General features: G+C 59.4%; 52 protein-coding genes and 1 riboswitch (1 of these 53 only partly in view). Of the genes, 19 read left to right on the top strand and 33 right to left on the bottom strand.

Annotation, left to right across the window (positions count from 1 at the left end; translation table 11 throughout):
- The 4 genes from recR to EWR20_RS02495 form a co-directional block, all read left to right on the top strand.
- A protein-coding gene (recR, locus tag EWR20_RS02510) for a recombination mediator RecR (RefSeq protein ID WP_371811913.1) crosses the window boundary here: on the top strand, positions 1-375 show its final stretch. 417 nt of this gene lie to the left of the window's left edge; 375 of the gene's 792 nt are visible here — the last part of the coding sequence; the start codon falls outside the window, past its left edge; it ends in the stop codon at positions 373-375.
- A 226-nt stretch (positions 376-601) separates the two neighbouring features.
- Positions 602-1897 (top strand): aspartate kinase, encoded by a 1296-nt coding sequence (locus EWR20_RS02505; RefSeq protein WP_129358681.1) that lies wholly within the window; start codon positions 602-604, stop codon positions 1895-1897.
- A gap of 3 nt (positions 1898-1900) precedes the next feature.
- Positions 1901-2863 carry a 3-methyladenine DNA glycosylase gene (locus EWR20_RS02500; RefSeq protein WP_394342269.1) on the top strand — a complete coding sequence of 321 codons (963 nt, stop codon included), beginning with the start codon at positions 1901-1903 and terminating at the stop codon, positions 2861-2863.
- A gap of 197 nt (positions 2864-3060) precedes the next feature.
- Complete coding sequence (locus tag EWR20_RS02495; RefSeq protein ID WP_129358679.1) at positions 3061-4233, top strand: polysaccharide deacetylase family protein; 1173 nt, start codon at positions 3061-3063, stop codon at positions 4231-4233.
- A gap of 236 nt (positions 4234-4469) precedes the next feature.
- On the opposite strand, the gene EWR20_RS02490 is transcribed toward EWR20_RS02495, so the two are convergent.
- Together EWR20_RS02490 and EWR20_RS02485 are read right to left on the bottom strand one after the other, a co-directional pair.
- Positions 4470-4760: a hypothetical protein gene (locus EWR20_RS02490; protein ID WP_129358677.1), complete on the bottom strand. Its 291-nt coding sequence runs from the start codon at positions 4758-4760 to the stop codon at positions 4470-4472.
- A gap of 120 nt (positions 4761-4880) precedes the next feature.
- Entirely contained in the window at positions 4881-5231 is a 351-nt protein-coding gene (locus EWR20_RS02485; protein WP_129358675.1) for a DUF488 domain-containing protein, read from the bottom strand.
- Between the two features lie 296 nt (positions 5232-5527).
- On the opposite strand from EWR20_RS02485, the gene EWR20_RS02480 reads away from it, so the two are divergent.
- A complete protein-coding gene (locus tag EWR20_RS02480) occupies positions 5528-6589 on the top strand; it encodes a glucose 1-dehydrogenase (RefSeq protein WP_129358672.1) in 1062 nt (353 codons plus the stop codon).
- Positions 6586-8412, top strand: a complete 1827-nt coding sequence (locus EWR20_RS02475) for a glycoside hydrolase family 15 protein (RefSeq protein ID WP_129358670.1) — start codon at positions 6586-6588, stop codon at positions 8410-8412. Before EWR20_RS02480 ends, EWR20_RS02475 begins: the two co-directional genes overlap by 4 nt.
- Before the next feature lie 197 nt (positions 8413-8609).
- On the opposite strand, the gene EWR20_RS02470 is transcribed toward EWR20_RS02475, so the two are convergent.
- From EWR20_RS02470 to EWR20_RS02425, 10 genes are all read right to left on the bottom strand, one after another.
- Entirely contained in the window at positions 8610-9656 is a 1047-nt protein-coding gene (locus EWR20_RS02470) for an LLM class flavin-dependent oxidoreductase (protein ID WP_129358668.1), read from the bottom strand.
- Positions 9657-9706: 50 nt separating this feature from the next.
- A complete protein-coding gene (locus tag EWR20_RS02465; protein ID WP_129358666.1) occupies positions 9707-9946 on the bottom strand; it encodes a tautomerase family protein in 240 nt (79 codons plus the stop codon).
- Between the two features lie 4 nt (positions 9947-9950).
- Entirely contained in the window at positions 9951-11432 is a 1482-nt protein-coding gene (locus tag EWR20_RS02460; RefSeq protein ID WP_129358664.1) for an aldehyde dehydrogenase, read from the bottom strand.
- Positions 11425-12180: an alpha/beta fold hydrolase gene (locus EWR20_RS02455; protein ID WP_129358662.1), complete on the bottom strand. Its 756-nt coding sequence runs from the start codon at positions 12178-12180 to the stop codon at positions 11425-11427. The genes EWR20_RS02460 and EWR20_RS02455 overlap by 8 nt, the downstream gene beginning before the upstream one ends.
- A 5-nt stretch (positions 12181-12185) precedes the next feature.
- On the bottom strand, positions 12186-12737 hold the full coding sequence (locus EWR20_RS02450; protein ID WP_129358660.1) for an amino acid synthesis family protein: 552 nt from the start codon (positions 12735-12737) through the stop codon (positions 12186-12188).
- Positions 12734-13378, bottom strand: coding sequence for an amino acid synthesis family protein (locus EWR20_RS02445; RefSeq protein ID WP_129358658.1), 645 nt, complete (start codon positions 13376-13378; stop codon positions 12734-12736). Before EWR20_RS02445 ends, EWR20_RS02450 begins: the two co-directional genes overlap by 4 nt.
- Complete coding sequence (locus EWR20_RS02440; protein ID WP_129358656.1) at positions 13368-14117, bottom strand: GntR family transcriptional regulator; 750 nt, start codon at positions 14115-14117, stop codon at positions 13368-13370. Before EWR20_RS02440 ends, EWR20_RS02445 begins: the two co-directional genes overlap by 11 nt.
- Before the next feature lie 495 nt (positions 14118-14612).
- Positions 14613-15149: a cysteine hydrolase family protein gene (locus EWR20_RS02435; protein ID WP_129358654.1), complete on the bottom strand. Its 537-nt coding sequence runs from the start codon at positions 15147-15149 to the stop codon at positions 14613-14615.
- 1 nt (position 15150) lies between these two features.
- A complete protein-coding gene (locus EWR20_RS02430) occupies positions 15151-16602 on the bottom strand; it encodes a purine-cytosine permease family protein (protein WP_129358652.1) in 1452 nt (483 codons plus the stop codon).
- Between the two features lie 44 nt (positions 16603-16646).
- A complete protein-coding gene (locus tag EWR20_RS02425; RefSeq protein ID WP_129358650.1) occupies positions 16647-17594 on the bottom strand; it encodes a flavin reductase in 948 nt (315 codons plus the stop codon).
- Positions 17595-18143: 549 nt separating this feature from the next.
- Here EWR20_RS02425 and EWR20_RS12645 point away from each other — a divergent pair.
- The 4 genes from EWR20_RS12645 (at position 18144) to purL (ending at position 21810) form a co-directional block, all read left to right on the top strand.
- Positions 18144-18305, top strand: coding sequence for a hypothetical protein (locus EWR20_RS12645; RefSeq protein ID WP_165000930.1), 162 nt, complete (start codon positions 18144-18146; stop codon positions 18303-18305).
- A gap of 105 nt (positions 18306-18410) precedes the next feature.
- Positions 18411-18662 (top strand): phosphoribosylformylglycinamidine synthase subunit PurS, encoded by a 252-nt coding sequence (purS, locus tag EWR20_RS02420; protein ID WP_129358648.1) that lies wholly within the window; start codon positions 18411-18413, stop codon positions 18660-18662.
- Positions 18663-18664: 2 nt separating this feature from the next.
- Positions 18665-19474, top strand: coding sequence for a phosphoribosylformylglycinamidine synthase subunit PurQ (gene purQ / locus EWR20_RS02415; protein ID WP_129358646.1), 810 nt, complete (start codon positions 18665-18667; stop codon positions 19472-19474).
- Between the two features lie 32 nt (positions 19475-19506).
- Positions 19507-21810 carry a phosphoribosylformylglycinamidine synthase subunit PurL gene (gene purL / locus EWR20_RS02410; protein ID WP_129358644.1) on the top strand — a complete coding sequence of 768 codons (2304 nt, stop codon included), beginning with the start codon at positions 19507-19509 and terminating at the stop codon, positions 21808-21810.
- An 84-nt stretch (positions 21811-21894) separates the two neighbouring features.
- Here purL and EWR20_RS02405 read toward each other — a convergent pair whose 3' ends face one another.
- Positions 21895-23082 carry a hypothetical protein gene (locus tag EWR20_RS02405; RefSeq protein WP_129358642.1) on the bottom strand — a complete coding sequence of 396 codons (1188 nt, stop codon included), beginning with the start codon at positions 23080-23082 and terminating at the stop codon, positions 21895-21897.
- Between the two features lie 219 nt (positions 23083-23301).
- Here EWR20_RS02405 and EWR20_RS02400 point away from each other — a divergent pair, with 219 nt between their 5' ends.
- Together EWR20_RS02400 and EWR20_RS02395 are read left to right on the top strand one after the other, a co-directional pair.
- Positions 23302-25779 carry an HAD-IC family P-type ATPase gene (locus EWR20_RS02400; protein ID WP_129358639.1) on the top strand — a complete coding sequence of 826 codons (2478 nt, stop codon included), beginning with the start codon at positions 23302-23304 and terminating at the stop codon, positions 25777-25779.
- 353 nt (positions 25780-26132) lie between these two features.
- Positions 26133-28334: a glucose PTS transporter subunit IIA gene (locus tag EWR20_RS02395; RefSeq protein ID WP_129358637.1), complete on the top strand. Its 2202-nt coding sequence runs from the start codon at positions 26133-26135 to the stop codon at positions 28332-28334.
- Between the two features lie 69 nt (positions 28335-28403).
- Here EWR20_RS02395 and EWR20_RS02390 read toward each other — a convergent pair whose 3' ends face one another.
- From EWR20_RS02390 to EWR20_RS02380, 3 genes are all read right to left on the bottom strand, one after another.
- Positions 28404-28862, bottom strand: coding sequence for an acyl-CoA thioesterase (locus tag EWR20_RS02390; RefSeq protein ID WP_129358635.1), 459 nt, complete (start codon positions 28860-28862; stop codon positions 28404-28406).
- Between the two features lie 133 nt (positions 28863-28995).
- Positions 28996-30657, bottom strand: coding sequence for a GH25 family lysozyme (locus tag EWR20_RS02385; protein WP_129358633.1), 1662 nt, complete (start codon positions 30655-30657; stop codon positions 28996-28998).
- A gap of 138 nt (positions 30658-30795) precedes the next feature.
- A complete protein-coding gene (locus tag EWR20_RS02380) occupies positions 30796-32205 on the bottom strand; it encodes an amino acid permease (protein ID WP_238147523.1) in 1410 nt (469 codons plus the stop codon).
- Between the two features lie 154 nt (positions 32206-32359).
- On the opposite strand from EWR20_RS02380, the gene EWR20_RS02375 reads away from it, so the two are divergent.
- Positions 32360-33226 (top strand): MBL fold metallo-hydrolase, encoded by an 867-nt coding sequence (locus EWR20_RS02375; protein ID WP_129358631.1) that lies wholly within the window; start codon positions 32360-32362, stop codon positions 33224-33226.
- Here EWR20_RS02375 and EWR20_RS02370 read toward each other — a convergent pair.
- Positions 33216-33965: a queuosine precursor transporter gene (locus EWR20_RS02370; protein WP_129358629.1), complete on the bottom strand. Its 750-nt coding sequence runs from the start codon at positions 33963-33965 to the stop codon at positions 33216-33218. The two genes, EWR20_RS02375 and EWR20_RS02370, sit on opposite strands and share 11 nt — an antisense overlap.
- Positions 33966-34110: 145 nt before the next feature.
- On the opposite strand from EWR20_RS02370, the gene EWR20_RS02365 reads away from it, so the two are divergent.
- Positions 34111-34926 carry a hydroxymethylpyrimidine/phosphomethylpyrimidine kinase gene (locus tag EWR20_RS02365; protein ID WP_129358627.1) on the top strand — a complete coding sequence of 272 codons (816 nt, stop codon included), beginning with the start codon at positions 34111-34113 and terminating at the stop codon, positions 34924-34926.
- A gap of 64 nt (positions 34927-34990) precedes the next feature.
- Here EWR20_RS02365 and EWR20_RS02360 read toward each other — a convergent pair whose 3' ends face one another.
- Together EWR20_RS02360 and EWR20_RS02355 are read right to left on the bottom strand one after the other, a co-directional pair.
- The gene (locus tag EWR20_RS02360; protein WP_129358625.1) at positions 34991-35671 is read right to left on the bottom strand and encodes a TetR/AcrR family transcriptional regulator; all 681 of its coding nucleotides are present in this window, start codon (positions 35669-35671) and stop codon (positions 34991-34993) included.
- Positions 35672-35745: 74 nt separating this feature from the next.
- Positions 35746-36084 carry a type II toxin-antitoxin system VapB family antitoxin gene (locus tag EWR20_RS02355; RefSeq protein ID WP_129358623.1) on the bottom strand — a complete coding sequence of 113 codons (339 nt, stop codon included), beginning with the start codon at positions 36082-36084 and terminating at the stop codon, positions 35746-35748.
- A 375-nt stretch (positions 36085-36459) separates the two neighbouring features.
- Here EWR20_RS02355 and EWR20_RS02350 point away from each other — a divergent pair, with 375 nt between their 5' ends.
- Positions 36460-37161, top strand: coding sequence for a biliverdin-producing heme oxygenase (locus EWR20_RS02350; RefSeq protein ID WP_238147522.1), 702 nt, complete (start codon positions 36460-36462; stop codon positions 37159-37161).
- Positions 37162-37281: 120 nt separating this feature from the next.
- Here the strand turns inward: EWR20_RS02350 and EWR20_RS02345 are convergent, their stop codons facing one another.
- From EWR20_RS02345 to paaA, 9 genes are all read right to left on the bottom strand, one after another.
- A complete protein-coding gene (locus EWR20_RS02345; RefSeq protein ID WP_371811968.1) occupies positions 37282-39039 on the bottom strand; it encodes an MDR family MFS transporter in 1758 nt (585 codons plus the stop codon).
- Between the two features lie 92 nt (positions 39040-39131).
- The gene (locus EWR20_RS02340; RefSeq protein WP_129358621.1) at positions 39132-39782 is read right to left on the bottom strand and encodes a TetR/AcrR family transcriptional regulator; all 651 of its coding nucleotides are present in this window, start codon (positions 39780-39782) and stop codon (positions 39132-39134) included.
- Positions 39783-39984: 202 nt separating this feature from the next.
- Complete coding sequence (locus EWR20_RS02335) at positions 39985-41421, bottom strand: LLM class flavin-dependent oxidoreductase (protein ID WP_129358618.1); 1437 nt, start codon at positions 41419-41421, stop codon at positions 39985-39987.
- A gap of 116 nt (positions 41422-41537) precedes the next feature.
- Positions 41538-41660: riboswitch (SAM riboswitch) on the bottom strand.
- Between the two features lie 183 nt (positions 41661-41843).
- Positions 41844-42614 (bottom strand): enoyl-CoA hydratase/isomerase family protein, encoded by a 771-nt coding sequence (locus EWR20_RS02330; RefSeq protein WP_129358616.1) that lies wholly within the window; start codon positions 42612-42614, stop codon positions 41844-41846.
- A 33-nt stretch (positions 42615-42647) separates the two neighbouring features.
- Positions 42648-43826 carry a 1,2-phenylacetyl-CoA epoxidase subunit PaaE gene (gene paaE / locus EWR20_RS02325; RefSeq protein ID WP_238147569.1) on the bottom strand — a complete coding sequence of 393 codons (1179 nt, stop codon included), beginning with the start codon at positions 43824-43826 and terminating at the stop codon, positions 42648-42650.
- 37 nt (positions 43827-43863) lie between these two features.
- Entirely contained in the window at positions 43864-44442 is a 579-nt protein-coding gene (gene paaD, locus EWR20_RS02320) for a 1,2-phenylacetyl-CoA epoxidase subunit PaaD (protein WP_129358612.1), read from the bottom strand.
- Between the two features lie 5 nt (positions 44443-44447).
- Positions 44448-45284, bottom strand: coding sequence for a 1,2-phenylacetyl-CoA epoxidase subunit PaaC (gene paaC, locus EWR20_RS02315; RefSeq protein ID WP_129358610.1), 837 nt, complete (start codon positions 45282-45284; stop codon positions 44448-44450).
- Entirely contained in the window at positions 45281-45589 is a 309-nt protein-coding gene (paaB, locus tag EWR20_RS02310) for a 1,2-phenylacetyl-CoA epoxidase subunit PaaB (RefSeq protein WP_129358608.1), read from the bottom strand. The genes paaC and paaB overlap by 4 nt, the downstream gene beginning before the upstream one ends.
- Before the next feature lie 2 nt (positions 45590-45591).
- Positions 45592-46614: a 1,2-phenylacetyl-CoA epoxidase subunit PaaA gene (gene paaA, locus EWR20_RS02305; RefSeq protein ID WP_129358606.1), complete on the bottom strand. Its 1023-nt coding sequence runs from the start codon at positions 46612-46614 to the stop codon at positions 45592-45594.
- 146 nt (positions 46615-46760) lie between these two features.
- On the opposite strand from paaA, the gene paaI reads away from it, so the two are divergent.
- The 3 genes from paaI to EWR20_RS02290 all read left to right on the top strand — a co-directional run bounded on the left by paaI (position 46761) and on the right by EWR20_RS02290 (position 49407).
- A complete protein-coding gene (gene paaI / locus EWR20_RS02300) occupies positions 46761-47168 on the top strand; it encodes a hydroxyphenylacetyl-CoA thioesterase PaaI (RefSeq protein ID WP_129358604.1) in 408 nt (135 codons plus the stop codon).
- Positions 47169-47173: 5 nt separating this feature from the next.
- The gene (locus EWR20_RS02295) at positions 47174-48511 is read left to right on the top strand and encodes a phenylacetate--CoA ligase family protein (RefSeq protein WP_178945334.1); all 1338 of its coding nucleotides are present in this window, start codon (positions 47174-47176) and stop codon (positions 48509-48511) included.
- Positions 48512-48765: 254 nt separating this feature from the next.
- Positions 48766-49407 (top strand): TetR/AcrR family transcriptional regulator, encoded by a 642-nt coding sequence (locus tag EWR20_RS02290; protein WP_129358600.1) that lies wholly within the window; start codon positions 48766-48768, stop codon positions 49405-49407.
- A gap of 379 nt (positions 49408-49786) precedes the next feature.
- Here the strand turns inward: EWR20_RS02290 and EWR20_RS02285 are convergent, their stop codons facing one another.
- The 4 genes from EWR20_RS02285 to EWR20_RS02270 all read right to left on the bottom strand — a co-directional run bounded on the left by EWR20_RS02285 (position 49787) and on the right by EWR20_RS02270 (position 55416).
- Positions 49787-51232 carry a sugar porter family MFS transporter gene (locus tag EWR20_RS02285; RefSeq protein WP_129358598.1) on the bottom strand — a complete coding sequence of 482 codons (1446 nt, stop codon included), beginning with the start codon at positions 51230-51232 and terminating at the stop codon, positions 49787-49789.
- A 73-nt stretch (positions 51233-51305) separates the two neighbouring features.
- Complete coding sequence (locus tag EWR20_RS02280; protein ID WP_129358596.1) at positions 51306-52433, bottom strand: glycoside hydrolase family 172 protein; 1128 nt, start codon at positions 52431-52433, stop codon at positions 51306-51308.
- A gap of 189 nt (positions 52434-52622) precedes the next feature.
- The gene (locus EWR20_RS02275) at positions 52623-53681 is read right to left on the bottom strand and encodes a LacI family DNA-binding transcriptional regulator (RefSeq protein ID WP_129358594.1); all 1059 of its coding nucleotides are present in this window, start codon (positions 53679-53681) and stop codon (positions 52623-52625) included.
- Between the two features lie 79 nt (positions 53682-53760).
- Entirely contained in the window at positions 53761-55416 is a 1656-nt protein-coding gene (locus EWR20_RS02270; RefSeq protein ID WP_129358592.1) for a fucose isomerase, read from the bottom strand.
- Between the two features lie 412 nt (positions 55417-55828).
- Here EWR20_RS02270 and EWR20_RS02265 point away from each other — a divergent pair, with 412 nt between their 5' ends.
- Positions 55829-57253 (top strand): sugar porter family MFS transporter, encoded by a 1425-nt coding sequence (locus tag EWR20_RS02265; protein ID WP_165000929.1) that lies wholly within the window; start codon positions 55829-55831, stop codon positions 57251-57253.
- Here EWR20_RS02265 and EWR20_RS13100 read toward each other — a convergent pair.
- Complete coding sequence (locus EWR20_RS13100; RefSeq protein WP_366150734.1) at positions 57150-57671, bottom strand: hypothetical protein; 522 nt, start codon at positions 57669-57671, stop codon at positions 57150-57152. The genes EWR20_RS02265 and EWR20_RS13100 overlap by 104 nt on opposite strands.

The raw sequence follows: 57671 nt of genomic DNA, 5'->3' as shown, positions 1-57671 counted from the left end.
GGCGAAGCCACGGCGACCTACCTTTCCCGCATGCTCACGCCCATTGGCATCACCGTCTCCAGACTCGCATCCGGCCTCCCCGTCGGCGGTGACCTCGAGTACGCCGACGAAATTACGCTCGGACGGGCTATGGAAGGCCGCAGGATACTGACCGCGGGCCAGCGTCAAACCGCATCGCCCGAAACTCCGGAGACGGACGATTCTCTTCCGGGAAACGACGCCGAGGAAACCGCCGTGACCAGCGACGAACCGGTCGAGGAATCACCGAGGACCAACGAAGGAAAAATCGAGGCACCCGCGGAACAAGCAGACCCCAACCGTCGGTATCCAACGCCCCGGCGAGGAGAGAAGTTCGCCAACCCCTGGGCCGACTGACACCGCTCAGGAACCAACCAAAAGGTGATCCGCGACGCATATGTGACGTGATGACCTACTCAATCGCGCCTTGATGTGTCACATAGTGGAATACCCGACTCATTTGAGCGCGGGACCAAGGCACCGGATAGTCTGATAGGCGGCCCGAGTTCCACGCTTCCAGTTGCGCCCGGCCACAACGCCAGACCTTAACTTTTGTCAGACTCCTATCACCAAGGGAGACACCATGAGCCTTATCGTTCAGAAATTCGGCGGTTCGTCTGTTTCAGACGCCGAAGGTGTCAAACGGGTCGCCCAACGCGTCGTCGAAACCAAAAACCGAGGCAACGACGTCGTCGTCGTGGTCTCCGCCATGGGCGACACGACCGATGATCTCCTCGACCTCGCCAACGAAGTTTCGTCCAGGCCCGGCCCCAGCCGCGAACTAGACATGCTCCTCACCGCCGGCGAACGCATTTCCATGGCCGTGCTGGCCATGGCCGTCCACGAGCTCGGGGCACCGGCCCAGTCGTTCACCGGTTCTCAAGCCGGAATCATCACCGACGGCGTACACGGATCGGCCCGCCTCGTCGAGGTCCACCCGGACCGAATCCGGGACTCCCTTGAGGAGGGAAACATCGCCATCGTCGCCGGATTCCAAGGGATGAACCGTCAGACACGGGATATCACAACCTTGGGGCGTGGAGGCTCGGACACCACTGCCGTCGCCCTCGCATCCGCCCTCGGAGCCGACTATTGCGAGATCTATTCAGATGTCGACGGAGTCTTCACCGCTGATCCGCGGATTGTATCGACCGCGCACAAGCTCAACGGGGTCTCCAGCGAAGAGATGCTCGAAATGGCCGCCAACGGAGCCAAGATCCTTCACCTGCGTTGCGTCGAGTACGCTCGCCGATTCAAAATAAAATTGCACGTCCGCTCCTCGTTCAGCGACCTCGAAGGCACGTGGGTCATACCCACCGAATCGGATGCAGACGCCCCCGACCTGACTAAGGAGATCCCCTTGGAACAGCCCCTCATCTCCGGTGTGGCCCACGACCGAACCCAGGCGAAGGTCACCATCGTCGACGTCCCAGACGTGCCCGGTTACGCCGCCAAGATCTTTGGTTCCCTCAACGACGCCAAGATCAACCTGGACATGATCGTGCAGAACGTCTCGACACGTTCCGAAGCTCGCACCGACATTTCTTTCACCCTTCCCCAGGATCAGGGCGATACCGCGATCGAAGTTCTCAAGGGCGTTCAGGCCGAGATTGGGTTCGCGGACATCGAATACAACGACGCGATCGGCAAGCTCTCTCTCGTGGGAGCTGGGATGAAGTCCAACCCCGGCGTATCGTTCCATTTCTTCGACGCACTCTCCAGGGCCGGCGTGAACATCGACATGATCTCGACCTCAGAGATCCGCATTTCGGTGATCACCCGAGCGGACCTGCTCGACGACGCCGTACGCGCCGTCCACACCGCGTTCAGCCTCGACGCAGACGGCGAGGCCACGGTGTACGGAGGCACCGGCCGCTAACCGGTGAGTTTCACGTCTTCCACCACGCCGCATCCCGGCCCGGTTCACCTGACCGGGCCGGTTTGGCGTGACCTCGCCGAGGATCATCGAGAGCGCGCCGCGATCTACACCGAGCCGTTCCTCGAACGCCGTCATCACGGCCGGAAACACCCCGTGGAAGATTTCCTCTTCACGTACTACACGCTCAAACCTGGCCAGCTGACTCGCTGGCATCCCGGCCCCTGGGTCATACTCCTGGACGCCGCCGACCGTCTTGAATGGAAGTTCTACCGCCGCCCCAGTATCACGGAACTGCAAAAAACAGGGCTCTCCCCGGAAGAAGCACGGATCCAGCGTCCGACGGCGGCGACGGTCGATGTCGAGGCTTTCTTGGAAGCTCGCTCCACGGCTGTTGAATTCACACAGGAAATTCTCTCCCGTACGGTGTCCAAGCCCGGAAATTTCGGGTGCTTCGGCATGCATGAGTGGGCCATGGCCTATCGCTCCGAAGAAAACGATATCCGCCACGAGTACCTGGACCTTCGCCTGGGCGCGGACGGCACCGATTCCGTGGTCGAAACCCATCGCATCCACTGCACACACTTCGACGCCTTTCGGTTTTTCCAGCCGCAAGCCGTACCACGCAATGAAATACAGCCGACACGCGAGCAACAACGATCCCTGGAACAGCCAGGGTGTCTGCACGCCAACATGGACGTGTACAAGTGGGCTTACAAACTGCTCCCCTTCGTGGACTCCGCTCTCCTGATGGATTGCTTCGACCTCGCCTGGCAAGTCCGTGAAATGGACATGAGAGCAGCACCCTACGATCTGAAATCATGGGGGTACGAGCCCATTCCGGTCGAAACCGCACGAGGAAAAAAGCAATACGCGACACTCCAGAGAGAGTTCGCTGAGCGCTCAATAATCCTGCGACAGCGGCTCATGTCGACCTTGGATCGCGCAGACTCCACTTTGATGTCCTGAGGCCGCGGTTACCGTCCGCACACGGGTTCAGGGTTCAATGGCGCCGCTTCCCCGTTCCGTCTGTCACGGCCCGATGGCCCCTCGGATTCGATCGACCTGGCGTGCCCCGCGACACCCTCAGTCACAATCCTCACTTCCTGTGAAAACCTGGTGATGCTTCCGTAAATCCCCTCAAAACGCCCATCTGGAGCTCCCCCGTGAAGATCACCCGCCGGACCGCAGTCATCTCTTCATCGGCGCTGGTAGGGGCTGCCTTGCTTAGCGCCTGCAGTTCCCAGGACACCGAACCCGCGACCGACTCCTCCACCACATCGGCCCCCACATCGAATTCCCCCTCGGTCACACCGACCCAGCACAACATCACGTGGAAAGACAACACCGAGGTTTCACACTTGTTCTTCCACTCGCTGGTCGTGGATCCGAACCGAGCATTCGACGGCGACGATGAGGCAAACGGCTACCTGGATTACATGGTCACGATCAACGAATTCAGGAAGATCATCCAACAGGTCTACGACCGCAATTACGTCCTGGTCAGCCCCCACCAGCTCTACACAACCCGCCCCGGCGGCAGCGTCGAACTCAAACCCTTGGACCTTCCGGAAGGCAAGAAACCCCTGGTCCTGTCCTTCGACGACTTGTCCTACTACGAATACATGGACGGCGACGGATTCAGTGATCGACTGATCGTCCAGGACGGGAAAGTCCTCAACGAATACCGTGATGCTGACGGGAACAAAAAAATCGGCGCTTACGATCACCTGCCGATCGTCGAGGAATTCATCGAAGAACACCCCGACTTCTCCCACGACGGGGCCAAAGGCGTCATCGCAATCACCGGATACAACGGTGTACTCGGGTATCGGACCTCCGATATCTCCTACAAGGACGAGAACAAGAACATCGAAAAGGACAAGAAGACCGCAAAATCGGTCGCGGATGCCATCAAGAAAAACGGCTGGGAATTCGCAAGCCACTCGTGGGGGCACATCAACTTCACCAAATCTCCTCTGTCGCACATCCAGGAGGACAACGAGAAGTGGCAAGCCGAGGTCGCACCGATCGTGGGCAAGACCGATATGCTCATCTACCCCTTCGGGGCGGATATTTGCGGCATTGAGGAATACGGTAACGACAAGTTCCAATACCTCAAGGGCCAAGGATTCAATTCTTACTTCAATGTGGATGCCTCCACCCCGGCATGGGGGCAGGCCGGACCGAATTATCTTCGCGAGGCCCGGATCAATGTGGATGGGATTTCGCTCAAGCACGCGATCAAGGGAACATCCGATACGTTGCGCGAGTTCTTCGACCCGAATTCCGTCATCGACCCCGCACGCCCGAAATCAATCTCCGGAGCCTCCAGCTGACCTGGGCAGCCGACCAAGAGACTGCTGCCACTTGTCTTGGGCGGATCTAGGGAATGCGCGCCAGCGGGACACATTGAGAATACCGTCAGAGGCACAGGCAAGAATCCGCTCGAAAGCTCTGAAACAGAAGGACATTCTGCTCTAGATGCGGTCGAACGGATGAGGATCCGCCACTGTATTTGATCTCCGCCGGTATCGGGATCACGCCGATGGTGGCTTTCTGGGATCAGCGGGGTCTAGGAGCGCAGGTTTTGGGCATATGAGTCGATCTGTTGTTCGGCATCATCGTAAGCGGCCAGAACGTCTTCAAGCTCCACATCGGCAGGAAGTTGCGATGGGTCCTGGTGGGTCATCAGGAACTGCAGTACGGCTCGTGCCGTGACGTCGTCATCGGGCAGCATGCCGTTGGTCAGACGGGGCGCGGCGCCAATGTAGAGCGTGCATGAGGCCTCGCCGTCGAACGATTGCATGGTGGCCTGGTAAGCGCCGTCTCCTCCAGGCTTTATCCAGATCTCCTCAACTGACATGAGCTCATCTTCCGTCGTTCTCATCGAATCTGCTATCACTGTGTGGCTGCGGCCCGGATGGTTCCCGTCCCGGCAGGAGGGGTGAGACTGCCGCCGTGTCCGAGCTTGGCGGCTGACTGGTCAGTCGGAGAGAATCCGCGCCAGCACCGTCGCCTGGCTGTACTCGATGTCCTTGGTGGCAGTCAGTAGCGTCAGGCGTTTTCCTTTGACACTCTCGCGTAGGTTCTTGAGAGCCTGCTGGCCGATCTCGGTGGCCAGCTGATCGCGGTAGCGACGGGAGAATTCGTCAAACTTGTCCGGATCGTGCCCGTACCATTTGCGCAGTTCCGTGGAGGGGGCCACATCCTTATTCCAGTCATCGAGTTCGGCGTCCTCCTTGCGAATACCGCGCGGCCAGACTCTGTCGACGAGCACCCGCGTCCCATCATTGTGGCCAGATCGGTCATAGATGCGTTTGACGACAATGTTCATATCCCACGTATACACCGGATAGTCCGTACCGGTCGAGGCCCCTGACCGGGGCACCCCGCTTCCCTCCAGCCGGGACCATGATGTGACCTGACTGGTTAGGTGGCACCGATTTCGCGACGCTACACCTGGTATATCCCGAGTGTTCCGACGACGTGACTCGTTCAGGTCAGAAGGGACGTATGGCCCCGTCTGCTTCTGACGCACATGCAAACCAGCCCGCCACGGACGGATTACCGATGATCTGATAAGTTCTCCACCTGCTGGACGGAATGGACAGAGTCGGGTACCACTGAACTATGTACGCCCTAACCGTCAAGCCCGGTGAATCAGATTCAACCAGTGTCGAGGAAATACCCGAGCCACGTCCTGCTGATAACGAGTTATTGGTCCGTGGTCTCGCGATCGGTATCTGCGGGACTGACAAAGAGATCGCGGACGGGAAATATGGCTGGGCTCCTGATGGGGAGCAACATCTTGTTTTGGGTCACGAGTCACTGGGACGGGTAGAACAAGCACCCACCGGAAGCGGGTTTTCGGTGGGAGACCTTGTAGCCGGAGTCGTACGCCGCCCGGATCCGGTACCTTGTGGAGCTTGTGCACGCGGGCAATGGGATATGTGCCGCAACGGACGGTACACCGAGCGAGGGATTAAGCAACTCAATGGGTACGGAAGCCAACAGTGGACTGTAGAACCCGAGTTCGCGGTCCGTCTAGATCCGCGGCTGGGGCTAGCTGGGGTTCTGCTGGAACCAACAACAATTGTTGCCAAGGCCTGGGAACAAGTTGAGCGCATTGGCCAGCGCAGCTGGTTTGCCCCGCAGACGGTGTTGGTGACCGGGGCTGGTCCAGTGGGATTGTTGGCGGCGATGATCGGCGTTCAGCAAGGCTTGGATGTCCATGTTTTGGATCAACTCACGGAAGGACCGAAACCGGATCTCGTTCAGGCCCTTGGTGCGACTTACCACACCGGTAGTGTCACGGAGGTCGGCAAACACCATAAACCCGATGTGGTGATTGAAGCGACCGGAGCCGGGCAAGTCATTTTCGATGCCATCGCAGAAACCGGCCCGTACGGCATCGTCTGCCTGACAGGAGTTTCTGGAACGGGCACTCCATTGAAAATTGATGCTGGCCGCATCAACCGTGAGATCGTGTTGGACAACGATGCGATTGTCGGGTCTGTCAACGCCAACCTTGGTCACTACAAGCAGGCTGCCCAGATCCTCGCCAAGGCAGACTTAGGTTGGCTGGAGCGTCTTATCACCAGAAGAATTCCGCTCAAGAAGGCTCCCGAGGCCTTTACCTCTGGCGATCACGAGGTCAAGACCGTGGTTTTGCTCGATGAGGAGGGGTTGTGAGCGATAAACGTATCGAGGACTATGGACTGATCGGTGACCTGCACACCGCCGCCCTGGTAGGACTTGATGGTTCCATAGACTGGTTGTGCCTGCCTCATTTCGATGATCGGGCCTGCTTGGCCGCACTCTTAGACGACGAATCGGCAGGGTATTGGAGTCTTGCCCCGACCGGGCACGCGCGCCTGAGCAGACGTGATTACGATGCTCACAGTCTTGTGCTGCGCACACGCTGGGAATCTACAGATGGGATCGTAGATGTCATCGACTTCATGCCACCGCGAGACGAGGCCGCCAATGTAGTTCGTATTGTCGAAGGTGTCGAAGGACGCGTTCAGATGAGTACCTCGCTGTGTTTGCGGTTTGACTACGGCCGCATCACCCCGTGGATACACGCGGGCAACGACGCACCCGGAACCCCGTGCTCAGAAGAATTCGCGGCGGTTGCCGGGCCAGACGCAGTCTGGGTTCGCACGGATGTGCCGTTGCGCCACGAGGCCGGGACCCTGAATGCAACCTTCGATGTCTCATCAGGTAAGCAGATAGCCTTCGTTCTCACTCATAAGCCCTCCTATTTGCCTCCACCTGCTGCCATCAACGCCCGCCACGCGTTGAAGGAGACCACTCGTTTCTGGTCTCGGTGGATTGATCAGTGCACATACAACGGCCCCTGGAGCCGGGAGGTACATCGTTCGCTGATGCTGCTCAAGGCTCTGACCTACGCACCCACCGGCGGAATTGTTGCGGCGGTGACCACCTCGCTACCTGAACAGCTGGGAGGTAGTCGGAATTGGGACTACCGGTACTGCTGGCTCCGTGATGCGACATTTACCCTCGAGGCTTTGATCAACACGGGCTACACCGACGAGGCGCTGGCCTGGCGGGCATGGTTGGTTCGAGCAGTAGCCGGTGACCCGTCAAAACTGCAGATTATGTACGGGTTGGACGGAACCCAACGCATACCGGAAATGACATTGGACTGGCTCAACGGGTACCAGGGTTCACGACCGGTACGAGTCGGCAACGCAGCTGCGGGACAGCATCAGCTCGATGTGTGGGGAGAGACCCTCGATGGTCTACATCTCGCCCGCGAAGCGGGGCTTCAGGCCAACGATTCCGCCTGGGATCTACAACGTTCGCTCGTCGACTGGATTCAACAGCACTGGCAAGAACCCGACAATGGGCTCTGGGAGATGCGGGGGCCCAAGCAACATTTCGTTCATTCCAAAGTTATGGCTTGGGTCGGAGTCGACCGTGCCATTCGGGCCGTCGAACAGCAAAGACTGCCCGGAGACGTTGCCACCTGGAAACAGTTGGCGCAAGCCATTCATGCCGATATTTGCGCGCATGGCTTCGACCCGAAACGCAATACTTTCACCCAGTTCTACGGTTCCCACGGGCTCGATGCTTCCTTGTTGCTTCTGCCACGAGTTGGGTTCTTGCCCTGGGATGACCCTCGTATTATCGGAACGGTTGAAGCCGTGGCCCAAGAACTCGACAGCGATGGGTTTTTGCTTCGTTATGACAACACCGCGGATGGGAACGCCGATGGATTATCCGGCAGAGAAAATGCGTTCCTGGTCTGTAGCTTCTGGCTGGTAGATGCTTGGCACGGGATCGGTGAGCACCAGCGAGCCGAGCATCTGTTCGAACGTCTTCTGGCATTGCGCAACGACCTGGGACTGTTATCGGAAGAATACGACACCCAAGCACATCGGCACATGGGAAATACCCCGCAAGCGTTTAGTCTTGTCGGGCTGATCAACAGCGCCCAGACTCTAAGCGGCCAGAGCGATCCTCTCATTACTCGAGAGGCATCCCGTTAACGACCATGGTGCCTTGAGAAAGCCCAGGACGTGGCTCCACAGATCATCAAGATGAAAACCGACTGTGCGGGGTCCCACCCGACCGGAGTGAACCTGTTGAGTCAGTGCCCCGCAAGCCGGGACACATCTCGCCACCATAGGGCCCCTCGAGCGTAATCGCTCGAGAGGCCCTATAAAAACATCACGCGATTTATTGACTAATGGAAGTTCGGCATCACTTCGTCTATAAACAGTTGCAGAGAACGCTTCTTGTCCTCATGGGGCATTGAGTTATCCGTCCAGAAGCTGTATTCGTCGTAGCCCATATCTTCATAGGAACGAATTCGTCCTGTGATCTCATCAGGCGTACCAATCATCGCAGTATGATGAAGGGCCTCTGGGTCGAACTCAGGACGCTCGGCGAAATCTTCCTCTGGCATTGGTTCCAGGAATCCGTTCACCGGATCCTTTTTCCCGAAAGACCAGGCGGAAAATGTCCGGTAAAACCGGTTGATCGCTTCCGCGGCAGGCCGCCATCCATCGGGTTCCTCGGAGGGGTGGACGTAGGTGTGCTTGAGCACCATGATTTCCGGCTTCTTCTCCACCTCGGGGTGATTGGCTACTGCAGCGTCGAACTTGTCCTTGAGGTCTTTGACTTCTTCATCCCCCTTCATCAAGGGGGTGACTTGGATATTGCAGCCGTTGGCCACAGCGAAGTCGTGTGTCTCAGGGCTGCGCGCAGCGACCCAGATCGGAGGAGTGGGCTTCTGAACAGGTTTCGGAACGCTGGTCGAGACTGGGAACTGCCATAGTTCGCCGTCATGGACATAGTCGCCCTCCCAGAGTTTACGCACCGCCGGAACAAGCTCACGAAGATATTTACCCCCTTCTGCCCCGGCCATACCGCCAGCTAAACGGTTGAACTCGAACTGGTAGGCCCCACGGGCGATCCCGATCTCAGCTCGCCCGCCGCTGATGACATCAAGCAGAGCGGTTTCCCCAGCAGCCCGAATGGGATTCCAGAAGGGAGCAACGATGGTCCCAGCTCCAAGTCGAATTTTCGAAGTCTTTGCGGCCAGGTATGCCAGTTGGGGCATCGGGCTGGGTGAGATGGTGTATTCCGTGGAATGGTGTTCTCCGATCCATACAGTTTCGAATCCTCCCTCCTCGGCGATTCGCACCAGTTCCACCAAGTTCTTCCAGTGTTCTTCGTGGCTCAGCGATTCGTCCCACCGCTCCATATGGATGAACAGCGAAAAACGCATCTTTCTCCTCCTCTTCTTCTCGGTTCCAGGAACGTCACTGTTCCTGGACATCAGCGATTCTTGGTCTCGACTTCGGCAGGCGATACCGTCAGGTCGGTGCTTGCCGTCCGTTCCGCGATAGTTTGGTTGTTGCGAGACCAGAGCTCGTGGGACACCTCGCGAACAATGACGGTGATGTTTTCCGGCGCGGCGCCGACTGTTGACTCAGCAACGCGGTGCACACCTTCCATCAGTTCCCGCAGTTGTTTCCGACTGCGCCCTTCGGCGATGGAAATATCGATCAGCGGCATTCCTTTACCCCCTCATCACGAACGGGTCCGCGACAGGGCCCTCATCGGTGTTGATCCAGATACTCTTCAGCCGGGTGTATTCATTCATCGATTCGAGACCGTGCTCGACTCCGACGCCAGATTGTTTGAATCCTTCTCGGGGAGACATCGGTGACATGGCCCTGTAGGTGTTCAGCCAAACTGTTCCGGCATCGAGTCTTTGCGACATCCGCATTGCTCGTTGCAGGTTCGAGGTCCACACCCCTGCGGCCAGCCCGTAGTCGGTGTCATTAGCAAGACGCAGGGCCTCTTCCTCGGTCTCAAAAGGCATGATCGCCGCGACTGGGCCAAAGATTTCCTCACGGCAGATCCGCATGTCGTTTGTTGCACCGGTGAGAACCGTCGGAGTAATGAAGTAACCGGGCAGGTCCACCTCGGGGTCTTGGCCACCGTAATGAACTGTGGCCCCTTCATCCGACCCGATATCGATATATGAACGCACCTTCTTGAGCTGATCCTCAAAGGCCAACGGCCCCAATTCGGTTTCATCTTCTAAAGGATCACCGATTTTGATTGTTGATGCCCGTTCGGTGACGCGTTCGACCAACTCGTCGTAGATGCTTCTGTGCGCAAGAACCCGGCTACCAGCGATACAGGTCTGGCCCCCGGCGGCAAATATCCCGGCGATCACACCCATGGCAGCATTAGAAACATCGGCGTCCTCAAAAACAATATTGGGACTCTTCCCGCCCAGCTCCAGTGTGCAGCCGATAAATCGAGCTGCAGCCGACGAAGCGATCGCAGAGCCAGTCCGGGTGGAGCCCGTAAAAGAGATTTTGGCCAGCCTTGGATCATTCACCAGTGCGGCTCCGGCTTCCGCGCCGAAACCTGTTACGACGTTGACGGCCCCGGCGGGGAAACCCGCTTCGTCGGCCAGTTCACCTAGTCGCAGGATGGTTCTAGACGTGTGCTCGCTGGGCTTGATCACCAGCGTGTTTCCAGCTGCCAGCGCCGGAGCCAACTTGGAGACCGTAAGAGTCAGCGGCGAGTTCCAGGGCGTGATTGCTCCCACGACCCCCAGCGGCTCCCGCTGTGTGAAGTTCAATACTTCAGGAGAATTGGTCGGGATCTGAGAACCCTGAACCTTATCGGCCAGGCCGCCGTAGTAGTACAGGTACTCCGGTAAGCTTCTGAGCTGGCCACGCATCTCGCGGTACAGCTTGCCGTTATCTACGCTCTCCAACCGGGCCAGCTCATCAGCGTGTTCGCCGATCACATCGCCCAATCGTCGCAAGAGGTGCCCCCGCTGAGTGGGGGTTTTCCGAGTCCATTCAGGGGAGTTAAACGTTTTGTGGGCTGCCTCTACAGCGGCTCGGACATCGGCCTCGTCGCCGCGTGCTGCCTCGTAGAGTGTTTCCAGGGTTGCGGGGTTGGTACTGGGAAACCATGTCCCGCTGGATGGAGAGTGGTGTTCTCCCCCGATAAAGTGATCGAGACGCTCAGCCATGATGAGCTCCTTCCGCTTCGTTGATGAAATCGTTTAATTCCGCGACAAGTTCTTCAGGGGCCTCCGCGGGAAGCATGTGTCGGACTCCGGCAACGATGCGACGCCGGGCATCGGGTACGACTTCTGCCAACCGGGTGGTCATTTCCGGGGTGGAACCGGTGTCTAGCTCCCCGGTGATAGCCAGAGTGGGCACGGTAATTTTGGGCAGTTCTGGTGCGACGCTTCGGTCCCCACCGGCAAAAACGGCGTATGCATGAAGATAGGACTCGACGTCATTTGCCATCAGCACTTTGAAGGTCCTGTCCCGGCGCAGAGAGCTGATCTCGGTATTGCCCGGAAACCAACGTTGGACCGCTTGTTCCATGCTGGCCCGGAAGTCGTTCCGAGCTGTAGTGAGTCTGTTCTGGACTGCAGCCGCCTCCCCCTGGGTCCTGGAACAAACCGCACTCACGCAGGTCAGTGTCACCAGGCGTTCAGGGTCTCGTGCTGCGATCAACTGGGCGATCAGCGCCCCCAAGGAAAAACCGACGAGGTGGACCGGCTCGTCGGGCATACGTTCAAGAACGTCATCGGCCAGCTCTGCCAACGTCATTGATGACCTCAACGGTGGCTGAGCCCCGTGACCTGGAAGGTCAAGCGCCAAAGTCGGGCGTCTACCCATCTGTTCTTCAACGGCGGACCAGACTGTCCGGTCAAGGCCCACTCCGTGCAGGAGAACCACCGAGGTGCCGTTAGCGGGCTCAGCCATCCGGATCACTGCTCGGATTTCAGTGGCGCCAGTCGTTGCTGCGGGCGTCCTTGGGCAGCACCGGCCAACGCGATCAAGATTTCATCCGGGTGCGGAGCATCCGCGATGCGTACCTCGGTCGTCTGGTGATGCGACCGAATGCTGGCGTCAGTGAAGTGCTTCAGGGGGATATCGAAGACCGCCCCGGAAGGGGCTCGTTTTTCGACTGCGGGCAGCAAGGTGCTCGCTTGAGCAGCATCGCGAAAATGATTGCCGAACTGCAAAGTATGGATCAGGGCCGACCCGTGTTCGATCTCGCCGTTGAGCCCCACGATGGCAGCTTTGCCATAAGCCTCCAGATCTGCACCGAGTGCCTTCATCACTCGCGGTGCCAATTCCGCTCCGAGATCGGAAGCGACAGCTTCGATCCCGTCGGTAAGGTCTTCGACGAATCCCTGACCTTTCCATGGGTTTTCGATAACTGCAGCGACCACGGCCAGACGAGCCGGAGGATCGACAGTTCGTCCTCCCTCACTGGTGATCTCTTCGGTGATAGTAGTGATTTTTCGAATGTTCATGGCAGGATTCCTTTCAGAATTTCGGCGGTAATCGGACGATCAGTTTGCCGGTCGCCCAGGCGCGGGAACGGGCGCGGGCCATTGGCCGCTGCAGCAATGACGCAAATTTCATCTGCCCGAGGAGCATCAGGCAGGTGGATTTCCATCGTCTGATAGTGGTTCCTGGACGTCGCCCGAGTCTTGTGCCACAAGGGAACCCGCAGATCAGAACCTGGGGCAGAACGTCCGTCGGTGAAACAAAGTACCGAGGTACCCTGTAACAATTCGCGGACAATGTTGCCGAAGTACGGAGTATGAATCAGCGCTCCTGCATGCTCGAGCTCGCCATCGATTCCCACCAGAGCGGCTTTACCGAAGGCTTCAATGGTTTCGACGTCGCCCAACGATGAGATGAGCTGGTCCGTGAGTATCTTGCCCAAGACAGGCGCGATGAACTCCGACGCTGCTCCGAGATCGTTTTGGGTCCCTTGTTCGAGCCACGGGTTTTTCACGACCGCGATCGCCGCGGCCTGACTCAAGGGGCGTTGAAGGGGACTTCCGGCTTCGAGACGCAATTCATCGCAAACGGTCGTGAGCGAGCGGAGACCGATCCGAGTCGCTACCTCCCCACCAATAGCTGTCGGTGCCGTGTTAACAGCCATGGCGGCTACTCCTGACGGTAGGCGAGTGTTCTTCCGTGTTGTCCAAGGCACCAGCTTCGGTGAGACGCGGGTAGTCCGTCGGAGCCAACGCTGCTTGGCTCGAAGCACGAACGTGATTGCGCATGGTGAACTCTGCGTCCAAAGCGTCTTTGCGGTTGATGGCCTCGACCACGGCATGGTGCTCATTATCGGAAGCTTTGAGCCGACCGGGCCGAGTCACCGTGTCAACAACAATGCGGTGGTATGCCAACTGGTTCATCAGTCGCTCGTAGGTCTCGTACAACTTCCGGTTATCGGCACCACGTACCAGAGTCCAATGGAATTCGTGGACTAGCTCTGCATACGATTGGCTGTTTCCTTCAGACGCGGCCACGTCTGAGGCCTCTAGGTTGCGTTCAAGTGTCTCGAGCTCAGGGACCCGGCCGCGTCGAGCCATGAGACTGGCAGCTAACCCTTCCAGGGACTCCTTGAGTTCGAATAGTTCAACGATCTCCCGACGCGTCGGTTCTCGCACGAACGTCCCTACGCGGGGCCGAATCTCCACCAGCCCTTCGTTCTGCAACTGCTTGAGGACTTCGCGGATGGGGGTGCGACTGACCCCAAATTCTTCCGCCAGCACGATTTCGGGGATGAGGTCTCCAGGCCCATAACGTCCGTTGATAACTTGACGACGTACCTTCTCCAGCAGAGGGACCTCAACACCTGTGCTTTGCGTTGGGTTTTCCATGGCTTCTTGCATACATGAAATCTATGACTTGCGTTACGTTGCTGTCAAGGGGAAGCAATGTACCGTGATATTCCGCCTTTTTACCCTTGGTTAACCCATCCGAGTTTTTATTCTCTGGGCTACTGGCATGCAACAGGTGATAATCCTCTAGCTTTAGGGTTTATCAGCCTCGGCAAGGTAGCTCATCGTGGCGTCATCAGGTTCACCCGCAGACGGAGGCACCCATAGCGACGCGAGATTACCCTTCTCTGGTCGAACACCCAGTCGCCGACGAGCTGACTCGGCATTAATGCTTGTCTCGTCAGCGGGCCGGACATGTTTCCGCGAAAGGATTCAGTCGGCTCTTCCTGTACTTCGGCAAGTGACGTACGGATTCACCCTGCACATGGAATCTCTTGCCCGCCCTGGGCAAGTATTTGCCCTTCACGGGTGGTCCCCGCGCGCAGCGTGGGAATGATCTTCTGTCCCCTTGTCGGGACCTGCACAGCTGGCCGCGATTTTGGCTCCTTATCCCAACTCTGAGGCTTTGACGATGCGGCACATCGGTGACAGTAGACCGAGGATCGCTAGCGTCTGGTCTTGAACCTCGTCGCTGACTGCTGCGCACGCATCGGAGACCACCGTGACGGAACGACCGGCGTCGACCGCTGCGATGGCCGTTGCCAGCACGCAACAATCGGTCGCGACTCCGGTGAGCAGCATTTCGTGGCCTTCTGGAATGAGCCGAGCCAGTTCAGGCCCCCATTTTCCAAAGGTGGGTTTGTCAATGACAGAGGCATTGTCCGGCAGGCTGAGGGTGATCTCCCATTGGTTATCGTCGGGCGCGAGCCTCATCTGGTGCCAGTAATCGTAGTAGTTATGCCATGTGCCGCGTTCGGCTGGATCGCGGATGAATCGAGTGGCAATCGGTGGTGTTGAAGTGGACTCGATCAGGTCACTGATGACGGGAACGATATTGTCATAGCGCGGAATGCGCCACTGGGTCTCGTCGCGGAAGGCCCGCTGCATGTCGATGATGACAAGTCTCGGCGATAATTTGAGCATGTCAGTTTGTCGTTACTCGTTCCGTCTCCGGCTGTTCTCTCTCTGACCTGACGGCGGTACGTGGCGTGATACGCCGCCCCGATAGCCGCGGCAACGGGTAGGTGAGGAAATAAATGACGATGGCGATCGCGGCTCCGACGTAATAGGTCACGTCACCGATTTGCGGGAATGCCGATGCCACAGGCCCTGTGTAAAGGGAGGATATCCAGAAAGGCGATGATCCTATGACGCCGACCGCCCAGGCTACGAAACCCCATTCGAATTTGCGGGACCTATCAAATAGCTCGGCGATACCCTGTTTGCTGGCCCGTTTGCCGAAGTAGAAGTCGCACATCAGGAGCGCGGCGAAGGGCGCGATGAAATACGCGGTCAGGTTGAGGAAGACTTTGAAGCTGTCGTAAAAGCTGGTCTGACCCCATAACGCGACAAGGTAGGCGGCAACGCAGATGAGTACAACACCGGTCTGGCGTTTAATGGGAATGCCCAAGGTTTGGATCGAGATTGCGCCGCCGTACACATTGAGGAAATTCTGCGAGAACGAGGAGAGCGCAATTGCCCCAAGCCCCGGCAAGGCCCACGGCCCCATCAGAGAGTGCAGTGCCGTGATTGGATCTTCGGATGTCGCCGAGCCAGCAAGGATGACTCCGAGGATGCCCATCCAAGCAATGGTCACGAAACTGCCCAACGCGGTGAAGATACCTGCACCGCGGCGCGTCTCCTTCGTATTTGGCAGATAGCGAGAGTAGTCCGAAGCGAAAGGGAACCAGGCGATGAGAAATGACAGGAAAAAACCGAAGAATATGATCCAGCTACCGCTGCCGGCGAATCCTGGAGCGTCCGGGTTCGTGTGAAGTTGTGTTCCTCCACGTTGCAGGCTGACGATGCTGATGACGAGGAAAGCAAAGAACAGCACGATGGCTAGGATGCGCTGAAGATAGTGGATGAGGTTGTAGCCTACGAACCCGACAGCGAGCTGCAGGACAACAAGGATGAGCGCTGAGGCCCAGAACGGAACATTGGTCAGCTCGGCGATCGCCTTGCCGCCGAGGATGATCGTCGTGGCGGCCCAGCCTATGCCGGCGAAGACGTTAATGTAGGCGACCGGGAACATATTGCCGATGAAACCGAGCGTGCCGCGGGCTTGCATTTGCTGCGGTATCCCGAGGCGGACCCCCATTTTGGAGAGGATTCCCATCAACATGGATCCGACGAAAGCGGCGATGAGGATCGCGGTGATTGAGGCGCTCGTAGACAGGCCCAGACTGCTTGCACTGAATCCAAGAACAATGATGGGGAAGTTCATACCGGCGGCGAACCAGATGAAAAACTGGGAACTGGGCTTTCCGTGCCGTTCGGCCTCGGGAATGTGTTCGATGCCGTACGGTTCAACTTTGGTCAGGCTGTCTCGATATCCCTGGTCGGGGGCCGTGCCGTTTTCATCGATGCGCGCCATTGCGTATCCTTTCAGGTCATTATGGAGACGTCTCGCCGTCGTGTTTAAAGGGCATGAAGGTCGGCGCCGTCGTAAAATCGGCCCGCCTTGTAAACCATTGGTTCAGAGTCAGTTACTTCTGCGTGTCGCACGCGGCAGATGAACATCGTGTGGGTCTTGGCCTGGAAGCGCTCTTTGATCTCGGCTTCAAGTGCAGCGGATGAACCGTCGATAAGTGGCGAACCATGAGGGCCCTCGTGCCAGGTGACGCCCGCGAATTTGTCGACGCCTTTTGACGCAAACGTTGCCAGTGTTTCGCTCTGATCGTTGGCGATGATATTGATGCCGAGATGAGAGGACTTGAACAGGTCCGGATGCGTCGAAGATGTCTTCTGCACACATACGAGAACCAGCGGGGGCTCGAACGAAATCGAGCAATAGGCGTTGCAGGCAAGGCCTTTCGCCATATCCCCGGAGCCGGTGGTTACGACCGTCACGCCCGTTATGAATTTCCGGTTGAATCCTTTGACGGCTTCGTGGTCGGGATCCTCGGCCATGGTGTCGACCACAATTTCGGAATGGGACGGTTCGTGAGCAGCAGAAAGTTGCTTGATCCCGGTATCAGCCAACAACCCTGCGCGGTCCCATGTCACGGTCTCGTGGGTGACAAGGTCGCTCTCGATTTCGAGAATATTGGATCCTCGCGTTACGACGGGAAGATTCGTGGAGGGGGCGTCGAGGCTATCACCCGTATGTGTGCCTCTTGATGTCCAGAAGATGACGGCTTTGCAGTCATTGGCTATGAACTCGTCGATTGTGGTGGTCAGGTCCGGGAAAGCTGCTCGTACGCTACGGATCTCGTCTTTGAGCCCATCCATTGTCATGGATGTGTCGCTCGAGGTGCTGGAGCGTCTGTAGTCGGGCGCCATGATGTCATCGAGGCGGTCTACTTCTCCACGGTCCCATGCTGCTTCCCACGCTTTGCAGATTGCTTCTTGTATCTCCTGTTGCATGGTAGAGACTGTAATCGGGGTCACCAATAGGAGTCAACACCTTGTGCAGAACGGCTTTATTCCCACCATTTCAGGGGTGATGGGAATTTTTAGCCATGACCGTTGATGTCTTGTTGTACACAACATGAGGTTTCATGTATGAATGAACGGTCCGGTCCTCAGTCGTCGAATGACCGCAGTCCGACCATTCCTCGACCGGATCTGTGGCCCCCGGCGCGCCGAGGCCCGCGAGCCTGGCGACACAGACACTGTCCCCCTCCCAGCGGCCGTATTCATTGCCCTGCACCTGGCTCTACTCGTTCTCAATTACGGACAGAGGCCAATTCTCGACACTCTTGCGGTGACGGGCTTTTCACGGAACCGACTGGCATCCACAAGATTTCATCAGCTTGGACCATGCGGAGGCACGCCTCCTGACGCCGGGAATATTGGGTTCTCTCCGATCCATGCCCCACACGCACAACTCCCCGAAACGCCTTGGCGCTTGCGGCAGGATTTCGTACCCCAATCTCCTACGAGCGCGGGAGCCGCGGGACATGTGAGATCAAAATGGTCAGTGAGATTGTCGACCACCGGGATGGCATTCTTTCGGACGACGAACGGGAAGAACCGGGTTTTTGCTTTTCCCGTCTCAACCGGCCCCAGAGCAACGAACTGATCATTATGCCGGTCGACAACGGTCCGGACGCAACCGCCCCTTTCACCGGTTAGACTGGGGAGGCAAGCTCGCGGAGCGTCCGGGATGTTAGCGTCCGACGTGAGACGGCACCGGTTTCCGCGCGCCTGAATACCCCTAACCGCGTACAGGAGCGACGGATGCCCCGGATCATTGTTGATGTCATGCCCAAGCCAGAAATTCTCGACCCTCAGGGCAAGGCTATCGCCCGCGAACTGCCCCACATCGGACTGAGCAGCTTCGCCGAGGTTCGGCAGGGCAAGAGATTCGAACTGACCGTCGAGGGCGACATCACCGAGCGTCACCTCGAGGAAGCTCGACAAGCCGGGGAAGAGCTCCTCTCCAACCCGGTGATCGAGGACGTCGTCAACGTTTCCATCGCGGAGGACTGACCATGCCCGAATCGCTGTCTTCCACAGAAGTACCTTTGATCGCCGATCTCTCTTCCGAGGTTTCGGACGATCGTCTCGCGAACGCTCGTGTCGGCGTCGTCACCTTTCCCGGGACCCTCGATGATCGCGATGCCGCCCGCGCCGTGAAACTCGCGGGTGGAACGCCGATTCCGCTCTGGTACAAGGACTCGGACCTGCAATCCGTGGACGCCGTGATCATCCCCGGCGGCTTCTCCTACGGTGACTACCTCCGCGCGGGGTCAATCGCCGCCAAGGCTCCCTTGATGCGTGAGGTTTACCGAGCCGCAACCGCCGGGGGCACCTCGGGTTCCTCCCCGCTGCCCGTGCTGGGCATCTGCAACGGTTTCCAAATCCTCACCGAGATGCATCTGTTGCCCGGATCGATGATCAAGAACGATCATCTCAAGTTCATCTGCAAGGACCAAAGGCTCCGTATCGAGTCCACGTCTACCCCGTGGACCGCCGAGCTGGAACAAGGCAGCGAAATCGTGGTTCCGCTCAAGAACCAGGACGGCCAATACGTCGCCGACGCGCAAACGCTTCGCCTTCTCGAGGAAGAGAATCGTGTGGTCTTCCGCTACGTCGACGGCAATCCGAACGGTTCACGCCAGGACATCGCGGGGGTTGCCAATGAACACGGCAACGTCGTCGGCCTCATGCCCCACCCGGAGCACGCCGTGGAACCGGGCTTCGGCCCGTCATCGTCCGGAACGGATGAGGTGGCGATGCGATACGGCTCGGACGGACTCCATCTGTTCACTTCTCTTCTGCGCCAGATCGTCGCCGCATAATCTCCCGAGCCGACACAAGGATTCACATTCACATGAACGAACAGCAGTTCAACCTGGACACCGTCGAGCATGCACAGTCCACCCCGGAGACTATTCTTCCCTGGGCCGAGCTCGGTCTGAAAGAAAACGAGTTCGACGACATCAAGAAGATCCTCGGGCGCCGTCCCACGGCCGCCGAGTTGGCCATGTACTCGGTCATGTGGTCCGAGCACTGCTCCTACAAATCGTCCAAGGTGCACCTCAAGCAATTCGACGCCAAAGTCACCGAAGAAATGAAGAAGGACCTCATGGTCGGTATCGGCGAGAACGCCGGCGTAACCGACATCGGCAACGGGTGGGCGGTAACCTTCAAGATCGAGTCCCACAACCACCCCTCCTATGTTGAGCCTTACCAAGGAGCCGCCACCGGAGTCGGCGGCATCGTTCGCGACATCATCTCGATGGGTGCCCGCCCGGTCGCCGTCATGGACCCGTTGCGCTTCGGAGCCATCGACCACCCGGACACCCAACGCGTAGTGCACGGCGTCGTCGCGGGCGTCGGCGGATACGGCAATTCCTTGGGCCTGCCGAATATCGGCGGCGAGGTCGAGTTCGACCCCTGCTACCAAGCCAACCCGCTCGTCAACGCGTTGGCCGTAGGTGTGATGAAGCATGAGGACATTCGGCTCGCGAACGCTTCCGGAGTGGGCAATAAGGTCATCCTGTTCGGTGCGCGAACAGGCGGTGACGGCATCGGCGGTGCGTCGGTTTTGGCTTCGGAATCCTTCGATGACGCCAAGCCGTCCAAGCGACCGGCCGTGCAGGTCGGAGACCCCTTCGCGGAGAAGGTTCTCATCGAGTGCTGTCTGGAACTGTTCAAGGACTCGGTCGTCGAGGGGATCCAGGATCTCGGCGCGGCAGGGATATCCTGCGCGACGTCGGAGCTCGCCTCCAACGGCGAGGGCGGTATGCACGTAGACCTGACCAAGGTTCTGCTGCGAGACAGTACTCTGACTCCCGGCGAGATCCTGATGTCGGAATCCCAGGAACGCATGATGGCCGTCGTGACCCCGACGAATATGGCCCGCTTCGAAGAAATCATGGACAAGTGGGACGTCGAGTACTCGGTGCTCGGTGAGGTCACCGACTCGGGCCGCCTGGTCATCGAGTGGAACGGCGAGGTCATCGTGGATGTCGATCCGCGGACCGTGGCCCATGAGGGCCCCACGTACGAACGCCCTTATGAGCGCCCTTCATGGCAGGACGAGACCCAAGGCGACCACTTCGTCGCTTCTGAGGCCGGCTCGGATCGTCCCTCGGGTCCGGCTCTGGGCCAGGCCGTCATCGATCTCATGGCCTCGCCCAATCTGTGCTCCAAGGAATGGGTCACCAACCAGTACGACCGCTACGTCCAGGGCAACACCGCGCTCTCCCAGCCGGACGATGCCGGCGTGATTCGCATTGACGAGGAAACGGGACTGGGCGTCGCCCTGGCCACGGACGCAAATCCGCGATACACGTATCTGGACCCGTATGAGGGTGCCAAGGCCTCCTTGGCGGAGGCTTACCGCAACGTGGCGACCGCAGGCGCCAGACCCGTTGCCGTATCCGACTGCCTCAACTTCGGTTCCCCTGAGGACCCGGCCATCATGTGGCAGTTCGCTGAGGCCGTACGCGGTCTGGCGGACGGTTGCATGGAGCTGGGCGTCCCTGTGACCGGAGGAAACGTCTCGCTGTACAACCAGACCGGCGGCCGCGCGATCAACCCCACCCCCGTCGTCGCGATGATGGGCGTCATGGACGATGTAGCTCGCCGCACCCCGTCGGGCTGGGCACCGACCGAAGACGGCAATGCGATCTACATGCTCGGAACCACCTATGAAGAGCTGGATGGCTCGGAATGGGCTCGGTTGAAGGGACACCTCGGTGGCCGGCCTCCCCGCGTTGACCTGGCACAGGAGAAACTCTTGGGGGACATGCTCGTGAACATGTCCCGCGATGGCATGATCGATGCCGCACACGATCTCTCCCAAGGTGGGTTGGCAGCCGCCTTGGCTGACTCGTGCCTTCGTTTCGGCGTAGGCGCAAGGATCGGATTGGGCGAGATCGCCGAACGCGACGGCGTGGACGAATTCACGATGTTGTTCTCGGAATCCCAAGGACGCGCGATCTGCTCCGTGCCCCGCACGGAGGAAGTCCGATTCAAGGACATGTGTACCGCACGCCGTTACGCGTTCGCGCGCATCGGTGTCGTGGACGCCGTCAACGATGCCTTGGATTTGCAGGGCATCGCCAGCGTCGGGCTTCCCGGACTCCGCCAGGCATGGTCCGACACTTTGCCAGAGTACTTCGGCTAAGCACCCCGGTAAGGCATTGCGGCATGGCCCTGTCGAACATCCCGTGTTCGGCAGGGCCATGGCGCTTGTCTGGGCTACGATCGGTCACAGCGTGTTGACGAGGATTGTTGCGATCACGATCGATCCGGCACTGACGCTGGTGAAACCGCCGATCAACATAGGCGGAAGAATCCGATCCTGGACCGCCTTCTGCAATTCAGGATCCTCCGAAGAGGACCGGGCGACCTCGGTCGTAATGAGGTAGTCCGCGGGAAAGCCGAACATCGCAGTGAGTGCCACGGGCATGCCCAAACGTATGTCCCAGCCCAGGAGCTTCGTCGCTATCGCGCCTCCTACCACGATGCCGATCATTCCGACCAGAAGAATCAATACGACAGCTCCGAGAGACGTCACGATCTGCGATAGCGAGGCGCTCATCAACGGCGCCGCAACGATGACGATGATCGCGACCATGCCCAGTGAGAACGCGTTGGCCTTCTCCAGTGAAGCCCGCGGCAAGACTCCCGACCACACGCACAAGATCCCGAGTCCCAGGCCCCAGAGGCTGTAGGAAACACCCGTGATTCCTTGCATGTACATGGCCAGTGCGCCACCAGCGACCACCATGAAGAGCAGGACGATCTGGTTTTCGCGCACGGAAGCCGGCAGCCTGACCAGCGTCTTACGGTTTGCCTCGGCTTGTGCCTCGGGAGACAGCTGAATCGCTCCGGTATCGGGATCCCGGGTGACTTTGACCTCGCCGCTTTCGATCAGACGACGAGCGTGCCCTTTCAGGAAGAAAGCCGTCAGGGGCATTGCGGGCAAGGCTTGGAGCATCAGAACCAGGGGCGGGATGGCCGCCAAGGTGGTCATCCCGGCGGATGTAAGCCCCTCGGTCGTCAGCAATGTCGAGACGATTCCGCCCACCAGAGGCCCTGTCCCGGCAACAGCCGTGCCATACCCAAAGAGCAGTCCCACGACCAGCAGAATCAACCCTGTTGCGCACGCCATACCCGCTACGGAGATGATGATGGGACGCCACTGCTGTTTCAAGGACGCGATGGGAAGCAAGGTTCCCATGTGAACCATGATCGCGGGTTGCAAAATCGTTCCCATGCCGACGAATAGCGAAGCTTCGGCGATTTGGACGGGAAATAAGCCAGTCTGGGTCAGCGCGGCCATTGCAATCATGGCGACGAGGAGTGCGGGTATGCGAGCCCGAGTCGCGGCCGAGATCAACTCGCCCAAGGCGACGCAGGCCAGGAGAACCACGGCGGCGTACATAGTGTCCATGGGTTTTTCCGATCTGTCATGAGCTGTGAAGGGATTGCTGAATCGAACGGAACGGCGACGGATGTTATCTACATCACCTTCTGGCGCGGTATGCCCGACACTAACACCTCCTCGTTTCACACAGATGACGGGTCGTCGGAATTACAGGCAGGTCTACTCCGACCACAGGGGACACGCCCGTAAACTAATGAATGCACGTTGTGAACCACGAGGAGATCGATGCCAACTCGCACCAAGGATGCCCAGCCGCGACTCTCGCGCGTCGACGACGCCGAGCTCGCGAACACGGGCTTATCCGCCGAGGAGGTCCTCGAACGCACCGAGCTCGGCCTGACGAATCATCAGCCCAACACCACTTCGCGAAGTGTGTGGGCCATCGTCCGCACTCACCTGTTCACGCTGTTCAATCTCGTGCTGGGCATGTGCGCGGCCGTCATCATCATCCTGGGACGCTGGCTCGATCTCCTCTTCTCCCTTGCGGCCCTGGCCAACATCATCATCGGATTCGTTCAGGAGTTCTCGGCCAAACGCCAACTCGACAAGATTGCTTTGCTCCGCCAGGATCCCGCCCGCATCCTGCGCAATGGTGCGGTTTCCCAGATCAAACTCGAGGAGATAGTTCTCGACGACGTCCTCCTCCTCTCCCGTGGCGACCAGGTTCCTGCCGACGCCGAGGTTCTGACCGCGGACGGTTTGGATCTGGACGAATCACTCCTGACTGGCGAGAACGATCCGGTCGTCAAAAAACCGGGCGATAAAGTCTATTCCGCCTCGTCCGTGGTCGGGGGCTCCGGGCGGGTCCGCGTGACGGCGGTCGGCGAGCGCTCGCACGCGTCACGGCTAGCCAAGGAGGCGCGGCAGTTCGCGCCGATCAATTCCGAGTTGCGCGCCGCAACCGAGCGAGTCGTCAAATGGATCTCGATCGCGTTGATCCCGATCATCCTGGTGGTGCTCAACGGCCAGATGCAAGCGGTCGGCGGCTGGCACCGCGCTCTCTCGACCGGCAGCTGGGAGGACGCTCTCGTCGTTGCGGTCTCGTCGGTTGCCTCGATGGTCCCCCAGGGCCTGGCGCTCATGACCACGATTTCCTTCGCCGTTGCGGCGGTCAAGCTTGCCGCCGACGAGGTCCTCATCCAGGAGCAGCCCGCAGTGGAAGTACTTGCCCGGGTGGACACGGTGTGTTTCGACAAGACCGGAACCCTTACCGAGGGTGGAGTTACTTTCGACCGAGCATATCCCCTGGGTTCGGCCGCTGATCTTGAGGAGCAAGCCCGCGCGGCCCTGGCCTGGTTCGGCCATGATGAAAATGCCAACCCGACCGCGGCCGCTCTCGGGGAAAGTTTCGACTCCGTTCCGCAGCACGAGCCGAGCGGAGTGCTGGGTTTTTCCTCGGCCAACCGCTTCTCCGGCGTGGAATTCGCGGATTCAGGGGCCTGGCTGCTCGGTGCCCCCGAGGTTCTCATCTCCCCCGGTGAAACGCGGGATCGCGCCACGCAGCTCGCATCCGAGGGGCTCCGGACCATGGTCCTGGCCCGTGCCGACGCGCTGACCAGGGACGACGATGCCCGGCCGGTACAGAAGCTGCCCGACCATTGGGATCCTGTCGCGCTGTTGACGTTTCGGGAACAGGTCCGCTCGGACGCCAAGGAGACCCTTTCCTATTTCACCGGCCAGGGAATCGATCTGAAGGTCTTCTCGGGGGACAACCCCGCAACCGTCGCCGCCGCGGCACGGTTGGCCGGCATGAACGTCGAAAAAGGCGCGATCGACGCCTCGGATCTTCCCGACGACGGACCGGCCCTCGCCCAAGCGGCCCTCACCCACCACGTGTTCGGCCGGGTATCTCCTCATCAAAAGAAGAACATGGTGGTAGGGCTTCGGGAACATGGCCGCGTCGTCGCGATGACCGGGGACGGGATCAACGATGCGCTGGCACTCAAACACGCCGATCTCGGCATCGCGATGGGCAACGCCGCCCCCGCGACGAAGGCCGTTTCCCGGTTGGTCCTCCTGGACGGAAAATTCTCCCGGCTGCCTTCAGTGCTCGCTGAAGGCCGAAAGATCATTGCGAATATCGAGAGAGTGACCAACCTTTTCCTGACCAAGACGAGCTTCGCAGTCATGATGGGTGTGGTCCTCGGGTTGCTGGCGTGGAAATTCCCCTTCCTGCCCCGGCAGTATTCGACGGCGGACCTGCTCATCATCGGTGGACCTTCCTTCATCCTGACTATGTTGCCGAATAATCGCCGTTACGTCGGAGGGTTTTTGCGCCGGGCGCTGCATTTTGCGCTACCCAGCGCCGTGGTGGTCACACTGTGCATTGTGGCCGTGAATTTCTATTCGAAGTACGTGGATCCCAGCGGGATGCAGGTCCAGCAACAGATCCAGACGGCGAACTTCATCGTCCTGGTCCTCGTCGGTTTGTGGATCCTCTGTGTCGGCTCTCGTCCCCTGACGCCTGCGCGGTGGGCGCTACTGATCAGCATGTACGTCGCTTTGGTCCTGGTCTTGGTCATTCCGTGGTCGCTCATGTACCACGAGTTCCAGGTGCCCGAAGCGAACCTGCTGTGGGCTTCTTTCTCCATCGCGGTGGTCGGCAGCGGACTCGTCGAGCTGAATTACTGGTTGCATCGACGGTGGATGCGGAGGCACCAGTCCGAGGCATTCCGCGCGGGGGTCTTATCGGGCGAGGTCTAAAAGGCCGCGCACCGCACGTTATAACAAGCGGGGCGAGCTGCGCCTTGTCCGTGTGACTTACCCGTTGCGCAGGTTATGACGTACGGGTAAAGTAATTCCAGGTTCGGCGGACATCGCCGAAATATCAGGGTTGTTACTGACACAGCAGGCAAGACCTGAGTCGCATTGCTGGTCCCAGGACCAGCGGCTTCATCGCGAGGCGCAAAGGCATCGAGGCATTCCATGCTTCGTACCCGCGCCCGTCGCCCAGGACCGTTCACTACGGAACCTAGGTCGTAAGCACCGTGCGGCTCGGGTCTTTTGTGTTTTAAGACGCCGGCCCCACGGCCGGTTGATTCACCGAGGAGTCATCCGTGGACTATCAGAAAACGGCGAAGTCCGTCCTGGACGGACTGGGTGGTGCCGACAACGTCGACTACTTCACCCACTGCGCGACCCGTCTCCGGGTCACCATCAACGACAAGAGCAAAATCAACAAGCCTCAGATCGAGAAGACCGACGGTGTTCTGTCGGTGATCGAGCAGTCCGGCCAGACCCAGGTTGTCATCGGCAATGAAGTAGCCGAGGTCTATGGAGAAATGTCCAAACTGCCCGGCATGGACAAGGAAAGCGGTTCGACCGCGTCGAAGACCAAGGCCGCGGGGCAAGGGAATGAGAAGAAAGCGGGAATCATCACCCGCATGTTCGATGTTCTTTCGGATTCGTTCCGGCCCGTGCTCTGGGCGCTTCTTGGTTCGTCGATGATCCTCACCCTCATCGTGCTGCTTCAGCAGCTCGGTGTATTCGGCCACTACACGAACTTCGCCGGTCAGGTGGTCAATGTCGACCTCGTCAACGGCCCCAAGGTCGGGGACGACGCCGCGAACGATGCCCTGCTCAACGACTGGCGCTCGCAGTTCCCGTTCTGGTTCATTCTGCTGGGCGCGGCCATGTCGGTTTTGAACTTCATGCCGATCTTCATCGGCGCGACGGCGGCAAAGCGGCTTGGCGCCAATATGTGGGTGGGCGCGGCCATCCCCGCTGCCCTCATGACGGATGCTTTCCGAGGCTTGGCAGAGATGGCCGGCAACGCCGACCACATCACCCTCTTCCACATCGGCGGTTGGGGCGTTCCGCTCTACCTGTTCAATTACACGGGACAGGTTTTCCCTCCCCTGTTCGCGGTCGCGGTTCTGGCGCCGCTGGAAAGATTCCTCAAGAAGATCATCCCGAACATGCTTCACATGGTCTTCGTCCCGATGATTTCGATTCTGATCATGGTTCCCTTGACTGCCCTCATCATCGGGCCGATTGGCGTGAACCTCGGACTCGGCATCTCGAACGTGTTCCAGTGGCTCAACGACATCAACCCCGCTATCGTGGGCGTCGTCGTCGCCGGTTCATATCTGTTCATGGTTCCGCTCGGACTCCACTGGCCCCTCAACGCAGTGATGATCTCCAACCTCTCAACCCTGGGCTACGACTTCATCCAGTCCCCCATGGCCGCGTACAACTTCGCCGTCTTCGGCGTGGTCACCGGCGTTGCCATTCGTGCCGCTCGTGACAAGGAGCTGCGTCAGGTTGCCACGGGAGCCGCGGTCTCGGGTCTTCTCGGAGGCATTTCAGAGCCATCACTCTACGGTGTGGTCCTACGCTACAAGCGGGTCTTTCCGCTGATTCTGGTCCCGGCCATGATTGCCGGCGGCCTGATCTCCTGGATGGGCGTCAGGTCCTATGCTTTTGCCTTCACCTCGTTGCTGTCGATTCCCGCAATGCAGCCGATACCGCTCTTCGCGATCGGCCTGGCCATTGCATTCTTCGGTGGTTTGGCAGGAGTGCTGATCTTCGGTTTCCGCACCCGCGAGCAACGCGAAGCCGATCTCGCGAAACAGAATCTCGCCTCGGATGAGGTTCCCACGAGCGAGAAAACCGAGAACGTTATCGAGAAGGATCATCAAGACTCCGAGGTCGCGCGCTCCGAAGAACGCACTCCGGTCGGCGCGGGTGTAGGTGCTGCCGCGGCCGGGTCGACCGCTGCTTCCGCCGGGACCTCGGCTCCGGTGTCAGCCGCATCAGCGGAGCAGACGGGCCACTCAACCTCGCAACCGGCGGCGGGTACTGAGCTGACAGTTGGCGCTCCACTAGAAGGCGAAGCCGTCTCCCTGTCGGAAGTCCCCGATCCGATTTTCGCCGCCGGTAAGTTGGGTCAAGGCGTGGCAATCAAGCCGAGCGCCGAAACAGTTGTGGCTCCGGAGGCCGGCAAGATCATAGCGACACCTACCTCCGGCCATGCACTCGGTATCCGGTTGGATTCGGGGGTCGAACTGCTCATCCATGTGGGCATCGATACCGTGAACCTGGGTGGCCAGGGCTTCACACCCGAGGTGTCCAAAGGCGACCGGGTCGAGGCGGGGCAGAAGCTGCTGACGTTCGACCGCGAGGTCATCGCCGACTCCGGGTATTCGTCCATCACCCCCGTGCTGGTCACCAACACGCCCAAGTATGCGAGCGTCGAAGGCATCCCTGCGGGTGCCGCGTCCTTGGGGAGCCCGGTAATCCGGATCGTCACCAAGTAGCCTTCTGACGGTACGGCAACGGCCCGGCGTCCCATGGGGGCCGCCGGGCCGTTGTTGCACGGGTGAAATTCAGTCTGAGGACGCGGAGCCCTCGAGGAGCTGACGCTGTTCGGCTGAGATGCGAACGATCCTCCCTTCCGGTTCGTTGAAGAATGCCAAAACGGTAGAGGCATCTACACAACGCTGACCGGTTCGAGCATCGTAGATTCGGTATTCGATCGCCAAACTTGCCGCAGTGATCTTATCCACCCAAACCTCTACCCGAGCAGGCGTCCTGCTGTACGGAAGCGGGGCACGGTACTTGATGTGGTTCTCAGCAATCAACGCCTGCGTTCCGCGGGGAAGCCGGGTGAAAAGCGGAATGGGAGCGTCCGACTCTTCCGCTCCCGGAGCCGCCGGTGGCGGGCCGAATGCTGCCACGCGGGCTTCCTCCATGATGCGCGCGATCTGCACGTTGTTGATGTGGTGGTACGCATCCATGTCGCCCCAGCGAAGGGGCACATTTACGGTGAGGATTCGAGAACTCATCCTTCCACCTTATCCATTGGAGGGAAGGTTGGATTTCAATCCCGCCGTGCGTGCGAGAACGCACCGATTCCGCCCCTCGGGCGGCGCCCCAGGAACGGAACCGGTACGTTCTCGCACGTACCGACATCGGTCATCAGCTCGGATTGGTTACGGTCCAGCCATTGGAGAACTTCTGGTAATACTGGCTTCCGTTCCAGATCCGTTCCGTTGTCGGGTACCCGTACCCTCGCTCATAACCGGCAGCCATCCATTCCTTGCCGATCTCGCCCCAGGTGTACACCGCATGGGTTCCGGTGCCGAATGGAGTCCAGTACACCGTGTAGCCGTTGGAGAAGGTTTGATAACAGCCGCCTCCGACCAACCCGCACGTCTCCTCGTTGACCGGATACCCATAGAACCGCTCATACCCGGAAGCCATCCATTTATCCCCGATCGCACCCCACGTATATACCGCGTGGGTTCCCGTGCCGTTCGGGGTCCAGTAGATGGTGTATCCATTCGAGAAAGTCTGGTAACAGCCGCCCTGGACCAAACCGCACGTCTCGTTATTGACCGGTTCGCCGTATTTGCTGCGGTTTGCGTTCCACTTGGCACCGATCGCCCCGGAGAGATTGACCCTTCTCCCATTCGCCGACGTGTAATACGAGCCCCCCGTATCACCACCCGGATTTCCTGGGGAGCGGCCACCGACCGGCTTGTAACCCGCGTTCCTGACCAAGTCGGACAGTCCAGCTGCGTTGCCGTTGAAAACGTTCGAATCCCCCGAATAGGGCCCGGAAGCGCTGTATTGCCAGATGTCGTAGGTACTCCACCCGGCGGGCATCGGTCCCGCCGTGGACGAATAATACGAGATATCCAGCGGCATAGAGTTGAACTGATTGGTGTTACCGGTGCAAGAAACCCACCAGGAGTAGTTCGTGTAAATCACCGGATACCGTCCGGTTCGGTTCTTGTACTGTTCCGTGAATGATGTGATCCACGAGTTCATCTGGCCTTGGGACATGTTGTAACAGGTGTTGCCCAGACTCGGATACGGATTGAACTCGATATCCAGCATTCCGGGCATCGTTCGACCGTCCGCGGTCCAGCCACCGCCGTTGTTCACGAAGTAATCGGCCTGCGCCGCCCCGGAAGACTGGGAGGGCAAAGCAAAATGGTAGCCACCACGATACATTCCCGCGTTGCTGGCTCCGGTGTACTGAGAAGAGAAAGTGGGAGAGGTGTAACCAGTCCCCTCACTGGCTTTGATGTAAGCGAAACGAGCCCCGTTGGCGTATTCGGAATTCCAGTTGACGTTGGGCTGCCACCCGGAAACGTCCATCCCCTGGATTCCCGACGTCGCCGCGGTTTGCCCTACCCCTGCCGATGCGGCTGCACCCGCGACTTCCGGGGCAGCGTTCTTGGTCACCGCTTCGCCTTTGAGCGCTTTCTGCATGTCCTGGTGAGCTGATTCCGCCGATGCCGGAGACAGATGGTCCATCTGGTCCATGGGCTTCTGAGTCTGCCCCATCGTCGCACCCGGATTCTCGCCCCCGGTGACAGGGGGATTCGCACCGAGGGTCGGTGATTTGAGGACATCCCGCTCGGGGACAAGGCTCCTGACCTGTTTGTTTTCGGTACCATCGGTTTCATTCGCCAGCGACGACGTGCCGGTCGAAGTCGACTCCGGTACGCCGTCGACCGCGAAAGCAGGCGCATGGATGCCCAACAACCCCATGCATAAGGTCAGTGTCAGAGCCCCTTTGGCCGTTCTTTTCAGTCCTAATGCGGAAGGGGGACGAAGAGTTATTGTCATGCGATTGATTCCCTTAAGGCCGGCCCGGCACGATATGGGTCGATACAGGCAATTGCCTCCCCTATCGGCGCGGGTGAATGATCGTGGGGTATTCCACGGATCAAGATTAGCGCCGACCAACCGCTCGTCTCGGTAGAACTACACGTCAGTTTTCGTTGCGAGTTCCGCCTCGTCGAATGCGTCTTTGTCACTGCCGACAAACCGGCGCACAAACGCGTAGTAAATAATCGTCAGGAAAGCGTAGAAACACACCGCGACAATGCCCGGCAGGCGCATATCAGGACTCGAGAACACCGCGGCAAAAATGGCCACCAAACAGATGATGCCGATAATTGCCGTTGGTACTCCCCCGATCAATCGGAATTCTGCGGAAGCCCCGTTCCGGCGCCGGTAGCTGATGTAGGAGAACAGGATCAATGTCCACACCACGAGGATGAACGTGGTGATCACCGACATCATGATCAGGAAAACGTTCTCGGTGACCAGGGCAAGGACGATGACCAGAAGAATACCCACACATGAAATGGCCAAGGACCGTACAGGGCTGCCCAGCTTGGTCGTTCGCTGCAGTCCGCGAGGCGCCATGCCCTGGTACGACAGCGAATGAATGAGGCGCGTCCCGGCATAGACGTTTGCGTTGGCTGCGGAGAGCGCCGCGACGAGAACAATGAAATTGATAATCGCTGCTGCCGCCGGGATTCCGACCTCGGAGAAGACCATCACGAAGGGACTCGATGACAGGTCACCGGTGCCCGCGGCCGCGGACCACGGCATCAGCGCCATGACCACGAATAGGGCCAATACGTAGAACGTCGCAAGACGCCAGATCGTTGCCTTGCCGGCGCTGCGGACGGAGCGCACAGGGTCCTTGGCCTCCGCAGCGGAAATCGAGATGAGCTCAATACCGCCGAAGGAGAACATGACCACTGCCATGCCCAACCAGATCGAGCTCGGACCGTTGGGCATGAAACCATGTTCGGTCAGGTGCCTCGTCCCCTCGGCTGGGTGGCTTGGAAGACCGAAGAACACGATGATCAGACCGATCACAATGAACGCAATCACGGCGATGACTTTGATACCAGACAGGAAGAATTCGACCAGGCCGAAGGACTTCACACTGTATGCATTGAGGGAAATGACGACGACGGCGAAGACCAGGATGCCCGCCCAGAGCGGGAATTCCGGCCACCAGAACTTGAGATAAGTGGCCACGGCGACCAGTTCGGCGCCGGCAACACACACGGTCGTCGCCCAATAGGCCCAACGGGTCACGAAGCCACCAAAGGGACCGAGAAACCGGCCCGCCATGGTTCCGAAACCGCCCCGAACGGGGAATTTGACCGCCATTTCCCCGGCCGCGCAGGCGATGATCGCCGCAATCAACGAGCCGATCGCATAACAGATGATGACCGCAGGCCCGGCCACGCCGATCGCCGCTCCCGAACCCAGAAAAAGTCCCGTGCCCAGGGCGGAGCCCAACGCGATCATGGTCATCTGCTCATGAGACAGCGAGCGCGCGAGCGCGCCATCCTTCGTATTCTTTTCCATTGAGCTGCCCAGGGCCTTTCGCGTGAATTCGAGTGAATATCCCGTATTATCGCGCGATTGCACCGGGTTACGCACACTGGATTCCACACTTCAAACAACGCAAGAACCCGGAGGGAAGCAGGTACTCATTGCTGAGGTGTGATGAACTAGTGCTATGAGTGCTTCTTCGAGCTATACGTCCACGCCTCCCGTGCCAGGATCGCACGGTTGGGTTCGAACGAGCGCCCACACTGCGTACCTGACCGTCGACAATCCCAGCGCAATGACGCTGGAGGGCACGAATACCTACGTCATCGGCGACTTGGGAGAAACCTTCCCACCGGCTCCGGGTCAGCCGAAGCCGCAGGCGGTCGTCGTCGATCCCGGCCCCCGAGACCAAGGGCATGCCCGCGCTGTCACCGCCGCCGTGGATGTCGCCCTGATCGTGGTGACCCACTGGCACGAGGACCACATCGGCAACGTTCAATTCTTGCGCGAGCTCACTGACGCACCCGTCCGTGCGTGGGATCGATCGCTGTGTGTTGGGGCCGGACCGCTTCAGGACGAAGAAGTATTGCGGGAAGTCGACGTCGAGATCAGCGTATGGCACGCACCGGGGCACACCTCCGATTCGATCTGTCTCAGCATTTTCGACGACGGCGTGATCCTGACGGGGGATACGATTCTGGGCCGCGGCACCACAATGCTCGACTACCCCAATGGCGATTTGGAGGACTATCTCGATACCCTGCGGGTGTTCAAAGATGAGCCAGGCTTCACGGTACTGCCTGCTCACGGCCCGCACGGCGAATTCCTCGAAGAAGCTTGCGAGCGCCTGTTGGACCACCGTCTCAATCGAATCCACGAGCTGCGCCGCCGTCTCAAGGCGTCCAACGACGACCTCGGTCCCTCCGCATCGGCGCTGGCCTCCGATATCTACGCGCATGTCCCTGAGGAAGTGCGCGGGCCGGCCGTGAAAACCCTCAAGGCCCAGCTCGCGTACCTCATGGACATCGGAGAAATAGCCGGATTTACCGATTGACCGCACCCGGATACGTGGGTTCGTGCCGTTTGAACCAACCTATAGTCGGGTACGTGATGGGCAACAGGACAACCTCGATGAGGCACTTGTAGAAGTAGCCGACGATGACGTAATTAGCGAAATCACCGAATTGTTCGATGCCGAGGATCGGCGCCGCGATCGTGCAGAAGATCAGGGTATCGGCGAACTCTCCCACCAGAGTGGAACCGATCAGGCGAATCCACATGAACCGCTCACGGGTCCATTTCTTGATCAGCGCCATGATCCATGCATTCAGCAGCTGCCCGACCAGGAAGCCGAGCAGCGAGCCACCGATGATTCGGGGCACCGGCCCGAGGACGGCTTCGAAGGCCTCTTGGTTCTCGTAGAAATCAGCCGAGGGCAGCATGATCGTGATCCAAAAACACAGGGACGCGAAAGCCCCCGCGCAGAAGCTCGTCGCGATCGCCCGACGCGCCGCTTTGAATCCGTACACCTCGGTCACCACGTCACCCAAGACGTATGCGAGCGGGAACAGGAAGAAACCGCCGTCGGTCAGAATGGGCCCGAATGCGACACCCTTGGTCGCGCCGATGTTCGACAGGATCAGCAATACGCAGTACAACGCGAGAAGTAGGTCGAAGTAAGTCCGCGGGCGCTTCGCGTATCGGGGCTGAGCCGGTCGCCAAGGCGTCCCGCCTTCGGGGCTCGGGGCTGACGGCCTCGCCCGTCTGCCCTGTCCGGATGGGGTGGACTGCATGCTGGTCACCAATCTGTATTGACGCGACCTCTCGATTCCGAGAAACCGTGGTTCGACTGTTCCGAAGTGAAGGCCTTCTCAGCCTTCGAGGCCCGTCTGCCACCCGAGCCGTGAAAATCTTACCTGTCGGCTGGATAATGGGTACATGACTACGACTACTCAAACCCCTGTTGCGATGACCATCGCGGGTTCCGAAGCCACCGGTGGCGCCGGGGCTCTGGCTGACATCAAGACGTTCCAGGCCCTCGGCGTCTCCGGGTGTCTCTCCTTGACCTGCATTGTGTCTTTCGACCCCAAAAACGACTGGGGGCATCGCGTTTTCCCGATCGATCAGCAAACCCTCGCAGACCAGTTGGAGGTCAACACGGCCGTCTACGATCTGGACGCGGTCAAGATCGGCATGCTCGGTTCGCCCGCAACCATTGAGACCGTCGCCTCGACTTTGGTGCAAAACAAGCCCCGGAACATCGTGCTGGACCCGGTGCTGATCTGCAAGGGCCAGGAGCCCGGTGCGGCCTTGGACACGGATGAGGCTCTCAAGGCCAAAATCCTTCCCTTGGCCGACTTCGTGACCCCGAATCACTTCGAGTCCCTCTCGCTGTCAGGAATGGATGAGATTTCCAGCGTCGAGGATTTGGAAGAGGCCGCCAAACGGATTCACGAGCGTTCCGGTGCTGCGGTACTCGCCAAAGGCGGCGTAAGGCTCGCGGGACCGGATGCAGTTGACGTGTTCTATGACGGCAAGACCTTGAAGGTGTTGTCCGCACCCAAGATCGGTGAGGTCGCGGTTGCCGGGGCCGGATGCTCACTTGCGGCCGCCGTGACCGCCGAACTTGCCAAGGGTGCTACGCCGCTCGAGGCGGCGGAGAATGCCAAACGCTTCGTCAGCCAAGGCATTGAGGCACGAATCAGCTCCCATGCTCCGTTCGATTCGTTGAGGCAGATCAACCAAACCTCCTGACGGTACGCACGTGGCCACGCCGGAAGGAATCCGACCTGGCCACGTGCGTACGCTCGGAAGGAGGTCAAGAAGCCACTGAGCGCAACCTCGGCCCCTCCACCGGGAGCAGATCCGTATACGCCGCAACCGGCCGGCCCTCGTCGTCGAATTGGGCTCCCAGGCCGAGCTGGATAAATCTGGTCGTGTGCCGGATACGTTCGTCGCGAGCTTCTTCGTCTTCGTTCTTGCCGCGGTCCGCAGCCGAACTGAGCGATCCGTGCACCAGCTGCGCAAGCTCGGTGATGTCCGATTGGGCCAGGTATCCCTGGTCTATGCAGGCCGTCAGGATCCTCGCGAGCACAGCTTGCAGTTCACCGACGTGATCCCCGAGCTTCTCGAATGCCTCCGGAGACAGCACCGACCTCATGGCAGGCCCGGGCGGAAGATGACGACGGGACATGTCCTCGATCTGCATGCGAACGTAGACCGCAAGTTGGTCCACCGGGTTGGTGACGCTGGTCAGCTCCGTACGCAGATCGTTGATGAAACGTTCGGTCTCATCCAGCGCATATGCAACCAACAGCTCGCCCATGTCGGCGAAGTAGTTGTATACGGCGGTTCGACCGATCCCGGCGTTCTTGGCAACGTGGGTCATGGTCAAACCGGTGAGACCGCGGGTATAGAGGAGCTCCCCGAAGGATTTTAGGATCGCGTTCTGGGTGTTCTCTCGCTGGGCGGCATTGGAGGCTGCGGAGATACGAGGCATATTGACAGTATAGGACCGGTTGTCACTAAATAACGAGCCGAGAGGCGATGTCTCAGTGACCTGCCAGGCGGCATTCAGCTTTCCCACTTGTGATTTTCTTCCGGGTCGACGGCCTCTGCGTCCAGGTCGAGGATGCGAGCATACATCACGGGGCGATGCTGCAAAGCTGTTCGCAAGGCACGGTGCACCCCTTCTTCGAGGTACATCCGGCCCTCCCATTTGACGACATGAGGGAATATGTCCCCATAAAAGGTGGAATCCTCCCCGAAGAGGGTCGAAAGGTCGAGCATCCTCTGCGTGGTGATCAGCTGATCGAGCCTCACCTGCCGCGGGGCGAGCATGCCCCACTCCTTCTGGCTCTTGAACGGATGCGCGGGGTATGGCCGCGTCTCCCCGACCGCCTTGAAGATCATGAGTTCCATGGTAGTACCGCCCACTGTGTTCTGCGTTACTTTTCACGCTGAGCTGTCTACAAATGCCCTTGCCACTCCGGGGTAACGAAGAGTCTTGCCGGTCCGCGAATGGGGGGGCAGGCCCCCCAGCGCCCAGCCGTGGGCGTCGGCCAAGCGCTCGGTCGTCACAACCTCCTCAGGGTGCCCCGGCGCCATTACCCGACCCTGACGGAACAGGACAACTCGGCCGGCATGAGCCCCGGCGACGTCGAGATCATGCAGAACCACGGCCGCTTTAGTCAAGACGAACCTTGTTGCGGTCGAAATAATTTGGTGACAAGATGTCACCACCATGTTGCTGACACTTTGTCAGCATCTCGATACACGGAGACCCCCTTGAAATCAGCGCCTTACACCCCTCCGAACCCCGATGACGCGCCGAACGAAGACACCAGATTTTCGGCGGTTGTTCGCGCCCGTACCGCGGAAAGGCATTCCAAGGCCGAGCACTCGACCTTCATGTCAGATCTCATGGAAGGGAGTCTGGATGCTGCGGCCTATACCCAACTCCTCACGCAGTACGAGTACATCTACGAGGCTCTCGAGTCCGTCGCCCACCGCTTCCGCCAGCTCGACGACGAGCTGACTCGCCCTTTCAACCAACCAGGGCTGGACCGCCTCGCATCGATCCGACACGACCTTCGGCAGTTACGAAAGCCGGGTGACGCGATGACCCCTTGCCTAACCTCGACGAACGATTACGTGGAACGAATCAGGCAGACCGCAGCATCGCCCGAGCGTTTCCTGGCTCATCATTACTTGCGGTACTTGGGCGATCTCTCCGGCGGGCAAGCGGTTGCCGCGCTCATGGAGCGCCACTACGGCGTGTCCAGTGAGGGATTGAGCATGTATCGCTTCGAGGAGCTCCCCAAGCCCAAGATCTTCAAGGACCAGTACCGCACCCTCCTGGACGAGGCGCCCATGTCCGAGGAACAGCACCAAGCCTTTCTCGATGAAGCGGTCCTGGGCTTCGATCTGAACGCCCGCGTCTTCGATGACCTGGCGGCCCACCGCGAGCGCGCAGGTACCACAATCTAGCCTCGATCTCTCCTTAACGTACGACGCCGCCCGCCCACCATCCCTCAAGGATGGTGGGCGGGCGGCGTCGTCATGGAGCCCAAGGCCCGAGGTGCGATCCCGGGCGTACGGACAGCCGAGTTACTTTCGGTGGATATTCATCATCGAACCTGTTTCCGGAAGGGGAAATTCACCGGTCCGAGGGCGAACCTCATCTTCCGAACCTGCCCTCGATTCCGCACCATCACTGTTGCCGGATGAAGCAACGTGGCGCGGAGCCGACGACTCGGTCTCACCCTCGTGCGAAGCTCCCTCGGAGGAACCCTCGGCCTTGACGTCCTCGGTTTTTCCGGAGTCGGAGACGCTGGTTGCCAGTGCCTTCTCGCGGATGAACAAGAGGACGAGAGCCGCAAGAATACCGAGCGGAGCGATCCACAAGAAGATCGGGACGAGGGCGTCGTTGTACGCTCCCACGACGATTCCCTTGATCGGCTCCGGAAGGCCGCTGACGAGCGCCGGGGTCAGCGAGTTGGACCCACCACTTCCGGTAGCGGACATCGCCTGTGGAGGCATGCGGTCCTCGAGGAACGTCTTCAGGCGCGAAGTGAACAGGCCGCCCACCAAGGCCGAACCCATGGTCGCACCGACCTGGCGGAAGAAGTTGTTGGACGCCGTCGCGGTGCCGACCATGCTGATCGGGAACGAGTTCTGCACGATGAGCGTCAGCAGCTGCATGGACATACCCAAGCCCAAACCGATCACGGCCAGGAAGATGCAGATGATGTAGGCCGGGGTATCAACCTCGAGGTGGGACAAGAGGAAGAGACCAAGAGCCAGCAGAACCGAGCCCACGACGGTGAAGGCCTTGTAGCGGCCGATTTTCGAAACGATGAAGCCGACGGAGATCGACGTAATGAGCAGCATGCCCATCATCGGAATCATGAGCAGACCGGCTTCGGTCGCATCCACGCCGAGAACCATCTGCATGTACGTCGGCATGTAGCCGACGGCACCGAACATACCGATGCCCATGCACAGGTTGGCGATGGTGGTCAGGTTGAAGTTGCGGTCCTTGAACAACGCGAGCGGCATGACCGGCTCGGTCACCTTGGACTCGATCGGAATGAAGATTGCCACGCAGACGACGACGGCGATCAGCAGACCGATAATGGTCGGCGAATTCCAGTCGTACTGGTTGCCGCCCCAGGTCATCGCCAGGACCAGACAAGCGGTTGCCGCACCAAGGAACATCATGCCGAACACGTCAATCTTTCGACGTTGCTGGTCCACAGCCTTATTGGTGTGCGGGATGAGGAAAATGGTTGCCGCGAGCGCGAGGACTCCGAGCGGAATATTCATCCAGAAGGCCCAACGCCAACCGGGCCCTTCGGTCAACCAACCACCGAGCAGCGGGCCGGCAACGGATGAGAACGCGAAAACACCCATGAGGGCGCCCATGTACTTACCGCGCTCACGCGCGGGGATGACGTCCGCAATCACGGACTGCGAGAGGATCATCAACCCGCCGCCGCCGAGGCCCTGCAGGCCACGAGCAATGATGAGGGTCGTCATATTTTGGGCGACAGCGCCAGTTATCGAACCGGCTGCGAAGGCGAGGATTGCAAAAATCAGCAGAGGCTTGCGCCCCCAGAGGTCGCCCAGTTTTCCGTAGGCCGGCATCATGATGGTCGAGACCATAATGAACGCTGTGATGACCCAGCTCATGTGCTCGACGCCGTTGAGCTCGCCGACGATGGTCGGCAAGGACGGAGAGAGAACGGTCTGGTTCAGCGACGACATCAGCATGATGATCATCAGGCCGATGAAGAGCAAGGGGATATTGGTGTTCGGGGTGGGTCGGCCGAACCCTTCCTTCTCCGCAGAATGCGCAGAACTCAATGTCCCCGTCTGGGGCGATGCGGACCCGCCGTCTGCGGCTCCGGAGTCGGTCGTGCCACCCCCTGGGGCGTGACGCGGTGTGTAGGTGGTACTCAACGGGGCTCCTTGACGATGGTGGAGAACAGATTCACTGTGCGGTTGATGGATGCGGCAAATTCTTCCCGGGAAGACCGTGCGCCATAGTCGACGTATCGGAGAACCGCGGTGGCCATGAGGATGATCGCGCGAATGCGCTCTTCCTGCTCCGGCGCCGGGTCGCTGTTCTCGTCCTCGCGAGGCACGAACTGTCCGGTCTCTTGATAGACCGACCAGTCCATTCTCAGCAAGAAATCCTTGAGCTCCTGCTCGCAACGAAGCATGTGGATTTTCATGCGTTGACGCATGTACTCCCCGTCTTCGACGAGTTGGCCCATGACCTCCTTGAGGTCACCTGCGAAGGAATCGTACATGACACGAGCCAAAAGCTGGGCGGCCTGTGCGAGAAGACCGCCGGAGTCGCTCGCTTGAACGCTACCGAGTATTTCCTGGGTCATTTGCGGAGGACGCAATCCGATGACGGCATCCTCCTTGGTTGCGAAGTAATTGAAGAACGTACGCGGCGAGACGCCGGCCTTTTCTGCAATCAACTCCGCCGTGGTCTGCTTGATCCCCCGCTCGGACGCGAGCTCACGCGCGGCCTCGTGGATCGAGTCCCACGTCCGCGCGCGGCGACGTTCTCGGAGGGATGGTTCAGTGGTTTGCACTCATGCATTTTATGCAGTTCTGCAAACAGTGCACAACTGCAAATTTTGTGGCGTTGCTCTCAAAGGTTCGCCTTACTATATAAGTAGGCGATGGGCGCACGACGGCGCCGCGTGAAAATGACAGCCTCGTGGACCATCTTTTTTCACGCGGCGCCGTCGCTCGTGGAGCTCGTGGAAGTCGCCTTTTCTCGGACCGCCGACTCTAGGCGGCGTCATCTTCCTCGCCGGGACGCGCCGGGGTGTCCTCCGTGGACGGCTGGCCCACGTACGCACCCTTGTATGCCGCCGCAGGGTGGTTCTCGTCGATGGAAACCTGCCCCTGACCGAAGAGGTTCTCCCGGAATGTCGAGCCTTCGTACGAGGTGCGGTAGCGCCCGCGCTTCTGCAGCTCGGGAACAACGAATTCCACGAAGTCTTCGAATGAACCCGGAGAGACGTGGTACGCGAGATTGATACCGTCCAGCCCTCCTTCATCGATCCAGCGTTCGAGCTCGTCCGCAACCTTTTCCGGGCCGCCGATGATCACATCGCCCATGCCGCCAATCGCGCAGTGCTTCGCAATGTCCTCTCGGGTCCATTCCTTGTCCTTGGACTGCAGAGTAAATGGCGTGAGGAAGGACTGGATCGAGTCGGTCTTGATGTAGTTGAGCACCTCATCCTCGCCGAATTGGGAAAGGTCCACTCCTGACCAACCGCCAATGATCGCCTGAGAAGTCTCGGTTGAAACATACTTCAAGTACTCCTCGTACTTTGCCTGGGCCTTCTCGTCGGTCTCGTCCACGATGACCGAGAGCATTGCGAAGATCTTGACGTCATCGCGCTGACGACCGGCCTTCTCTGCCTCGTCTCGAATCTTGTCCGTCATGAATCGGGTGAGGTCCGGTCGAAGGCCCCCGACGAACACGGCTTCGGCGTGCTTGCCCGCAAAAGCCTGCCCCCGCGACGAAGCCCCTGCCTGAAAGATCACCGGTGTGCGCTGACGGGAAGGCTCGGTCAGACCGGCGCCCGGGACGGTGAAGTATTTGCCCTGGTGTCGAATCGGATGGACCTTAGCCGGGTCCGCGTAGACGCCGGACTCTCGATCCTTGACCACGGCGTCGTCCTCCCAGGATCCTTCCCACAGTTTGTAGCAGACGTCGAGGAACTCGTCGGCGATCTCGTAGCGCTTGTCATGCTCGATTTGGCGCGGCAGTCCCTGATTCTCGGCCGCAGAGGGGAGGTACGAGGTCACCACGTTGAATCCGACGCGCCCTTTGGTCAGGTGGTCGAGCGTCGCGTATTTCCGGGCGAGAGTATAGGGCTGCTCGTAGGTCACGGCGCTGGTCACGCCGAAACCGAGGTTTTCGGTCACGGCCGCCATCGCTGAAATCTGCATGAACGGATCGTTGACCGGTACCTGTGCACCGCCGCGGATCGAAGGTGCCGCGGAGTTCTTGTAGACGTCGTAGATGCCCACGACGTCGGCCAGGAAGACCCCGTCGAACAACCCTTTCTCTAGGGTTTTGGCGAGGTCTGTCCAGTATTCGATGGTGTTGTACTCAGTGGCACGCGAGCGAGGGTGGCGCCACAGATCAAAGCTCTGATGACCCACGCACGTCATATCAAAGGCGTTGATGGCGATGCGCTTCTTTTCCGACATCGGGATTCCTTTCGGTGCATGGAGGGACTCCAACAGGTCTCCGCGCGCCCGAGCCTTGCGCTTCTGTCCCGGTAACGAGAAGCGGCGCAAACATTCACGCGGTGGCGCCGATTCTCGCGCCGTACTTGCATGTCCGCCGGTCGCAATGCCGACGGTGCCAGATCATCATCTGGGGCACCCCGCTACGGGAGAGGGTTGCCGCCCAACCAGCCAGAGCTTGATCGTTGGGACTCTTGATCTTCTCCATCCGAGCGTATGCAAGCACCTGGTTCGCAGCCATCCTGTGAGCTTCTGTTACCCGCTTTTCGCAGTGTTACGTGGAACCGCGTCCGTACCCCAATCCAGCCACATCAGACATATTGCCCGCTTTCGCAAAGAAAACGGGCAATATGGGCCTGGATCAAAAGTAGGGGTTGATACGGCTATTGGCCTCGGAAGTTCGGTTTGCGCTTTTCCTGGAACGCCGTGAAACCCTCCGCGTAATCATCCGTCGAGCAGAGCCGTGCCTGTTCGGCGGATTCGGCGGCCATGGACTCCCACAGTCCAGCCCGTTCGTCGCGCAGTTGACTGATCAGTGATTTCGAGACCAAATATGCTTGGGTCGCCCCTTGGGCCACTTTTCGCACCCTCTGCATCGTAAAATCGAGCACGTCGTCCGCCGGTACGGACCGGGAAAACAGCCCTGCGGTGACCGCTTCGGAGCCACTCATCATCTCGCCCGTGTAAATCAGGTCGAGGGTCCGGTGCGCGCCCAACCGCTCGTAGAACAGTGCGTGGCCACCCGAGTCCAACGTTGCCCCAAGATTCGCGAAGGGGGAACCGATCTTGGCGTCCTCGGCCACGTAGACGACGTCGCTCGCGATCGCCAGGCCCAGCCCGACCCCCAGACACGCCCCGTGGACCGCGGCGAAGGTCGGAGCCGAGAATGCAGAAATTTGCCGAAACAAGGCCGTGGCCCGATTCCCGAGATACCCTTCGACGTCATCGTGGGCCGGATCGACCCCGGAGATGTCGCGGCCGGCGCAGAAACCCCGTCCTTCACCCCTCAGAACCAGCGCCCGGACTCCCGCATTCTCTGCCGCGCGGTAGGCCTCCGACAGTTCGGCAAGGTCTTCGGAATTCAGTGCATTGAGCTTCTTCGGTGCGTCGAGCACTATCTCGGCGATGTCGTCGGAGATGGTCAGATCAATCATGATCGGGATTCCTTTCCTCGCGCACTCCAGCGGTTACGCGTCGAAGTCAACTTCCAGACTGTCGGAGGTCGGCCGTGTTTGGCAGGTCAGAACGTAGCCCGATTCGACTTCGTCCTTCTCCAGCGCAAAGTTCTCTTCCATCGTAAAGTCGCCGGAAACCACCTTGGCCCGGCATGTTCCACACACGCCACCTGCACATGCGAACGGCACATCGGGCCGAACACGCAAAGCGGCATTCAGGACAGTCTCGTTGGCCGACTTGGGCGTGTCCACCTTTCCGGAGTTGCCATCCAAAGTGAAGCTGATCTGGAAATTTTCGCCCTCGGGGTCGACGGCGACCTCCCGGCCCTGCTGTCCCGCGGGTTTCTCCGGTTTCCCCGTACTGAACAATTCGAACCGCACCTTGTCCTCCGGGACGCCTCGTTCTTTCAGCGCGTCCCTGCACAACTGCACCAGCTCGAACGGCCCACACAAGAACCATTCGTTGACGGTCTCGACCTGCAGAACCCGATCCAGGAGTTCGTCGAGCTTCTCCGGGTCAATGCGACCGGACATCAACGGTGAAATGCGCTGCTCTCGGGACAGCACGTGATGGAGAGCCAGCCGTGACGGAAACTTATCCTTCAGGTCCCCCAGCTCCTCGGCGAACATCACGTCCATCGCGGATCTGTTGGCATAGACGACGTCGATGCTCGTGGTCGGCGAGGCCTTCATGAGCGATCGGGCGATCGCCATGATCGGCGTAATGCCCGAACCCGCGGCAATCGCCACGACGTGAGCACTCTTGTCCCGGCGCACTTCCTCACGGGCCAAGTCCTCCGGATGGTTCATCGAGGTCAACCGGGTTTTAGATGTGAAGGCTCCCTGAGGATTCATGACGTCGAGCTCATCCCCGACCGCCAATTCTTCATTGGCCCACGTCGAGAAGATCCCGCCCACGTCCTTCTTGATGGCGACGCGAATCTCTCCCGGACGAGGCTCGGCGCAGATCGAGTACGATCGACGCACTTCCTGTCCGCCGATCTGAGCACGTAGGGCTACGTATTGCCCTGGAAGATAGTCGTAATCATCCTCGAGCTCTTCCGGAACCCCGAAGGCCACCTCGACCGACTCCGAGGTCAGCTTCCGAAGCCCTGTAACGGGAAGGCGGTTGAACGTCGCGCGACGCCGGCCGTTACGTCCCGGAGACGTGTTCTCCTCCGCCCTTTCCATGGCGACGGCCTTGCGTTCGGTACTGGTTTGTGACATGTCAGTGAACCTTGAAGTAGTCGAAAGGCTCCAAACATTCGTTGCACACCCAAAGGGCCTTGCACGAGGTGGAGCCGAAGCGTGTCATCTCTCGGGTCTTGAGCGAGCCGCAATGCGGGCACTTGACCGAGAGGGTCAGGCGTACCGGCCCGCTGTTGTGACCGGGAGCGCTATTTCCCGTTGGTGGAGCGATTCCGTATTCGGACAGCTTTGCTTTGCCTTCATCGCTCATCCAGTCGGTCGTCCACGCCGGTCGCAGGACTTTTTCGATTCGGACCTCGGAGTATCCTGCCGCAGAAATGGTTGCCACGAGGTCATCGGCCATTGTTTCCATGGCCGGACACCCGGAATACGTGGGAGTGATAACCACGATGGCCTGCCCGTCCTCTACGTAAGCATCTCGGAGCACGCCCAGGTCGGCGAGCGTCAGAACGGGGATTTCCGGGTCACAGACGGTTGCCGCGAGGTCCCACAACGTAGCGTCCACGTCGCCAGAGGGGCGCCGTGAAGGACCTAGAGGAAGAGCCCGAGCCAACCCTGCGGATTCCTTGTCCGGCGCCGTATGAATGATCGGAGACATTGCAATCACCATCTTGCCCCGGGGTGCTGGCGGGCCAGGGACTGCATCTCGGCAAGGATGAACCCCCGATGTTCCGAATAGGAACCATCGCGCAACTCACGGGGCAACCGGGCCTGGGAGACTTTTGGTGCCTCCAGCTCGGCCTCGGCCAGGATCCCCTCGATGGCCTTCATGGAGGCCTCCTTGATCGAAGAGGGCCGCACGGCCACGCCTTCGAGCTGATCGATCAGCGCGTCGTCGGTGAACAACTCGTCAACGTACGGCCACAGGTATTCGAATCCGGCGGCTATACGACGTCGGGATTCTTCAGTGCCGAGACCCAAGCGCAGAACCCACTGCGATGCGTGATCCACGTGGTACTCGACCTCCTTGACCGCTTTGTCCGCGATCGCCGCCAAGGTCGCATCGGATGAGTCCTGAAGAGCGGAATACAACTCGTACTGATAGATCGAGAAGATGAGTTGACGCGCTATGGTCTGCCCGAAGTCGCCGTTCTCCTGTTCGACTAGTCGGCACGAGCGGAATTCCTCTTCACTTCGAAAATACGCGAGATCGTCCTCGCTCTTGTCCCACGCCGTGCCCGCGTACGTCAGCAGGAAGCGCGCGTGCCCGATCAGGTCCAAGGCGATGTTGGACAGCGCGATGTCCTCCTCGAGTTCGGGAGCCCGAGCGATCCACCAGCCGAGGCGCTGGGACAGGATCAGAGCGTCGTCGCCCAACCGCAACGCATACTGTGCGACAGGCTCGGCAGCTTGGGCTCCGGAATCGGCGATCGACTCGGTGCTGATGGACTCGCCGGCACTGATCTTGGTGGCCGATTCGTGCGATGCGAAGGTGCTCACAGGTGCTTCACCCCTTCGGACTTGGTGTAATACGTAGCGTGTCGATATGCCTTGCCTTGGGCCGACTCGAAATAGCCGCCCTTGGAATCGGGATCCGAAGCCGTGATTGCCTCGGCTTCGACAACCCACACGCTCGTTCCCTCATTCCGTCGTGTGTAGAGGTCACGCGCGTTCCGGACCGCCATGGTTGCATCGGGGGCATGCAACGAGCCCGCGTGAACGTGGGAAAGCCCTCGGGAGGACCGGACGAACACTTCCCAGAGCGGCCAGGCCGATTGCTGGTTTTCTTGGCTTTGCTCACTCATGCTCAGGCTCCAATCAGCTGGGCAGCGGGACGTTGCTGTGGTGTCGAGGCGGAGTCGGCATCCTCGTGCGCGGCTTCCACCGCACGGGCGGCCTGACGTTCGGCGTAGGCGGCCGCCGCTTCGCGGACCCATGCGCCGTTCTCGTGGGCTTCGCGACGTCGCTTCATTCGCTGCACGTTGCACGGCCCGTTGCCCTTGATCACGGACATGAACTCATCCCAGTCGAGCTCTCCGTAGTCATAGTGCCCTCGCTCTTCGTTCCACCGCAGGTCAGGATCGGGCAGCGTCAGGCCCAAAGCCTCGGCTTGAGGCACCATCATGTCGACGAAGCGCTGACGCAGCTCATCGTTGGTGAAGCGCTTGATATTCCACGCCATGGACTGCTGCGAGTTGGGAGATTCGTCATCCGGAGGCCCGAACATCTGCAGGGCCGGGCCGTAGAAACGGTCGACCGCGTCCTGTGCCATCTTCTTCTGCGCTTTTGTTCCGTGGGACAGTTCGTAGAGAATCTCCCAGCCCTGCCGCTGATGGAAAGATTCCTCCTTGCAGATGCGAACCATCGCGCGCCCATACGGGCCGTACGAGGCGCGGCACAGCGGAACCTGGTTGCATATTGCGGCGCCGTCCACGAGCCAACCGATGGCACCCATGTCGGCCCAGGTCCGTGCCGGGTAGTTGAAGATCGACGAATACTTGGCCCGGCCAGAGAGTAACTGGTCATTGAGGACCTGCCTCGGCGTCCCCAGGGTCTCGGCGGCTGAGTACAAATACAGGCCGTGGCCGGCCTCGTCTTGGACCTTGGCCATGAGAATTGACTTGCGCTTGAGGCTCGGGGCACGCGTAATCCAATTGGCTTCCGGCTGCATTCCAATGATCTCCGAATGCGCGTGCTGCGAGACCTGACGAGTCAAAGTCTTTCGGTATGCCTCGGGCATCCAGTCCCTCGGCTCGATGCGGGAGTCGTCCGCGATGAGCGCGTCGAAGCGTTCCTGCTCAGGGGCGACGGCGTCGTCGATGTGGGTCATGACGTCCTCCAATAAATAATAACCGAACGTTCGTTCAGGATATAGGCATGCGATGTGGTCGTCAACACACGATCGCCCCGGTTGACACACTGTCAATTTAACGATTCCCTACTGAACATTCGGTCATATAATGTGAGGAGAACAACATGCCAGATCATCCAATGCTGGCCAACGATCGGACCTCGGAGTGGTTGGGCATCCAGGTGCACCGCTCGGAGTACGGTCACGCGGTCATCAGCATGACGCTGCGGGAGGAGATGCTCAATGGATTTGGGATCGCCCACGGCGGCATGGTGTTTTCTCTGGCGGACACTTGTTTCGCCATGGCCTGCAATGACCCCACCGGCGATGGAAGCACCATTACCGTTGCCCAAGGGGCCCAAATCGACTTCGTCAAGTCCGGCCGGCCAGGCCAGGTCATGACTGCAGAAGCCATAGAGATAGCCCGCACCGGTCGTAGCGGTCTCTACGACGTCACGGTCACGGCTGACGACGAAGTCATCGCCCATTTCCGCGGACGCAGCCGGACCATCCCCCAACGTCAGAAAGCGTGAACCCCTTGACTACTTATTCCATCGAGAACCCTTATTCCCCCACAGCTTCGGCGGACCCCTCACAGCCTGACCCCGAAGAATTGATGAGCCGGGACGAAATCGAGTCCCTGCAATTCGAACGCCTCAGGTGGACACTGCACCATGCCTACGAGAACGTCCCGGCCTACCGGGATCTCTACGACGAGCACGGCGTGCATCCCGACGATTTCAAAGAACTCGGAGATCTCAGCAAGTTTCCATACACGGACAAGGAATTCCTGCGAAAGGCCTACCCCTTCGAGTCCTTCGCCGTACCGATGAGCGACATTCGCCGCATCCACGCTTCGTCCGGCACGACGGGCCTGCCAACCGTCGTCGGATACACCCAAGACGACCTCGACACATGGGCCGGCCTGGTCGCTCGATGCTTCCGGTTCTCGGGCGTCCAACCCGGCCAGAAAATCCACAACGCATACGGTTACGGCCTGTTCACCGGCGGCCTCGGGGCACACTACGGCGGAGAGAAGCTCGGTTGCGCAGTGATCCCGATGTCTGGCGGTCAGACCGAGAAACAAGTTCAGCTCATCCGCGACTTCGAGCCGGACGCGATTCTCGCGACTCCCACATACCTTCTGGCAATCGCTGACGGGTTTCGCAAGGCCGGGATCGATCCCCGCGATACCTCACTCAAGCGGGCTGTCCTCGGCGCCGAGCCGTGGACGGACGAGATGCGCCGCGAGATCGAGCGCACCTTCGACATCACCGCGTGCGACATCTATGGTCTCTCCGAAGTCATGGGACCCGGAGTTGCTGGGGAATCGGCCGTGACACGGGACGGCTCCCACATCTGGGAAGACCATTTCCGTCCCGAGATCATCGATCCCTTCGACGACCGCGTTTGCGAATTGGGAGAGCCCGGCGAGCTGGTCTTCACCGCGCTAACCAAACAGGCCCTTCCGATCATTCGCTACCGAACCCACGACCTCACCCGGTTGCTGCCCGGCACCGACCGTCCGGGGCACCGGCGCATGGGACGAATTACGGGCCGCTCGGATGACATGATCATTCTGCGTGGCGTGAACCTCTTCCCGACGCAGATCGAGGAGCTCGCGCTCAACCTCCCCGCGCTCGCACCTCATTTCACACTCGAAATCAGCCGTCCGAATCGCATGGATCAGATGACGGTCCACATCGAACGCCGTGAGGACGTCACTCATGAAGAGGCGGTCGAGGACGGCAAAACACTGTTGTCCGAAATCAAGACCAAGATCGGTTCGACGGCGCTGATCGACATCGCCGAACCGGGCACGTTGGCACGGTCGTCCGGGAAGATCCGTAGGGTCTACGACCACCGGAACAAGTAACCGGGCCGGGTTGCCGGATCTTCCGAGCTCTGTTCGTGCAGGTCCGTCCAGGGCCGGGTTGATCCGGTTTGTGTTCCCTCGAAGAGGGCTGACCGAGCTTCGGGACGGGTTGCTCCTTCAGAGACGTCCGCACTGAGACGGCACGACCCACTTATGCCGGAGGACCCTCCGCACGGGGCGGCGAGGCGGTAGCGTCGGGCCCGCCTCGTCGTCGGGTAATCTCGTGATGGACCCTGCAGAAAGCCGAGAAATCTATGCCCACTGTGCCCGCCACGAAAGACCAGGAAACCGGCGCGTCCGCTGCACCGAGCAACGGCGCACGACGAGGACGGCCCGGTTACGACCGTGAGAAGCTCATCTCGGTCTGTGTTCAGGTCTTCAACAAATACGGGTACGACACGACGTCCATGGGCACCCTCTCCGAAAACCTGGGGATCTCGAAGTCGGCGATCTACCACCATGTGAATTCCAAGGAAGAGATCCTCGAGGAGGCCTTGCTGAGAGCCCTCGACTCGCTTGAGAAGGCGATGGAGGACGTCCAGGCGACCGACGCTCGCGGCATCGACAAGCTCGAAGGCGTGATCCGGGGATCGATCCGCGTGCTCGTCGATCAGATGCCGTATGTGACCTTGCTCTTGCGCCTTCGCGGCAACTCACCCGTGGAGACTGCCGCTCTGGAACGACGTCGAAAGATCACCCGTACCGTGGAGAACCTGGTCCGCCAGGCACAGGAAGAGGGCGACCTCCGCGAGGACATCTCCGGCAAGTCGGCTCCACGGCTAATGCTCGGAATGATCAATTCGATCGTGGACTGGTACCAGCCGGAAGGCGAAGGAACCGTGGATATGCTCGCCGAGACCGCAGTCAAGATGGTTCTGGACGGTCTGCGGTCGTAGGTCCCGGGTGCGCTTTGGGTTTTCAGGAGTTCACGCTCCAGGCTTGCGCCAGACCTGACCGAGCGGACGGAACCTGCGCCTGCCCCCCTGAGAGCTGCACTCTCGCGGATAACCCCTGCAGAATACCCGTGTTGTGTTTCTGAAGTCTTTGGACGTTTAGCTTTCATTCAGGATCTGACCGATGGTTTTCATCGGACAAGGTGCCGACATTCTTTTTGTGGGCTCCCTTGAGGCAACAGATCGACGCTGTGGGCGTCGGAGGACGAGATTGGGTACGGTGAGTCCCATCATCGCGCCGGATGATCTTCCGTCCGATGCTTTCAACCTAGGCCTGGGCCTAGGGGGGGCATTGCCCGGTGTTCGAGAAGGTCCATTCCACTTACTTACGCTTCACTGGAACCTTGTAGATGGCGCCCGTGGTCACTCCTTCTTCGAGAACTTCGAGCGAACGGCCACGTGTTTCCGGGACCTGGGTCCGAACGAAGATGAGCGCAAGGACGCCTACACCGAAGAACAAGAAGAAGACCGTGGACATCCCGAGGTTGTCAATCAACGACGGGAAGGTAAGCGAGAGAACACCGTTACTCATCCAGCCGCAGAAGACAGCCAGGCCGTTGGCGACACCTCGCATATGAAGAGGGAAGACCTCCGCGAGATAGACCCACACAGCAACATTGAGAAAGGTCTGCATGGAGGCCACAAAACCCACGATCAACACGAGCAGAATCCACGGCTTGATGGCATTGCCTTCCGGAATGATCATCGACGCAATCCCGATGAGGAGGTGAAACACGGTGGTCAGAGAGATGCCAAGCGTAAAAGTGGTTCGACGATCCACGCGATCCATCATGTAAAGCGCGGTGAATCCCCCGATCACCGCAACGATGCCCGGTGCAATATTGGCGATCAATGCTGCGTTTTCCCCGAAGCCGGATTGGATCAGCACGATCTGCCCATAAAACATGATCGTGTCGATACCGGTGATCCTTTGCATGATGGCCACACCGATACCGACCAAGAGTATACGGAAGAGCCATTTATTCTTGAGGATGGCACCGAGACCTGTGCGCCGGTGTTTCTCGTCCTGTGCGGTGGTCTGAACGTCTTCCAGCTCAATTTCCGCCCGACTTTCGGGTCGAACCGATCGGAGCACCTCCAGGGCTTGGTCTCTCCGACCGTTCTCAACCAACCACCGTGGGGATTCCGGCATACGGAGCATGCCAACGAATAGACAGACCGCAGGTATGGCACTAATGGCAAACATCAGGCGCCATATGCCGTCTAGATGGCCGAGCGTGCTCCCCAAAATCGCGTTGATCACGAAAGCAGAAAGCTGACCGATCACAATGGCCACCTCGTTCCGCCCAGCAATCGACCCTCGAATCTCAAAGGGAGCGAGTTCGGCCAAGAACACCGGAACCACGGTTGACGCGCCACCGACACCGAGTCCGAGGAAGATCCTGCCGAGCACCAGTAACGCGAGATTCGGCGTTGCGACCACCAAAACCGACCCGGCAAAGAAGAGCACGGACAAGGTGATGATCGCTATGCGACGACCCTTCGCATCGGCCAACCGACCGCCGAAGAAGGCTCCGAATGCGGCGGCGAACACCAATGCGCTGGTGGCGATTCCCTCCGTGATCGACGTCAGCCCGAGCTCCGCTGACATCGGCCGGAGGGCCCCGTTGATCACCCCTGTGTCGTATCCGTAAAGCAGGCCACCGAAGCAGGCCACCGTGGAGATGAGGCCGAGCCTCTTGCGATATGGCCCAGGAGTTAACGGTGGGAGAGTCCGCGAAGACGAAGGATCCTGATCGATTGACATAACTGTCCTTACACGTGGAGAAGATCGGACGTGGGATGGGGCCTCAGCGACGCTGCCGTGGCTTAGTCAGGACCTACTCATGGCCCGGTTGTCGCGGCGGAGTCGCGCCGAGGTCAGGCACTGGGGCTGACCCCAGATGTACCTCCATGTCGTCAAAGCTGGGTGGCTGTGCACGAGCCGTGACCGGTTGATCGAGGTAGAACACGGCGGTTGAGGATATGTCGTCGTGCAGAGGCAGGTACCGCCACCCGCTTCTCCATCCCAGAGCTTGAATGTCCACACTGATGTCCCGGTGAAAATAGATCGGGTCCTGTATATGCCACCGGTACATGCCGAAGCGCTGTTGGCTCGCGTAAAGCCCGTCGGGACGGATCACCTGAGGCATCCCGAGGTACGGCGTCGAAAAAGCGGTATATCCCTGGCCCGGGACGTCGAAGTTCCACGCTCCACCGAAATAGTCTTCGGTACCGGTGCCACAGATGGTGGGGAAATCACGGTCTCCGTCGAGATAAAACTTGATTTCGCCTTCGCCCCACCAGCCACTCGAATTGCTTCCCCACGCGATGTAGGTACCGGCGTAGTGACCGGCGCCTTCCACTCCCTCGAGTATGGTGTGGGTCGTTTTCTCGGCCAGAGGATTGCTGCGCCGCCACTGAGCGTGGAAGTACGCTTCTTCCGAATAGTCCCCACCGATTTCGTAGGTCACTTGGTAATAGACCGTCACGGTGACCTCGGAGGTGTTTTCGAGCGCGAGGCGGGCGGATTCCTTGAAAGGCATAGGCCAGTAGGCGTTGAATCCACCCTGCGGATTGGAAGTCACGGGGAGGGAATTCACCTGCGAAAACTCTCCCCATCCGTTGCAGAAGAAGTCACCGTAGGGAACCTCGACCGCGGGCTCGATGGCGCCGTCCCAGAAGGCCCGGAAGATCAACGTACGCCAGTGATCGCTGTGCGTTGTGAGCCAGATGTGCGTTATGCAGCCGGGCTCAGAAATTCTCGCCAGATCCACGGTGTGCCCCGGAGCTATGTCGATGCTGGGCGAAACTTTCCATCCCTGACCAAGATCCCTCGAGGCAGCAGCGCCGGTACCCTCCGTGGCTCGACCTCCGCCACCGGGAGCGCCGTCAAAATTTTCCGGACTGATTGATCGCGTCGAGATTGTTCGATTGAGCTGGGAGATGGCGGCTAGATAGGTACCCATGTCGGTAACCACGCTTCCTTGAACGAGAATACTCACTGAGAAATCGATTACCGACACCATATGTGCCAGATCACGGAGGGTCAATAGGTTTTTTCGAAAGACAAGGCGTCCTTCTCAGGTGCCATGAGTAAACGATTTATCACAAAGTGACAAGAGGCAGTAGCGAGTCGATCTCCCCTCGAACTCTTTCTAGCGATCGACGGCAGGTCCACCCGCGGTCGACTCGCGTACGATCACCTTGGCGCGCAATAGGGTGGTGCGCGGCATCTCTGCAGGGTTTGAGATGCGGTTGATCAGCATCTCTGCGGAGAGCCGGCCCGTTTCCCGAATAGGTTGTTGAATCACGGAAATGGACGGACTTACGAGTCGGGTCCAAATATCGTCGTCCGTCGAGAGCAGAGCCGGCGCATCCGCCACTCCTCGCACAGACTGGAACGCGCCCGCCGACATCCGATTATTTGTGACGAAGACGCAGTCGACCTCTGCCTCTTTCAGGATCTCGGTCATCGCGTCAGCCCCGGATCCAATATGCAGGTCCCCCCGATAGAGGACCGGCTCCCTGGCGATCGGGCCGGCATCGCCCGATGAAACCCCTCCAGACCATGCCTGGAAGAAACCTGTGACACGATCTTCGGTCGCCGAAAGGGTGCTCGGACCTGTAATGCATGCGGGCTTGCGAAATCCACGTTCCCGCAAATGCATTGCCGCTCTTCTCCCTGCATCCACGTTGTCCGTTGCAACGCAATCCACCTCAAAATCGGGGAGGCGGCGATCCACGAGTACTACCGGGATGCCCGCATCCGTCAGAGGCTTAAGACCTGAACGGCTTTCGTCAGAGGGAATCGCGATCACTCCGGCCATCTTTCGGGCAATGATTTGCCCGAGATACAAGCGCTCTTGTTCGGGATCGTTGTCCGCATGGCACAACATCACAGAGTATCCGGCTCCCCGCACAACCGCCTCGACCTCGCTGACCACCTGGGTGAAATACGGGTTGTCGGCATCGGGAATCATGACCGCAATCTGCGAACTATTCCGAGCCCGCAGTGACCGACCGGCGACATTCGGAACATATCCCGTTGCTTCCACAGCCTCGCGTACCCGCCGGACGAGGATCTTGTCGACGTTAGCGGCACCATTCATGACTCGCGAGACCGTGGCCGATGAAACCCCTGCCCGGCTTGCGACGTCACGAATAGTCGGCTCCGACCGGGGCATATGTACTCCGAACATTCTGGTTATGGTCATGCCGTCTCCGCGATTCGGCCACGGCGAGTTTCCTCACGAATGGGACCGAGATACTTCGTGTCCCACCTGCCCATAATAATCAGGCGACGTTGACCTCACCACACAGGTGAACCGTCACACCAATGCGCGCAAAGAAAGATGCTTTTGCCGTCAGTGCACGATCAGCCGTGTCGGCGTCATCCCCATAGACCACCTGAACGTGATTGGCCTTGTGTCGAGCCATGAACTGGTTTCGGTCAACTCCGTGTAAGACGACGTTGGCTATGGGCCACTCTGGGTTCGTTGACTCCTTACGTCGCCGCGTTTCGTCGGCCGGAAGATCAACAACGCTCCCCCGCCCGATATCAATATGCAGGCCACCATCTTCGATGTAGACCCTAGACCACACGATTTCCCCGGGCTTGGAAACGCCATTGATTGTGGATCCTCCCGCCGGGAAGAAGACAGGGTTTTGGCGCCACCCCTCGGCGTTGTGATATCCCTCCGGCAGGTGAGAAGGGGGAACCGATCCGGAGATCTCGTAAATCCAGACATATTGTCCCTCGTGCTCACCGCCCCATCGGACGTCATGCAATGTCGTTGCGGGATCCATCCCCATGGCGCTCCAGATGCGATTGGTCACGAGGGCATCCACAGCCACGCCCTCGTCCACTTCGTTAAAGTTGGGCAGGGCTTTGCCCTCCCACAGGACTCGAGAACCATCGCGACTTGTCACCGGGGGCCGGTACTCGTTATTGAGGAGCCCCTCCACAAGGTCCGAAGCCGGGCACACGTCTTTGAGCCCTTGTTGGTATTGGATTCCCACGGCGTCCAGCCCAAAGTCGTCGGCGATGCGCAGCGCAGCGATGTACATCTTGTACTGCAGACGCAGCTGGCCCTCCGTGAGTTCGGTGGCCTCATCGTCGCCGAGCCGAAAAGTCATGCCCTCGTCGATAAGCCAGCGGCCAATCGCATTTGCCTCCTCATCAGATACGGTCTGCATTTCCGCCCACAGGGCTGATTGAGATAACCGTTCCTTGTACATACCTATCTGGTTGAGCAACGCGTCGTCGAAAATGGCGTTATACATGCCCATGCACCCCTCGTCGAAGATGCCCATGATGGCCTTGTCGGCAAGGAGTTGATCACCCAGTGCCTCCCCCAATCTCTTCTCTTCGCTATCCACGAGCTCGGGGAGATCGCGGACATGCGATGCATCGTGCGTGACGCTCCCCGTATCAAGCCACTCGTGGACACCGCTTCGGAACCAATCATCCGTACCATCGACAGTCCACATCGTGGAGTATTCAGTCCCCATCTTTGTCAGACTCGCGTTGAGGTTAAGCAGGCCCACCAGGCCCGGCCACTCGGGGGCAAAATTTGCGACGGTGAGAATCGGACCTCGGTGTGTGCGCAAGCCCGCGAGGACGTGGTGGCTGTACTGCCAATTAGCGGTAGCGACGATGAGCGGCGCATCCGGAGGTATGTCCTTGAAAACTTCAATCCCCATCCGCTGAGAACGGATAAACCCGTGTCTGCGCTCTTCGTCCGGCCTAAATCCGCGTTGAATCGACCATCCCGATTCTTGGACAACATCGGTCACGATTCGTTCAAGCTCCTGCTGAGCTGGCCAGCTCGCGGTGTTGGCACTTTCCCGTAGGTCACCGCTAGGAATAAGGATCACGGTGCGAGCGGGCGTAGTCGCGGCGGACGAGAGCTTTGGGAACCTGTAGTCGCTCTGAAATTGGTCAGTCATGAATGCTCCTTGATCCGCGGTGACTCTTCGTAACGTCGAAATGTACAACGCTGTGAGATAACGATTACTTGCCAGAACCGTATGCTCACCTGAAGCCCATGTCAACGAAACATCGGTTTTTCTTGCAACCAAATCGGCCTATACTCCTGGTATTTCAGGGGTTTGGTGCGTGGTCGGGATGTTTTTAGGCGATAGCAACTCTTGCCACCCCCGCGTGAGCCCAACTACTCTGTGGTGAAATCAATAAATCGATTTCCTATTCATGGGCACGACACTATGAGGCGAGCCACCTTAGGCCATCCTGTTCCCTCGCTCTCCCGTACAAGCCCAACGGCGCCGGCACGACTGACCCACGCCCCACAAGCACAGTTCCCAGTATTCGCCAGGTAAGCCCTCGAGAAAGGCGTCCATCGTGAGATTCAGAAACAGACTCATTAACACCAAGGTGGTTTTCATCTTGGGCGCCTTGGGCGCTCTTCTCTTCGGTTACGACAACGGGATTGTTGCCGGAGCCATTCTTTTCATACCTGATGAGATCCCGCTGACGCCATTGATCGAGGGGATGGTCGTCAGCTCGGCCGTGATTGGCGCCATGATTGGTGCAATTTCCAGCGGGCCTGTTGCGGATCGCATTGGCCGCCAACGCGTTCTCCTGGCGGCCTCGGTGGTATTCCTGATTGGTGCCGAGGGATCAGGTTTTGCACCTACTGCCGCCGTTCTCGTGACCTCTCGACTCATCCTCGGGCTCGGAATTGGCATCTCATCCGTGGTGGTTCCTCTCTACCTGGCCGAGATGGCTCCCGCGGATAAACGCGGCATTGCAACCTCAATGAATCAATACATGGTCATCATCGGCACAGGGGTTGCTGGCGGTGTCGCGTTTACTTTGTCCTTCAGCGGATCCTGGCGTTGGATGCTCGTGATCGGCGTTTTCCCTGCCCTTGTACTTCTCGGCGGAATGCTTTTGATGCCGGACACACCGCGCTCCCTGGTCCGCCGCGGAGACCCGGAGATGGCCAGGTCGGTTTTGCATCGTTTGCGCGAGAATCCCGAGGAAGCCGAAGAGGAATTCGCAGAGATCACGGAATTGGCCAACGATGACCCGGATCAGCAGGCCTCTCCGGCTGATCCTTCCAACGCCGCGTTGGCTCGGGCCAAAGGACCCGGCAAGTTCAGTGAACGATGGGTCAAAAGGCTCTTGGTGGTAGGGGTGCTTCTAGCGGTATTCCAGCAAGTCACGGGCATAAATGCAGTGGTCTACTACTCTCCAACCGTGCTCACAGATCTCGGACTGACACCCACACAATCGCTGTTGTTCTCATTCCTCAACGGCATTCTGAACATCGTGACCATCGCAGTCACGGTTCAGCTCAAAATCGTGGATCGTCGAGGCCGCAAACCCATGTTGCTGGCTGGTTTGGCGGGGCTAGTCATTAGCACGGCAGCCATCGGACTGGTGACCATCTTTGGCGCGCCGGGTACAGCCACTCAGATCGTGGTCACGATTCTTGCATTCGTCGTCTTCACCAACGTCTTCTCGGCAACCTGGGGCCCGGTGCTTTGGGTCATGCTCGCAGAGATCTTTCCGTTGCGGATCCGCGGATTCGCCATGGGCATCGCAACACTTTTCAATTGGCTGGCGGCGTTCGCCGTATCTCAAGCCTTTCCGATCCTTCAACACGGAATCGGGGCCGGCCCGATCATGATCGCATTCGCGATCATTGGCGTGATCATCATGCCCATCGTGGCGCGCTGGGTTCCGGAGACAATGGACCGAAGCTTGGAGGAACTCGAAAACGACTTTCGAACGGGAGCGACACCGATAGTGGATCGGTAACCCCAAGAACACATGAGAACGCAAACCAGCCGAGCTGGCGCCACGTGGCCCGAAATCGGCGAATCTCAATCTCAGCTGCCTTCCGGAATACCCGCGACGAAATCGCCAGGGAACGCGCCCGGGCAGTGAAAGAGCTCATCGTTCTGCTGCGCGTCACTGATTTCGATGCTGACGCCCTTCGACCTCTCGAAGCTCGCAAGATTGCCGAGACCGCACACTGGGGCACCAGGGAGGAATCCCTCGCCTGCACCCGCCCGGTGGGTGCAGGGCCATGTTCCAAGAGTTCGATGCGCTGGTGGCCAAGGATGATCGTTGCTGCGTGGATACTGGGGCCGGGCACTCCCGTCGTCGCAACCGTAACGGTCTCATTCAGATCAAATCTGCGCTCGAGGGTAAAGCCAAGGCCGTCGCACCACAT

It is taken from the genome of Rothia uropygioeca (genome assembly GCF_004136585.1).
Lineage (GTDB): Bacteria > Actinomycetota > Actinomycetes > Actinomycetales > Micrococcaceae > Rothia.
Note: the sequence above shows the minus strand (reverse complement) of the source record. Positions and strands in the feature narration are given on the sequence as shown.

Coding starts and splice junctions, on each gene's coding strand:
- EWR20_RS02505 (WP_129358681.1), top strand. CDS start 602: ATGAGCCTTATCGTTCAGAAATTCGGCGGTTCGTCTGTTTCAGACGCC.
- EWR20_RS02490 (WP_129358677.1), bottom strand. CDS start 4,760: ATGTCAGTTGAGGAGATCTGGATAAAGCCTGGAGGAGACGGCGCTTAC.
- EWR20_RS02485 (WP_129358675.1), bottom strand. CDS start 5,231: ATGAACATTGTCGTCAAACGCATCTATGACCGATCTGGCCACAATGAT.
- EWR20_RS02480 (WP_129358672.1), top strand. CDS start 5,528: ATGTACGCCCTAACCGTCAAGCCCGGTGAATCAGATTCAACCAGTGTC.
- EWR20_RS02470 (WP_129358668.1), bottom strand. CDS start 9,656: ATGCGTTTTTCGCTGTTCATCCATATGGAGCGGTGGGACGAATCGCTG.
- EWR20_RS02465 (WP_129358666.1), bottom strand. CDS start 9,946: ATGCCGCTGATCGATATTTCCATCGCCGAAGGGCGCAGTCGGAAACAA.
- EWR20_RS02460 (WP_129358664.1), bottom strand. CDS start 11,432: ATGGCTGAGCGTCTCGATCACTTTATCGGGGGAGAACACCACTCTCCA.
- EWR20_RS02455 (WP_129358662.1), bottom strand. CDS start 12,180: ATGGCTGAGCCCGCTAACGGCACCTCGGTGGTTCTCCTGCACGGAGTG.
- EWR20_RS02450 (WP_129358660.1), bottom strand. CDS start 12,737: ATGAACATTCGAAAAATCACTACTATCACCGAAGAGATCACCAGTGAG.
- EWR20_RS02445 (WP_129358658.1), bottom strand. CDS start 13,378: ATGGCTGTTAACACGGCACCGACAGCTATTGGTGGGGAGGTAGCGACT.
- EWR20_RS02440 (WP_129358656.1), bottom strand. CDS start 14,117: ATGCAAGAAGCCATGGAAAACCCAACGCAAAGCACAGGTGTTGAGGTC.
- EWR20_RS02435 (WP_129358654.1), bottom strand. CDS start 15,149: ATGCTCAAATTATCGCCGAGACTTGTCATCATCGACATGCAGCGGGCC.
- EWR20_RS02430 (WP_129358652.1), bottom strand. CDS start 16,602: ATGGCGCGCATCGATGAAAACGGCACGGCCCCCGACCAGGGATATCGA.
- EWR20_RS02425 (WP_129358650.1), bottom strand. CDS start 17,594: ATGCAACAGGAGATACAAGAAGCAATCTGCAAAGCGTGGGAAGCAGCA.
- EWR20_RS12645 (WP_165000930.1), top strand. CDS start 18,144: ATGGTCAGTGAGATTGTCGACCACCGGGATGGCATTCTTTCGGACGAC.
- purS (WP_129358648.1), top strand. CDS start 18,411: ATGCCCCGGATCATTGTTGATGTCATGCCCAAGCCAGAAATTCTCGAC.
- purQ (WP_129358646.1), top strand. CDS start 18,665: ATGCCCGAATCGCTGTCTTCCACAGAAGTACCTTTGATCGCCGATCTC.
- purL (WP_129358644.1), top strand. CDS start 19,507: ATGAACGAACAGCAGTTCAACCTGGACACCGTCGAGCATGCACAGTCC.
- EWR20_RS02405 (WP_129358642.1), bottom strand. CDS start 23,082: ATGGACACTATGTACGCCGCCGTGGTTCTCCTGGCCTGCGTCGCCTTG.
- EWR20_RS02400 (WP_129358639.1), top strand. CDS start 23,302: ATGCCAACTCGCACCAAGGATGCCCAGCCGCGACTCTCGCGCGTCGAC.
- EWR20_RS02390 (WP_129358635.1), bottom strand. CDS start 28,862: ATGAGTTCTCGAATCCTCACCGTAAATGTGCCCCTTCGCTGGGGCGAC.
- EWR20_RS02385 (WP_129358633.1), bottom strand. CDS start 30,657: ATGACAATAACTCTTCGTCCCCCTTCCGCATTAGGACTGAAAAGAACG.
- EWR20_RS02380 (WP_238147523.1), bottom strand. CDS start 32,205: ATGGAAAAGAATACGAAGGATGGCGCGCTCGCGCGCTCGCTGTCTCAT.
- EWR20_RS02375 (WP_129358631.1), top strand. CDS start 32,360: ATGAGTGCTTCTTCGAGCTATACGTCCACGCCTCCCGTGCCAGGATCG.
- EWR20_RS02370 (WP_129358629.1), bottom strand. CDS start 33,965: ATGCAGTCCACCCCATCCGGACAGGGCAGACGGGCGAGGCCGTCAGCC.
- EWR20_RS02365 (WP_129358627.1), top strand. CDS start 34,111: ATGACTACGACTACTCAAACCCCTGTTGCGATGACCATCGCGGGTTCC.
- EWR20_RS02360 (WP_129358625.1), bottom strand. CDS start 35,671: ATGCCTCGTATCTCCGCAGCCTCCAATGCCGCCCAGCGAGAGAACACC.
- EWR20_RS02355 (WP_129358623.1), bottom strand. CDS start 36,084: ATGATCTTCAAGGCGGTCGGGGAGACGCGGCCATACCCCGCGCATCCG.
- EWR20_RS02335 (WP_129358618.1), bottom strand. CDS start 41,421: ATGTCGGAAAAGAAGCGCATCGCCATCAACGCCTTTGATATGACGTGC.
- EWR20_RS02330 (WP_129358616.1), bottom strand. CDS start 42,614: ATGATTGATCTGACCATCTCCGACGACATCGCCGAGATAGTGCTCGAC.
- paaE (WP_238147569.1), bottom strand. CDS start 43,826: ATGGAAAGGGCGGAGGAGAACACGTCTCCGGGACGTAACGGCCGGCGT.
- paaD (WP_129358612.1), bottom strand. CDS start 44,442: ATGTCTCCGATCATTCATACGGCGCCGGACAAGGAATCCGCAGGGTTG.
- paaB (WP_129358608.1), bottom strand. CDS start 45,589: ATGAGTGAGCAAAGCCAAGAAAACCAGCAATCGGCCTGGCCGCTCTGG.
- paaA (WP_129358606.1), bottom strand. CDS start 46,614: ATGACCCACATCGACGACGCCGTCGCCCCTGAGCAGGAACGCTTCGAC.
- paaI (WP_129358604.1), top strand. CDS start 46,761: ATGCCAGATCATCCAATGCTGGCCAACGATCGGACCTCGGAGTGGTTG.
- EWR20_RS02290 (WP_129358600.1), top strand. CDS start 48,766: ATGCCCACTGTGCCCGCCACGAAAGACCAGGAAACCGGCGCGTCCGCT.
- EWR20_RS02285 (WP_129358598.1), bottom strand. CDS start 51,232: ATGTCAATCGATCAGGATCCTTCGTCTTCGCGGACTCTCCCACCGTTA.
- EWR20_RS02280 (WP_129358596.1), bottom strand. CDS start 52,433: ATGGGTACCTATCTAGCCGCCATCTCCCAGCTCAATCGAACAATCTCG.
- EWR20_RS02275 (WP_129358594.1), bottom strand. CDS start 53,681: ATGACCATAACCAGAATGTTCGGAGTACATATGCCCCGGTCGGAGCCG.
- EWR20_RS02270 (WP_129358592.1), bottom strand. CDS start 55,416: ATGACTGACCAATTTCAGAGCGACTACAGGTTCCCAAAGCTCTCGTCC.
- EWR20_RS13100 (WP_366150734.1), bottom strand. CDS start 57,671: ATGTGGTGCGACGGCCTTGGCTTTACCCTCGAGCGCAGATTTGATCTG.